Source organism: Sphingobacterium sp. B29 (assembly GCF_001952815.1).
Taxonomy (GTDB): Bacteria; Bacteroidota; Bacteroidia; order Sphingobacteriales; family Sphingobacteriaceae; genus Sphingobacterium; species Sphingobacterium siyangense.
In genome coordinates, this window is the sequence record NZ_CP019158.1 from 115343 (window position 1) to 173013 (window position 57671).

The 57671-nt window shown below is 39.0% G+C and carries 46 protein-coding genes, 2 rRNA genes and 2 pseudogenes (2 of these 50 running past the window's edge); 21 read left to right on the forward strand and 29 right to left on the reverse strand.

Going from position 1 to position 57671, the window contains the following annotated elements:
- The 8 genes from BV902_RS00495 to BV902_RS00535 all read right to left on the reverse strand — a co-directional run.
- On the reverse strand, positions 1-1444 hold the 5' portion of the coding sequence (locus BV902_RS00495) for a tetratricopeptide repeat protein (protein ID WP_075990310.1). 356 nt of this gene lie to the left of the window's left edge; 1444 of the gene's 1800 nt are visible here — the first part of the coding sequence; it begins with the start codon at positions 1442-1444; the stop codon falls past the left edge of the window.
- Positions 1445-1469: 25 nt separating this feature from the next.
- A complete protein-coding gene (locus BV902_RS00500) occupies positions 1470-2396 on the reverse strand; it encodes a PstS family phosphate ABC transporter substrate-binding protein (RefSeq protein WP_237241893.1) in 927 nt (308 codons plus the stop codon).
- A gap of 330 nt (positions 2397-2726) precedes the next feature.
- Positions 2727-3614 carry an energy transducer TonB gene (locus BV902_RS00510; protein WP_075990313.1) on the reverse strand — a complete coding sequence of 296 codons (888 nt, stop codon included), beginning with the start codon at positions 3612-3614 and terminating at the stop codon, positions 2727-2729.
- A gap of 31 nt (positions 3615-3645) precedes the next feature.
- Positions 3646-4203, reverse strand: coding sequence for an ExbD/TolR family protein (locus tag BV902_RS00515; RefSeq protein ID WP_075990314.1), 558 nt, complete (start codon positions 4201-4203; stop codon positions 3646-3648).
- A gap of 24 nt (positions 4204-4227) precedes the next feature.
- Complete coding sequence (locus BV902_RS00520) at positions 4228-4890, reverse strand: ExbD/TolR family protein (protein WP_075990315.1); 663 nt, start codon at positions 4888-4890, stop codon at positions 4228-4230.
- Between the two features lie 101 nt (positions 4891-4991).
- Positions 4992-5816 (reverse strand): MotA/TolQ/ExbB proton channel family protein, encoded by an 825-nt coding sequence (locus BV902_RS00525; protein WP_075990316.1) that lies wholly within the window; start codon positions 5814-5816, stop codon positions 4992-4994.
- 433 nt (positions 5817-6249) lie between these two features.
- Positions 6250-6600, reverse strand: a complete 351-nt coding sequence (locus BV902_RS00530; protein ID WP_075990317.1) for a translation initiation factor — start codon at positions 6598-6600, stop codon at positions 6250-6252.
- A gap of 4 nt (positions 6601-6604) precedes the next feature.
- Complete coding sequence (locus BV902_RS00535) at positions 6605-7483, reverse strand: diacylglycerol/lipid kinase family protein (RefSeq protein ID WP_075990318.1); 879 nt, start codon at positions 7481-7483, stop codon at positions 6605-6607.
- A 304-nt stretch (positions 7484-7787) separates the two neighbouring features.
- On the opposite strand from BV902_RS00535, the gene metK reads away from it, so the two are divergent.
- Complete coding sequence (gene metK / locus BV902_RS00540) at positions 7788-9041, forward strand: methionine adenosyltransferase (protein WP_075990319.1); 1254 nt, start codon at positions 7788-7790, stop codon at positions 9039-9041.
- Between the two features lie 172 nt (positions 9042-9213).
- Positions 9214-9618: a Dabb family protein gene (locus BV902_RS00545; protein WP_075990320.1), complete on the forward strand. Its 405-nt coding sequence runs from the start codon at positions 9214-9216 to the stop codon at positions 9616-9618.
- Here the strand turns inward: BV902_RS00545 and BV902_RS00550 are convergent.
- The 6 genes from BV902_RS00550 to BV902_RS00575 are packed head-to-tail and all read right to left on the reverse strand — an operon-like array spanning position 9611 to position 15850.
- Positions 9611-10939: a DUF58 domain-containing protein gene (locus BV902_RS00550; RefSeq protein ID WP_075990321.1), complete on the reverse strand. Its 1329-nt coding sequence runs from the start codon at positions 10937-10939 to the stop codon at positions 9611-9613. The genes BV902_RS00545 and BV902_RS00550 overlap by 8 nt on opposite strands.
- The gene (locus BV902_RS00555; RefSeq protein WP_075990322.1) at positions 10939-11928 is read right to left on the reverse strand and encodes an AAA family ATPase; all 990 of its coding nucleotides are present in this window, start codon (positions 11926-11928) and stop codon (positions 10939-10941) included. Before BV902_RS00555 ends, BV902_RS00550 begins: the two co-directional genes overlap by 1 nt.
- Complete coding sequence (locus BV902_RS00560; protein ID WP_075990323.1) at positions 11925-13118, reverse strand: DUF4350 domain-containing protein; 1194 nt, start codon at positions 13116-13118, stop codon at positions 11925-11927. The genes BV902_RS00555 and BV902_RS00560 overlap by 4 nt, the downstream gene beginning before the upstream one ends.
- On the reverse strand, positions 13115-13993 hold the full coding sequence (locus BV902_RS00565; protein ID WP_075990324.1) for a DUF4129 domain-containing protein: 879 nt from the start codon (positions 13991-13993) through the stop codon (positions 13115-13117). Before BV902_RS00565 ends, BV902_RS00560 begins: the two co-directional genes overlap by 4 nt.
- Positions 13986-14897 (reverse strand): hypothetical protein, encoded by a 912-nt coding sequence (locus BV902_RS00570; protein ID WP_075990325.1) that lies wholly within the window; start codon positions 14895-14897, stop codon positions 13986-13988. Before BV902_RS00570 ends, BV902_RS00565 begins: the two co-directional genes overlap by 8 nt.
- Complete coding sequence (locus tag BV902_RS00575; RefSeq protein WP_075994555.1) at positions 14888-15850, reverse strand: stage II sporulation protein M; 963 nt, start codon at positions 15848-15850, stop codon at positions 14888-14890. Before BV902_RS00575 ends, BV902_RS00570 begins: the two co-directional genes overlap by 10 nt.
- A gap of 114 nt (positions 15851-15964) precedes the next feature.
- Between BV902_RS00575 and BV902_RS00580 the strand changes: the two genes are divergently transcribed.
- The gene (locus BV902_RS00580) at positions 15965-16696 is read left to right on the forward strand and encodes an RDD family protein (protein ID WP_075990326.1); all 732 of its coding nucleotides are present in this window, start codon (positions 15965-15967) and stop codon (positions 16694-16696) included.
- A 287-nt stretch (positions 16697-16983) separates the two neighbouring features.
- Here the strand turns inward: BV902_RS00580 and fabD are convergent.
- The 3 genes and pseudogenes from fabD to BV902_RS00595 form a co-directional block, all read right to left on the reverse strand.
- Positions 16984-17873: pseudogene (gene fabD / locus BV902_RS00585) on the reverse strand (ACP S-malonyltransferase).
- A gap of 220 nt (positions 17874-18093) precedes the next feature.
- Positions 18094-19323: a M16 family metallopeptidase gene (locus BV902_RS00590; RefSeq protein WP_075990328.1), complete on the reverse strand. Its 1230-nt coding sequence runs from the start codon at positions 19321-19323 to the stop codon at positions 18094-18096.
- 226 nt (positions 19324-19549) lie between these two features.
- Positions 19550-22387, reverse strand: coding sequence for an outer membrane beta-barrel protein (locus tag BV902_RS00595; RefSeq protein WP_157625812.1), 2838 nt, complete (start codon positions 22385-22387; stop codon positions 19550-19552).
- 269 nt (positions 22388-22656) lie between these two features.
- On the opposite strand from BV902_RS00595, the gene BV902_RS00600 reads away from it, so the two are divergent.
- Positions 22657-23253, forward strand: coding sequence for a ribonuclease HII (locus BV902_RS00600; RefSeq protein ID WP_075990330.1), 597 nt, complete (start codon positions 22657-22659; stop codon positions 23251-23253).
- 29 nt (positions 23254-23282) lie between these two features.
- Here BV902_RS00600 and BV902_RS00605 read toward each other — a convergent pair whose 3' ends face one another.
- The 5 genes from BV902_RS00605 to BV902_RS00625 all read right to left on the reverse strand — a co-directional run bounded on the left by BV902_RS00605 (position 23283) and on the right by BV902_RS00625 (position 31071).
- Positions 23283-25763, reverse strand: coding sequence for a YfhO family protein (locus BV902_RS00605; protein WP_075990331.1), 2481 nt, complete (start codon positions 25761-25763; stop codon positions 23283-23285).
- Positions 25764-26085: 322 nt separating this feature from the next.
- Positions 26086-26406 carry a YbjQ family protein gene (locus BV902_RS00610; RefSeq protein WP_046673052.1) on the reverse strand — a complete coding sequence of 107 codons (321 nt, stop codon included), beginning with the start codon at positions 26404-26406 and terminating at the stop codon, positions 26086-26088.
- A 3-nt stretch (positions 26407-26409) separates the two neighbouring features.
- Positions 26410-27096 (reverse strand): potassium channel family protein, encoded by a 687-nt coding sequence (locus tag BV902_RS00615; RefSeq protein WP_075990332.1) that lies wholly within the window; start codon positions 27094-27096, stop codon positions 26410-26412.
- 110 nt (positions 27097-27206) lie between these two features.
- Positions 27207-28997 carry a TrkH family potassium uptake protein gene (locus BV902_RS00620; RefSeq protein ID WP_237241896.1) on the reverse strand — a complete coding sequence of 597 codons (1791 nt, stop codon included), beginning with the start codon at positions 28995-28997 and terminating at the stop codon, positions 27207-27209.
- A 178-nt stretch (positions 28998-29175) separates the two neighbouring features.
- Entirely contained in the window at positions 29176-31071 is a 1896-nt protein-coding gene (locus BV902_RS00625; RefSeq protein ID WP_075990333.1) for a hypothetical protein, read from the reverse strand.
- Positions 31072-31166: 95 nt separating this feature from the next.
- Between BV902_RS00625 and BV902_RS00630 the strand changes: the two genes are divergently transcribed.
- Both BV902_RS00630 and BV902_RS00635 read left to right on the forward strand, forming a co-directional pair.
- On the forward strand, positions 31167-32204 hold the full coding sequence (locus BV902_RS00630) for a hypothetical protein (protein ID WP_075990334.1): 1038 nt from the start codon (positions 31167-31169) through the stop codon (positions 32202-32204).
- Complete coding sequence (locus BV902_RS00635; protein WP_075990335.1) at positions 32164-34617, forward strand: hypothetical protein; 2454 nt, start codon at positions 32164-32166, stop codon at positions 34615-34617. The genes BV902_RS00630 and BV902_RS00635 overlap by 41 nt, the downstream gene beginning before the upstream one ends.
- Before the next feature lie 89 nt (positions 34618-34706).
- Here the strand turns inward: BV902_RS00635 and rsgA are convergent, their stop codons facing one another.
- Complete coding sequence (gene rsgA, locus BV902_RS00640) at positions 34707-35627, reverse strand: ribosome small subunit-dependent GTPase A (protein ID WP_075994557.1); 921 nt, start codon at positions 35625-35627, stop codon at positions 34707-34709.
- Positions 35628-35733: 106 nt separating this feature from the next.
- On the opposite strand from rsgA, the pseudogene polA reads away from it, so the two are divergent.
- From polA to BV902_RS00695, 11 genes and pseudogenes are all read left to right on the forward strand, one after another.
- Positions 35734-38536 (forward strand): annotated as a pseudogene (gene polA / locus BV902_RS00645) (DNA polymerase I).
- A 4-nt stretch (positions 38537-38540) separates the two neighbouring features.
- Positions 38541-39671, forward strand: coding sequence for a toxin-antitoxin system YwqK family antitoxin (locus tag BV902_RS00650; protein WP_075990336.1), 1131 nt, complete (start codon positions 38541-38543; stop codon positions 39669-39671).
- 24 nt (positions 39672-39695) lie between these two features.
- The gene (locus BV902_RS00655) at positions 39696-40349 is read left to right on the forward strand and encodes a phosphatidylserine decarboxylase family protein (RefSeq protein ID WP_075990337.1); all 654 of its coding nucleotides are present in this window, start codon (positions 39696-39698) and stop codon (positions 40347-40349) included.
- A gap of 63 nt (positions 40350-40412) precedes the next feature.
- A complete protein-coding gene (locus BV902_RS00660) occupies positions 40413-41450 on the forward strand; it encodes a sensor histidine kinase (RefSeq protein WP_075990338.1) in 1038 nt (345 codons plus the stop codon).
- Between the two features lie 90 nt (positions 41451-41540).
- Positions 41541-42188: a DUF47 domain-containing protein gene (locus tag BV902_RS00665; protein ID WP_046671637.1), complete on the forward strand. Its 648-nt coding sequence runs from the start codon at positions 41541-41543 to the stop codon at positions 42186-42188.
- 36 nt (positions 42189-42224) lie between these two features.
- Complete coding sequence (locus BV902_RS00670; RefSeq protein ID WP_046671636.1) at positions 42225-43235, forward strand: inorganic phosphate transporter; 1011 nt, start codon at positions 42225-42227, stop codon at positions 43233-43235.
- Between the two features lie 240 nt (positions 43236-43475).
- Positions 43476-44849: an OmpA family protein gene (locus tag BV902_RS00675; RefSeq protein WP_075990339.1), complete on the forward strand. Its 1374-nt coding sequence runs from the start codon at positions 43476-43478 to the stop codon at positions 44847-44849.
- Positions 44850-45029: 180 nt separating this feature from the next.
- A complete protein-coding gene (locus BV902_RS00680) occupies positions 45030-46442 on the forward strand; it encodes a tetratricopeptide repeat protein (RefSeq protein ID WP_075990340.1) in 1413 nt (470 codons plus the stop codon).
- Between the two features lie 98 nt (positions 46443-46540).
- The gene (locus BV902_RS00685; protein WP_335682253.1) at positions 46541-47284 is read left to right on the forward strand and encodes a shikimate dehydrogenase family protein; all 744 of its coding nucleotides are present in this window, start codon (positions 46541-46543) and stop codon (positions 47282-47284) included.
- 48 nt (positions 47285-47332) lie between these two features.
- Positions 47333-47974, forward strand: coding sequence for an MBL fold metallo-hydrolase (locus BV902_RS00690; protein ID WP_075990341.1), 642 nt, complete (start codon positions 47333-47335; stop codon positions 47972-47974).
- Positions 47975-47979: 5 nt separating this feature from the next.
- Positions 47980-49209 (forward strand): FtsX-like permease family protein, encoded by a 1230-nt coding sequence (locus BV902_RS00695; protein ID WP_075990342.1) that lies wholly within the window; start codon positions 47980-47982, stop codon positions 49207-49209.
- Here the strand turns inward: BV902_RS00695 and BV902_RS00700 are convergent.
- Positions 49206-49853: a carboxypeptidase regulatory-like domain-containing protein gene (locus BV902_RS00700; RefSeq protein ID WP_075990343.1), complete on the reverse strand. Its 648-nt coding sequence runs from the start codon at positions 49851-49853 to the stop codon at positions 49206-49208. The two genes, BV902_RS00695 and BV902_RS00700, sit on opposite strands and share 4 nt — an antisense overlap.
- 58 nt (positions 49854-49911) lie before the next feature.
- A complete protein-coding gene (locus tag BV902_RS00705) occupies positions 49912-50187 on the reverse strand; it encodes a NifU family protein (RefSeq protein WP_075990344.1) in 276 nt (91 codons plus the stop codon).
- Positions 50188-50429: 242 nt separating this feature from the next.
- On the opposite strand from BV902_RS00705, the gene BV902_RS00710 reads away from it, so the two are divergent.
- Genes BV902_RS00710 through coaBC form a run of 3 tightly spaced genes read left to right on the forward strand, consistent with a single transcriptional unit; the run spans position 50430 to position 52879 of the window.
- Positions 50430-51359 (forward strand): outer membrane protein assembly factor BamD, encoded by a 930-nt coding sequence (locus tag BV902_RS00710; protein WP_075990345.1) that lies wholly within the window; start codon positions 50430-50432, stop codon positions 51357-51359.
- Positions 51343-51672, forward strand: a complete 330-nt coding sequence (locus tag BV902_RS00715) for a DNA-directed RNA polymerase subunit omega (protein ID WP_075990346.1) — start codon at positions 51343-51345, stop codon at positions 51670-51672. The genes BV902_RS00710 and BV902_RS00715 overlap by 17 nt, the downstream gene beginning before the upstream one ends.
- 10 nt (positions 51673-51682) lie before the next feature.
- Complete coding sequence (coaBC, locus tag BV902_RS00720) at positions 51683-52879, forward strand: bifunctional phosphopantothenoylcysteine decarboxylase/phosphopantothenate--cysteine ligase CoaBC (RefSeq protein ID WP_075990347.1); 1197 nt, start codon at positions 51683-51685, stop codon at positions 52877-52879.
- Between the two features lie 46 nt (positions 52880-52925).
- Here coaBC and BV902_RS00725 read toward each other — a convergent pair whose 3' ends face one another.
- Complete coding sequence (locus tag BV902_RS00725) at positions 52926-54293, reverse strand: methyltransferase RsmF C-terminal domain-like protein (RefSeq protein WP_075990348.1); 1368 nt, start codon at positions 54291-54293, stop codon at positions 52926-52928.
- Positions 54294-54381: 88 nt separating this feature from the next.
- On the opposite strand from BV902_RS00725, the gene BV902_RS00730 reads away from it, so the two are divergent.
- Positions 54382-54768 (forward strand): SRPBCC family protein, encoded by a 387-nt coding sequence (locus tag BV902_RS00730; RefSeq protein ID WP_075990349.1) that lies wholly within the window; start codon positions 54382-54384, stop codon positions 54766-54768.
- A gap of 69 nt (positions 54769-54837) precedes the next feature.
- Here the strand turns inward: BV902_RS00730 and BV902_RS00735 are convergent, their stop codons facing one another.
- From BV902_RS00735 to BV902_RS00745, 3 genes are all read right to left on the reverse strand, one after another.
- Positions 54838-55557: a hypothetical protein gene (locus tag BV902_RS00735; RefSeq protein WP_075990350.1), complete on the reverse strand. Its 720-nt coding sequence runs from the start codon at positions 55555-55557 to the stop codon at positions 54838-54840.
- A 567-nt stretch (positions 55558-56124) separates the two neighbouring features.
- Positions 56125-56236, reverse strand: a 5S ribosomal RNA gene (rrf, locus tag BV902_RS00740).
- 128 nt (positions 56237-56364) lie between these two features.
- Positions 56365-57671 (reverse strand): 23S ribosomal RNA (locus BV902_RS00745) (it continues 1575 nt past the right edge of the window).

The following is a 57671-nucleotide window of genomic DNA, read 5'->3' on the forward strand; positions in this document are numbered from 1 at the left end:
CAGCAATTGCTTTATCTCTCAATTCTTGATTAACGACGACTTGTTCTTCATTCTTACTAGCAGCATCTTCCTTTGCACCGATTTGGTAATAAGCTTCTCCAGCATAGTAGTTTGCATCAAACAAATATGTCTTGTTATCTTTATAAGAAGCAACTAGCTCGAATAAAGAGGCTGCTGTCTGCAATTCTTGCTCTTGGTATTTAGCAAATGCCAACTCAGCTGTTTCTCCCAACAATTCTTTGTCTAAATCAATTGCTTTCTTAATATCAGCAATACCCTTTTGAATATTCGCCGTATTCTCTGCTGTCAATACCGGAGCCGCAGTAGCCGTGCTATCTGCACCAGCAGCCGCTGGTTTTGGGCTATTTGCAGCAATCTCAGACATACCTAGATACATATAATCCAATGGAATTACACGATCTTTTTCCATTTTGCTAAACATCTGGTTTAAGTACTCCAATGCTTTCGGATAATCTTTAGCTTTTTGGAAGGCGATATAACCTAAATAACGATAAATTTTTGGATCTACAGAAGGGTTTTGAGCTAATTCTTCAGAAACTACTTTCAAATCGTCGTATTGACGCGCGTAAACCAAGAAATCGGCATAACGGATTTTAGCTTCCAATGAATTATCACCCGCAACTTCCAGGTATTTTTTGTATTGCTCAACACCTTTTTTATTTAACTCGACATATTTCTCGTCAGAAGTACCCGGCAATCTAGACCATTGGTTATATGTTTCAGCCAACTCACGGTAAGTAGGTGCGTATGCCGGAGTTTCTGCAGCAATAGCTTCCAATTGTGTGATAGCCTCATCAAAAGCCTGCGCACCACGTACGATCACAGCCTGTCCAACTTTCGCTTGTACTGAATTTGGATCGATATCAGTCGCTTCACCATAGCTTGTATAAGCCAATGAACCTTCTTTTAAACCACGGTATGCATCACCTAATGCGATAGGAATTGCAACATCTTTTTTGTTTTTTTCTTTCGCTTGCGTTAGGTATTCCAAAGCTTTCGCATAATCGGGCTCCGGCGTTTTTATATATGCACGACCGATTTCCAATAATGGCTCATAATCTTTTTTACCTAATTTTGCGGTTGCCAAAGCGAATTTAGATTCAGCGCTCGCTTTATCCTTTTTCATTAAGTCAACATAGCCCAAACCTACATTGTTGATTGTAGCCTTTGGATCAGCAGCCAAACCTTGGTTGAAAATCGCAGCGGCAGAATCCGCTCTGTCGTTTACCAAATAAATTTGACCCAAATAGAAATAATTATCTCCATTCTTAGGTTGCTTAGTCACTAACTGTTGAAGGATAGTTTTCGCTTTACCATAATTTTCAGCCTCGATGGCTGCTCTAGCATCTTTCAAACTTTGTGCACTTACTGTGCCCACAGATCCCGCCAATAAAAGACTAAATAATAATTTACTGTTTGTCATAATCTATTTTTGTACTATTTATTATCTATTTAATATAACTTTCATCTCTAATAATGATCTCACGTCCAGGCATTGTAGCAGGAACCAATCCAGCTTTCAATACAATACGCTGTCCACGATCTCCTGTCAAAAAGGCACTGAAGCCTAAACCCAAGCCCACATTCGGCTGATAGTTCATAATGTAGACAGGTCTTACAAAAGGATATAAGCCGTCGGCGATAGTCGATTGGGATGGTCTATAAAAACTGACCTTTTTGCCCTCCTTACCAACACTTTCGATGCTCAATGTACGAATTTTCTCCAATAAATTCGAATTTTTTTCTACAGCTTTTAAATACCAATTATAACCAATAACGCCTACTGTATTTACATTCTCGCTCACATATTTCATCACATCTTCACTATCTTTCAAAGCAGAAACAGCTTTCGGATCGATTTTGTTCAATTTGAAATAATCTTTCAAATAGCGCAGTGTGCTTGAATTGGCGTTGTCAAAGATCAGTCGTTGTCCTGCTAAGTTGCCTTCCAACAAAGACTTAACGTCTTTTTGAGGCATTATAGTATCAGCACTGTTACGATTATTGATCAATACAACGGCATCCGACGCCATTTGGAATATTTTAGGTTGAATCCCTCGCTTTTTAAAGTAGCTATCTTCCTCATTTGTCAGCTTGCGCGTCAAAACAACCACATAGGCCGAATCGCCAAGCAATGCATTCACCGCTTTAATTTCAGGACGAGCAATAAGCTCCAAACTCGAATTTGGATAAGAGCTCTCAAACACATCCGCAGATTCTTGGATAATAGGCAACAAAGTTTGATCCACAATAACGGGCAGCTTACCTGTTAAAATATCATCGCCCTCTTTCGCTTGCTTTGTTTTATTTTTGCAGGAAACAAAAATGCCCATACAGATGCCAAGCATCACAAGAACCATTTTATATTTTCTCATATGATACATCATAAAATAAGACAGTTTAATTAAAAAATAGTTTAATTTTTGAAGAGAGAATTGGTTGTAGCCAAAAAGAAGAGGGCAGTTAATTAAAAATTATTTTGCCAAAGCCGTACAAATCGCATAAAAGAATACAGGATCAATACGACACCAAAGATTGTTTTGTAGGTTGGATTAATCTCAATGGGAAAATTGTCCCAGAATATAATCAAAAGGCCCAAAACAAAATAAAAGCCAAACATAAATAGTCCCAAAATAGACAGAAACCGCTTCAGAGGCGATTTCTGTCTATAATTTGAACTATTATTCGAATTAAAATTTGTCATTCTAATTTTGAATGTTCAATCGAATTGGTAAAGTGTACGCTACACGAACTGGACGACCATTTTGAATACCAGGTTTCCATTTCTTCGCTTTCTTAAGCAACCTTACGGCTGCATCACCAGTACCATATTTCAAATCGCGTTTGATATTGATGTCTGTTAAGCTACCATCTTTTTCTACAACGAAAGATACCTCAACGACACCATTTACACCATTTTCAGTTGCAGCAGCTGGATATTCGTAGTTTGAACCAACCCAAGACATAAATGCAGCCATACCACCAATAGGCATTGGTTGAACCTCAATGGCATTAAATGGAAGAATTTCATCTCCATTACCATTTGGATCGCCTTTTGCAGCACCAGTGATCGCGCCATCTTGTTTCTTCGAACCAAATTCACCACGTGCAACAGAAGTACCAGTCGGGCTACCTTTCAAAGTAATACGCGCTGGCGTTTTATTTGGATCTTTCAACTCTTCCTGAGAAGCAACTTCTTCCACAACTTTGTTTGCAGGAGCTACTTTAGGTTCAGGGAAACGAACCAAATCTTCTTTCGGTACATCCATAGCCACTTGTTGAGGTTTTTCTTCCGGTTCTTGTGGAAGCGGCTCCTCTTCTTCAGGCTCTGGTGGTTTGATTTCTTCAAGGTCTTCCAAAGTAACTTCAGTTACTGCAGGAGGAGCCTCAACGGCTTTCTTCGGGAACAGCTTACTTCCATAAACACTAAGGAAACTGGCTATGACTACAATGCCGATAACGACAAAAAGTCCCCTGTTAGTCGCTTTAGGCGCTAGCTTACGAAGCTCATAAGCTCCGTACTCCTTATTGCGGCCTTGAAAAACGACGTCAAGCCATTCTTTCTTAAAAATATCTAATTTTGACCCTATCATCTTATTTTAGTTTTTTGTGTCAATCTAATAACTAATCATTATAGATATTGTCACGTTTTAACACGTCCACTTCCTCTGGAGTAATCTTTCCGATCATATAGCGTTTTACGTCTACAATTTTCATCTCGTCAAGAATGTCAACAAGATTACGTTGTGTACATTTATCACTCGGTCTTATGATTACGATCATGTCTTTACCGCCTGAAACGCGAGGTACATATGCCTTTTTCTCCATCAAAACCTTACGAATCCCATCTGCACCGTAACCAGCAACAGTAGGACCTTCGATCGGACGAGCAACTTGACCATATACCCAAGAGACTTTATTGTCAGAACCCAATAAAATTGTCAGGGAGCGATTATCTGCTGTAAGCAATTCATCGCTTTGTTGCTCCTTAATTTTATTTTTGTCTGGCATAGCCACATCCATCGCTTGCGGTTTATTTAAGGATGTGGTCAACATGAAGAAGGTAATCAACAAGAACGCCAAATCCACCATCGCAGTAAGGTCGACCTTACCGCCATTCTTCTTGGATCTTACTTTCCCGCCTTTGCCTTTTTTACCACTATCCTGATTTAATTCTGCCATTGTTTGTTCTTATTAAATCGTCAATTATTTCTCCTCAGCACGCATGCCTGTTATGAAACTAAATTTGTTTTGCTTTTGATTGCGCAACGTTTCAATAACTAAATTAACCGAAGGATATTTTTCATTCGCATCTGCTTTGATAGCCATCTTTAAAGGTCCTGGATGCACGAAATTTTTATCAGATGCTTCTTTTTCCTTATTTACCTCCTCAGCTGCAAGACGGGCATTTTGAACCCAGTAATACAACTCATTTGAAGTATTCTCTGTACTATCAACCGGGATACCAGTTTGCAGACCTTTCTCTGTACGCTTACTTCCATCCAGGGCCAATAATCCTTTCAATTTAGACATTGGTACACCAAAGTTTTCCATCAATTTGAAACGATCATAATCTTCTTGTGAAAAGCCAACGCCATATTTTGCGGACATTCTTTCTAGTGCTTTTACGCGAACCTGTTGATCAGTCGTACCGAAGAAAACTTTACCTTGATCGCCTATTGTGATCATACCTACATTTGAATCAGGTAACTTATCTTTTGTAGTCGATGCTGGGGTATCCACCGTCAATGCTTCCGGTTGGCGCGCAGTCGCCGTTAAGACGAAGAACGTAAGCAGTAAGAACGATACGTCACACATCGCTGTCATGTCGATCGACGTACTGGCTCTTTTTACTTTTGCTTTACCCATTTTAAATTCTTCTTTTTAAATTAAAAACTCAATCTTCTATCCTATGATGCTTTTGATTTTTGATTTCCATAAAATAAAATCAAAAACTTTCATCATAGTTCTTATTTGTGGTTTGCAGCGTATGTTTGTACGATTGAGAAACCAGCTTCGTCGATAGAGTAAGTTAATTTATCGATTTTTGCAGTAAAGATGTTATACAATACGATAGCGAATGTTGAAGTCGCGATACCAGTTGCTGTATTGATCAAGGCCTCAGAGATACCGTTTGCCAATTTAGCTGAATCTGGAGCACCACCTGTTGCCAATGCCGAGAAGGCTTTGATCATACCTGTTACCGTACCCAATAGACCACATAATGTACCGATAGAAACTAATGTAGCGATAACGTTTAAGTTTTTCTCTAACATTGGCATTTCTAATGCTGTAGTTTCTTCGATTTCTTTTTGAATTGCAATAGCAGCTTTTTCAGTGTTTACTTCAGGATCTGCGGATACTGATTTGTATTTCAATAAACCAGCTTTTACAACATTTGCTACTGAACCTTTTTGTTTGTCACACTCAGCGATCGCTGAATCGATGTTTCCACCATTAATCAATGTTTGAATTTTACGAACGAAGTTTCCTACGTTACCATTACCAGAAGCTTTGTTAATAACGATAAAACGTTCTACTGAGAAAACCCATACCATCAAGAATAAACCAAGCAAAACAGGTACGATAGCCCCAGCATGGTAAACCATTCCTAAGTAGTTACCTGGATTTGGAGCATTTTCAGGATTGTTGTCAACGAAGTTAGTTGGATTGCCCATCACAAATTTCCATACACAGAAACCCACGATGAAACAGATGATGATTGCAGCTTGAGCAAAGAAAGATCCTCCGTTGTTGCTCTCTTGTTTTGCAGCAGTTTTAGGTGCGTTTGCCATTTTTCTAATTTTTAGTTTTTTACTGTTGTTTAAATATATAATGTTGTTTAAATTATATGCACTCTTATTCGCTTTTGAAACCAATTTTGCAAAGCAAATTTAATATTTAATGTCAAATTTAAAATATTCATCTCAAATATATAAAAAAAATCAAATTTGTTTTTTCAAACTGAACACACCATTAATCAGTGTTATTTTTCTCAGCAGTTCCCGTTATATAATCATTATTACTCTATGCTAAATCGCTTATTCGCAATAATTATTTTACAATGAAAGCCATTTTTTTTTTGATATGCAAAAAAATCAAGGATTTTAAACGACAAAAAGTAAGTGATTACTCATGTTTCTGAACAACTAGACATCCTACACTCAAAGCATACTTGCCTAATAGACAATTCATTAGATTTACCACGATTATCCCTGATATACTTGTTTAACCACCAACTAATTTTACGCGATACCCCTCTTTAAGTAACAAATCATAGATCTTTTGTTTAAACTCTCCCTGAATGATGACCTCCCCATCCTTCACTGTCCCTCCCACTCCGCACTTCGTTTTCAACAATTTACCTAAATTCTCCAAGTCTTCCGCTTTTCCAACAAACCCCGTAACCAACGTAACAACTTTCCCCTTCCGCATTTTCCGGTCAAGCTGCACTTTTAAGTTTTGCTGATTTACAGGTAACGTATCTGCTTCCTGAAAAAAATCAGCCAGCTGATAGCTGAAGCTGTCATCTGTTGAATATACAACGCCCTCATAGGACTGTTTCTTATTTTTACTCATGATCTTAACAAATTATCTTTAATGCTTTTGGCATAATAGAAATATCCAATTTATCGCCAAGTTCGATCGGCTCCCCATCCACATGAACCGGTGACACCTTATCAATCTCGATCTGTATGTTCTTTCCAGGAATGATCTCGACATAACTGGATTGATCTGCAGATTTATTAAAAAGATGGAAAATCATCTTTGGCAAAATGTAAAGCGGAAATTTGTGCACGATACAGACATCCAAAATGCCATCGTTAACCGAAGCCTGTGGTGCGATATAGGCATTATTTCCATATTGGGGAGAGTTCGCTACACTGATCATAAACGCTTGCCTTTCGTAAACCTTTCCATCAATCGTTAATTTATAATGGGCAGGTTGGTATTTACTGAGCACATTAAAAACGGACTTCATATAGCCCAAAGGTCCACGAATATTTTCATTGGCAAAATTTTCACTTACAGAGGCATCAAAACCTAAACCCGCGATATTAAAAAATCGTCTATCATTAATTACACCACAATCCACCTCTATCGATTCAAAACGATTAATCCGACGGATAGCAGCAGCTTCATTCATTGGAACCCCCAAGTAGAGCGCCAGGCCGTTACCTGAGCCTTCAGGAATAATCCCCAATGGAATTCCAGATCCCACCAAAGCGGAGCCAAGTTCATTGATCGTGCCATCACCACCGACCGCGATAACTGCATCATAGCCTTCTTTGACCGCTTTCAGCCCAATTTCGTAAGCATGGTTCGGTCTCGCGGTCTGCTGAAAAGTAGGGTCAAACTTCTGCAGATCAAGCACATCTAGCACTTGTTTTTTAAAGGAAGTTTTATTTTTCCCTCCTGAAATAGGATTAATAACAAACAGTATTTGTTTACGTTCTGACATATCCAAAGATAGCGGAAATTACCAATTTCTTAAAATAATGTAATCTTTATACTGATTAACGCACTTCCCTATGCATTTAAAAGTTAAAATATAAATTTGATTTTAAATAATCCTCAAAGTATTGTAGCTTTGTCGCACAAAAAATAGAATGTGGACTGATTTGCGTGCTGTTGCGTTACAAGGCAACGACAAGGAGATTGCAACCACAGTAAAAAAGTGCTAAAAACCCTTCGCTATCACGGCTCTTATCACTTTGCTGTTATTTCATTCTAGCGCAAATCCAATATTAAAAATTACGTAAAGCATGGCTTATTTATTTACGTCAGAATCTGTTTCTGAAGGGCATCCAGACAAAATTGCGGATCAAATTTCAGATGCATTAATAGACAATTTTTTAGCATGGGACGAGGATTCTCGCGTCGCTATTGAAACACTAGTAACCACAGGACAGGTTGTCCTTGCCGGGGAAGTTAAATCAAACATATACCTCGATGTTCAGAAAATAGCCCGTTCGGTGATTCAAAAGATTGGCTACACCAAATCTGAATACATGTTCGAGGCAAACTCCTGTGGCGTTCTTTCGGCGATTCACGAGCAGTCTGCTGATATTAACCAGGGTGTAGACCGCAAGACAAGGCAAGAACAAGGTGCGGGCGACCAAGGTATCATGTTCGGTTATGCAAACAACGAAACTGAAAATTTTATGCCTCTGGCATTGGACCTATCGCATCGCTTACTTTATGAATTGGCCGAGCTACGTCGCGAAAATAACGAAATCAAGTATTTGCGCCCGGACGCAAAATCTCAGGTTACCCTTGAGTATAGCGACGATCACAAACCAAAAAGAATCGAAGCAATCGTAATCTCCACACAACATGACGACTTCGATACGGAACAAGTTATGTTGGATAAAATTACACATGACATCAAAACGATCTTAATTCCTCGTGTTAAAGCACAATTGAAACCAGAACTTCAGTTGTTATTTAACGATGAAATTAAGTTTCATATCAATCCAACTGGAAAATTTGTTATCGGTGGACCTCACGGAGATACAGGACTCACGGGTCGCAAGATCATTGTCGATACCTACGGCGGCCGAGGTGCACATGGTGGAGGGGCTTTCTCAGGAAAAGATCCATCTAAGGTAGACCGTTCAGCGGCATACGCAACGCGCCATATTGCTAAAAACTTAGTGGCTGCAGGTGTTGCAGATGAAATTCTCGTACAGATTTCCTATGCAATTGGTGTAAAAGATCCTATGGGAATCTATGTAAATACCTATGGAACGAGCAAATTAAATTTGACCGATGGTCAGATTGCTGAAAAAATTGCTCATTTGTTTGATATGACTCCCTACGGAATTGAAACGCGTTTGGGTCTGAGAAATCCAATTTATTCAGAAACGGCTGCCTATGGACACATGGGAAGAACACCAAGAAAAGTAACCAAGGAATTCGAAAGCTCAACTGGCGAGAAAAAGCAAATTGAAGTTGAACTTTTTACTTGGGAAAAACTGGATTATATCGATAAAGTGAAAGAAGAGTTTGGTTTGTAAGAGCCTACCATCCATAAAAAAATAAAAGGAAGACATGATGTCTTCCTTTTTTTCTTAGTTAAAAACGCCTATTTTTCATTAACCACAAAAACCCTTCTCTCACGATGAGCGTGATTGTTATTGGTGAATTCACGAAGGTTTTGTATCTTACAGCTTCTAAACCGTTTCAATCATGAAAAGACGCAACTTTCTTCTAGCACCCATGGTGCTCGTAACTGCTCCCACATGGGCAAATACAGTTCAATCGGATGAGAATATCGAATCCAGCACCATTGTACACGTTGTTAATTTTTGGCTAAAAAAAGATCTCAGTGAAAAAGAAAAAAAGAATTTTGTTGGATTTTTTGAGGACCTTCGAAAAATCGACGTCATCAAAACTCTTAATTATGGTGTTCCGGCGCAGACAAACCCGAGACCTGTCGTAGACAACAGCTTTGACTATACATTGATTGTCACTTTCAAAAACCTTAAAGATATTACAACGTACGAGACACATCCGATTCATTTAAAAGCGATCGAAAAATATCAACATCTTTGGACAAAAGTAATGGTCAAAGATACCTCCATCATTAAATAAGGCCACGTGCCTTAATTTCCAAATATTTGTTGATGGAGTTAATGGTCAGGTTTTCGGGCGCTGTATAGATTGTCTGAAACCCATTGCGAATAAGTTCCTGTACGATAAGTTGTTTCTCATAGATAAACTTTTCAGCAATGACCTGGTTGTAAATATCTATTGTCTTTTTCGGCGTACTCTTCGCTAAATCCTCTATTTCTACGTTTTTAAAAACAACAACGACAATAATGTGGCTTCTATTCAACATCGACAGATAATTTATCTGACGTCTTAAGGAATCTAAGGTCTCAAAATTTGTATAGACAAAAATAAGCGAACGTTTATTAATATGTGCATTGGCATAACTATATAATCTTCCAAATTCCGACTCCTCAAATTTGGTCGACACCTGGTATAGTGCTTCCGAAATCTTGTGCATTTGATTATTCCTCTTCTCAGCGGCTATAAATGCATTGATATCCTTTGAAAAGGTTAATAATCCGGCACGGTCCTGCTTTAAGATGGTCGCATTGGAAAGAACGAGTGCTGCATTGATCGAGTAGTCCAATAAGGTAAGACCGTTGAATGGCATACGCATTGCCCGACCTAGATCAATAAAAGAGTAAATTGGCTGAGACTTCTCCTCTTCGTACTGGTTGACCATCAGCTTCTTTACTTTTGCAGATGCCTTCCAGTTCATGTGTCTATAGTCATCCCCCTGCACATACTCTCTAACATGGTCAAATTCCATAGCTGAACCAATCCGTCGAATACGCTTGATCCCCAGTTCATTCAACCGATTACTTGTTGCTAAAAGCTGGTATTTTCGGAGTTGAATATAGGATGGATAACAGGGTATTTCCTGTTCTTGATTGGTAACAAACCTTCTTTTGAAAAATCCAAAACGCTTAACCAAAGCCATACAACGACCAAACTGATAAACACCCCTTTGTGTGGGTCGCAGAGAAAACGAAATTTCCGAGCGCTGAAAGGCCAGCAAACTTGTCGCAAAATCTTTATCCCGAATTTGAAGCTGTACCGGAAACTCCTCCAAAATATCAACTTTTGTCCCAAACGGGTAAAAAGAATTCACAATCAGTCGCATCGGGTTTTCATCGCCATTGGATAATTTTTCAGGATATATCCTTGTGACTTCAATTCGCCCCTTTCCTGAAAACAAGACAATAAAATCAAAGGCCAAAACAGCCAACCATATCCAAAAAACAATCCAAGCCACAATCAATAATCCTTTAACGAAAAAAGAAAATGTAAAGAGTGTTGCTACACCTAATAGGGAATAGAAGAATTGATTTGTTAGGAAAAGCTGCCTTAATTTCTTCATTATCTTGGAATTTCTACAGAATTAATGATTTGGTCGATGACATAAGCGGTGGTAAAGCCTTCCATTTCCCTTTCTGGAGTCAACATGACACGGTGGCCCAATACGGCAGATGCTACCCTCCGAATATCCTCAGGAGTGACAAAGTCTCGCCCTGTCAACGCAGCTGAAGCCTTTGCTGATTCCAACAAAGCAATAGAAGCCCGCGGTGATGCCCCAAGGGTCAAACTTGGATTAGTTCTTGTCTTTATAATAACTTGAGCAATGTAAGTTAACAACTCCTCGTGAACAAAGATAGATTTGATCAATTTCTGGAATTCCAAAATTTCTGCGGCCGAAACTACAGCCTGAACCTGATCCTCTTTATTCTCTGCTTTTTGGGCATGGTGTTCCTTTAATATTTCCAGTTCCTGTTCAAGTTCAGGATAATTCACATTGATCTTAAACAAGAAACGATCGAGCTGAGCTTCCGGCAATCGATAAGTACCTTCGTGTTCGATGGGGTTTTGTGTCGCAAAAACAACAAACGGTCCTGGCAATCGATAGGTCGTTCCATCGACCGACACTTGTTGCTCCGCCATACTTTCAAAAAGTGCGGCTTGTGTCTTTGCCGGAGCACGATTGATTTCATCGATTAAAACAATATTTGCAAAAATAGGTCCCCGACGAAATTCAAATTCATTACTTTTCAAATCGAGTATCGACGATCCCGTTACATCCGAAGGCATTAAATCCGGTGTAAATTGAATCCGCTTGAATTCACTGTGAATAGTTTTGGCAATCAATTTTGCGGATAATGTTTTTGCCACCCCAGGCAAGCCCTCGATCAAAGAATGCCCTGAAGCCAAGATCGAGATTAAGAGCATGTCAATCAATTGATCTTGCCCAACGATTACTTTTTTCACCTCCGACTTTACCTGCGCCATTTTATCGAATAAAACGGACACATCTATTCGGTTTTCAAAAGATATATATTTATCGAAGTCACTCATATCATTTTTGCTTTATGTTTAAACTCTTCTATTGTATCATTAATCAATTTGAGATCAGCCACATCATGTTGTTTAGCATCTTGCATACGAACAATCAGCCTGATTAAAGACTGTGTCTCTGCGAGCGAAACCCCAGACCGCTCGGCCAGTTCCTCACTGAACTCTTCTTCCCGCAACATCAGCGTGTCCAAATGAAAGCGCATCCGAAGATCGTGCAGGAAGTAATCTATTTTTTTTGCGACCATATTACCTGGTGCACCATTTTCATAATATAAAGTAGCGATGGTTCCACAGAACTCCTTCGAGAGATTTGGTTCCGGGCTCACTACCGCCACAGCCCGCTGCTCACGTCTACTTCTAAACACAAGCAAAAGAACTAGTCCTGCTAACAAAACATACCAGGCTTGCCGAAGACCATCATTCATAAGCAATACACGCAATGGAGTCCGATATTGATCCATATTCGCTTTAAAATCATACCAAGCGATGGGCTTATCATTTAGATAAGATAACGACTTAGCAACATAGGCATATTGCGAAGCGGAATTCAGCAAGTAATAGTTCCCAAATAAATCAGGGGTCAGGTGAAGATAAAATGTTCCTTTACCAAATTGAACCGCGATGAAGTTCGGTAACGCAAATTCCTTATAGGTGATCGAGCCCAAAATAGTCGCATTTTTAGGAAGTTTTTTAAATACTTCGCCAAGATCTGATTTACTGTAATGAATTTTATTGTTATCGTTCATCAACCGCACGCGCAACTGACTTTTTATATCTACACCTTTTTTAAAACCATAGAAATTATCTGCTTTCAAACCTAGGGAATCCAACAGATAATTATCAATATCCTCAGCTACAATCATTGCTTTCCCACCCCGGTTTACATAATCAAGTAACTTATCTTCCGCGGCTTCACCCATCGAAAAATAGGAGGTATAAAAAAATAAGTTAGCGTCTGTTTTCTTTGTGCTATCCAGATACTCATACAATGGTCGCTCAATCGTTGTATTCTTTTGATCAATGATATGCTTCAGTTCTTGACGCAATACATAAGCTCCAAAGGGATTTTTATCCTTTGCATCAAAAGTCCGATCCCAGATAATAGGTTTCTTACTTGTTGCATCGATAAGAGCTATTAGCACTAACACAACAGTCAATAATATCAATCCAAATTTTACCGATCCCTTCATTTAATCTGTTTTTGATATTGGTGAAACAATTGCTGATATTGACTAAAATTGTCTTCTGTTAATTCAAATTGACCAAACCAGACATAATCAAATATTCTTGTACATTCAGCAAATCCACGACGGAGCTCCTCGTTTTGAATCTCTTCTGCAAATTCAGCATTTGTTTTGCTCAGCTTCCATTTTATATGATCTGATTGCGCCAGTTTCTGAATATTCAATAGCTGTAAGTATCGGATTCCCAACGCATAATTCCTTTGCGCAATAGCCTCCTGAATGTAAGGTTCTAGGTTGCTATTCATCAGGTTTCGTTCTACATACGCTAAAACGTCAAGTTCACTCTCCTCTTCACTATGTTTAATAAAATATTGTTTTCTGTTGTAGAGCACTTTATAAAGGATAAATGCTAATGCGATAACAGCTAAAAAGGCAAATACATAGCCAAACTCTTCCCGAAATTTATAGGGATTATCTGGCATGATACTTCCTATCCAGTCCGCGAGCCGCGAAAGGATGCGCTGTAATACGCCTACGCGATCCTTAATATTTTCTGAATAAACAAAATCATCGGTCTCGTAACGTTTGATGATATCCTGATAAGGATCCATTTTAAACGAACGTTCTTCGGTATATTTTGGGATTGAATCAAATAATGTGGGATCCCATAGGTCAATTTCATCGTTTTCCGGTTGGCCATTAGGAGCTTTTACGGCTATTGAGTCAATAGCGACAGAATCTGTTCCCACCAAGGTCGAATCTATTCTCACATTGAGCGAATCGATTCTATCACTATTGGAATCCGTATCCCTTGGTTTTGGATCACAAGCATAAAAAATGGATAATAAGGCGATACCAAAAAAAACGAAGAGTCTATTCATCTTTTCCTCCTATCTTTTCGATCATGCCATAAATACGTTCTCCAAATTTGAGGTCCTTGGCCGTTTCATAAATAATACCATTGGCCAAAACCCCAGACATATACAGAAAAAGGGTAAATAACGTGATAAATAAGCCTCCCAATGTCATCAGCAGTTTTCCCCAGGATGAATCAAAAAAGGCGGCATCTATACCTAAGAAATTGAATGATAAAAGCCCCATGATAATCAAAGGAACTATGGAAATCATCATGACCGCCATTTGAAAAATAAAATTTACGATATAGGTCGCGATACCATATTGAATCAATTTTTTGCTCAGCATCACATAGGCATCTGTAAAACAGCTCCCTAGATCCGAATAACCTTCCCGATAAAATAAAAATGAGCAAAATAACCAAATGCCGACCATAGACCCCAAAATACCGATCGCAAAACTCCCGACGAAAGGGATAAAAGCACAAATTGCAGCGACGATGGCCAGGGGAATAAAGACGACAATTAACGCCAATATCATGGCAATTAAAAACATAAAGTATTTCCCGAGGTTTGATCGGAAATTCTTCAGCACCTCCGCGCCCGAAAATGCTGTACTTTTGCGCTCTTTGAGCAGTACAAAATATTCGATAGAAATACCATAAACGTAAAGCCCCAAAGCTACCAGCGCCAAAATGAGTAATCCAGCCCAAGTAAAAGCATCGATATCCTCAAAAGAATCACTGTTGGCAGAGAATGTGATTTTTGTAGACAGAAAATAGTAAACTAAAGCAATCCCTGCTAGAGGTACCGCAGATAAACCAAAAATAGTAGAAACAAAGTGTCTATAGATCAATTTAAAAAGATCTATGAAACTTTGAACAAAGTCCCCTACCTTCCGTTCTTTTTGAAACTCAAAATCTATTTCCATTGAAATCGTTTTGCTAGTCGATAAGGATTAATAACATAAAAATAAAGGATAGCCAGTAAGGATAAAACGATAATCAATAAGCATAACCAAATTGACACATTATAATACCGTGTTACAAAACCTTCCAATGTACCAGCGATAATAAAAAAAGGAATTGTGCTGACGAGAACTTTCATCGCAATCTTTGCTGTGCGGACGAAAGATGTCAAACGTGTAAACGATTTGGGAAATAGAATGCTATTACCGATGGCCAACCCGCATCCTCCAGCCACAATAATTACCGAAATCTCAATAGTGCCATGAATCCAAATCGCTGACATGGCTTTGCCCATAACGCCATACTGGAAAAACATATGGTGAAATGCACCAAGCATAATACCATTGCTAAACAAAACGTAACCTGTTCCTACACTGAAAAATAGTCCAGCAGCAAAGGCCATAAAAGCAACCCGCACATTATTAATCGTAATCCAAATTGCTGACCCAAAGTTACTTCCCTTTCCATATACCGCAGCAGGATCTCCCGCTTTTATGCTTTCTATCGTCGAATCGACATAGTAGTCACCTAAAATAAGCCGAATAAAATCCATATCGTATACAGACGACACAAAACCGATGACCGAAGCCAAAACAAAAATTAAGAATGAATACAGCAAGGGTCGGCGAATCGACCAAATCGCCTGCGGTATCTCTTCATTGATAAAAGATTTAAACTTATTATTGGAAGCTTTCTGATCTTTATAGATTTTCTGATGGACGGTTACCGCCAGTTCGTTCAGATAAGCCTTTACCTTACTTTCGGGATAAAAGGTTTGTGCATACGCCAGATCATTTGTGAGCTCAATGTAATTTGAGGCCAATTCATCTGGATCAACCTGCATATTAATTGATAAATTATTTTCAATTAACGTCCATTTTTCTTTATTTCGTTCTACAAAGGATGCTTCTCTCATTAATTTTTTTAACTGGCATAACCAAATATAGGAAATATCCATGATTGAAAAGCACAAATTAGAGCTAAAATGACCTAGATATGCTATATTACATTAAATTCAACTAATTTGCATATGAATAAGCTTGAGATAAATACGGCACAAAATGTAAAAATCGAATATAATCTTGCCAGTCTTGGCTCAAGAATGATCGCATTTGCAATAGATTATTTTATTATAGTCTGTTATTATTTCTTTTGCTTTTTTCTCTTGGACAGCATAAACATGAACGCAGGAGATCCCTATCTCTTTTATGGGATTATGATGGCATTGACCTTACCTGCATTTTTTTATACTTTGATTACTGAAACAGCTTTCGGAGGCCAAACAGTCGGCAAGAAAATCATGAAAATAAAGGTCGTCAAACTTGACGGCTCACGTGCCAACTTCTATCAATACTTGTCCAGATGGAGCCTATCTATCGTAGATATCTGGATGACGATGGGCGGTGTCGCCATTACGTCGATCGTTTTATCCAAAAATGGACAACGCATTGGAGATATTGCTGGTGAAACTTCTGTTATCAGTCTCAAACCTACCTTAAAATTGAGCGACACAATTTACGAAGAGACATTCGACAACCACCCTATCCTATTTCCACAAGTGATTAAATTGAGCGACAAGGATGCTAACTCAGTCAAAGAGATCTATCAAACAGCTTTTGATAGAAGAGACGTAGGAATTTTAACTGCTTTAGTACAACGCCTGGAAACGGTGATGGAGGTTAAACATCCGGAAAAAATGACCCCCAATGATTTTGTCCTGCAAGTCATGAAAGATCATTACAGTATGTTTAAGGATAAATAGTTTTTAAGCCCATCGTTGATTCTGCATTCTCTCGGTTAAAAAACGGATATCGATCGGAGCTCGTTCGGTGTTTCTTCGCTTTCAACCGAAGAAGTACCGAACGAGCTCCGAACAAGCACCGAAGAAGCACCGAGTGTCTTATACTGAAATAGGTTTACGTCTTATCTAATTTTTACAGGAAATTCTTGATGTGATTTCGATTTTTCGTTCATAAAAAATGCCCTTAAAAAGTCGGACACTTTTTGAGGGCACTGCAAAATAATTCCTTTTTTATACTGAATATTTTGTTACGCGGTCACTGATGCTGCGGAAGTCTGAACTTGACGGTCGACTTCTTAACCAATCCCTGCAATACATTTCCTGGACCAACTTCTACAAAAGCTGTTGCACCATCGGCCAACATATTTTGTACTGTCTGTGTCCACCGTACAGCGCCAGTTAATTGCGCAATAAGATTTTGCTTGATAACCGCTGGATCTGTCTGTGGTTTGGCATCGATATTTTGATAGATCGGACAGCTAGGCGACAAAATGTCTACAGCTTCTATAGCCGCTTGCAATTCCACTTTGGCAGATTCCATCAATGGTGAGTGAAATGCTCCACCCACGTTTAATTTTAATGCGCGCTTAGCACCAGCCTCGGTCAATAAAGCACAAGCTTTGTCTACACCTTCAATAGATCCCGAAATAACCAATTGCCCAGGACAGTTATAATTTGCAGCTACCACGACATCATCAACCTGAGCACAGATATCTTCCACTATAGCATCTTCCAGACCTAATATCGCAGCCATCGTCGAAGGTTGAAGCTCACATGCCTTTTGCATCGCATTGGCGCGTTGTGCAACCAATTTCAAGCCATCTTCAAAGCTCAATGCACCGGCTGCTACCAAAGCCGAAAACTCACCTAATGAGTGACCTGCAACCATGTCCGGTTGAAAAGACTCTCCCAGCGCTTTCGCCAAAATAACCGAATGCAAGAAAATAGCAGGTTGGGTTACTTTCGTTTGTTTCAACTCCTCGTCTGTACCGGAAAACATGATATCCGTGATGCGGAACCCTAAAATATCGTTAGCCTGTTCGAACAAGGCTTTCGTTTCATCATTTAAATTATACAGGTCTTGCCCCATTCCAACAAATTGGGCCCCTTGACCAGGAAATACATATGCTGTTTTCATCCCTTATATTTTTTATTCATTTATTTGTCTGCTACCATAGGTATTGAATCTGCCTTCGGCAGTCAATGGTTGAGAAGAACGAATTCCCGTAAGCGCAAACTTAGATAAATTGCTTTTTATATGCAATATAAATTCATGTCAGCCAGCTATTATTCCCATCGTCGGCCGATCGATCCAATACCATTCATCTCCTCTTAAGGAATAATGTAGGGCCTTAAATTCAGTCTTCGGGAACAAAACTTAGTGATAACATCTTCTTCGGATCAAATACATCTTGTGCTATTTCCAGCAGCCCTGTATTCGTCAAATCCTGAATTTTTTCAATTACTTCTTCCAATAAGATGACACGATCATAGTCCATCACGTTTTTCGCAGCAGAGATAATCATACTCATACGGTTCTCTTCGGTCAAAGCAATCTGCCCAATAAATTTCTGCTTCGCCTTTTTTACCGCAGTTTCAGATAGCGGTTGCTCGCTCAGCTTCGCAAGTTCTTTAAAGACGAGTTTTTTAGCTTTTTCAACTTTTTCTTCATCAGTACCGAGGTAAATACTAAATAAGCCTGTATCCGAAAAAATAGTATAATTAGATTCAATGGTATAGGCTATTCCGTATTTCTCCCGTATGGAAAGATTCAGGATAGATCCCATTCCCATTCCACCAAGCATATTATTTAAAAGCAGCAGCCCCGTCTTACGGTCATCTCGATAATTATAAGCTAAAGAACCGAGCATATAATGCACCTGATTGATTGGCTTGCCTACGGCAACATGCTGTTCAACAAGCGGTCTGACGTCATTGCGGAGACGTGCTATCGTATTTGAAGGCACCGTTCCAAACACCTTGTGCAACAATCGCTCAACTTCTTTTAGCGTATAATTGCCCGTGATACCAATGACCATTTCATTTGTATCATAATTTGCCCGCATGAAATCGACAATATCACCCTTTTGCAGTGCAAGAAGCTGATCTTCCAGGCCCAAAATATTATGTCCTAAACCCGATCCCTGAAAAACCAGATCTTCAAAATCGTCCACAATAGACTCTTCCGGGCTATCCAGATAAGATGCCATTTCATCTACAATGACAGATTTTTCTTTATCCAATTCTATGTCGGGGAAAGTGGAATGAAAGAAGATATCTTCAAAAAGATCTAACGCACGATTTAAATAAGGCTGAAGAATAGAGGCATGTACACAGGTATACTCCTTCGTCGTATAGGCATTTAAATCTCCGCCTACGGATTCCAAATGATTTATAATCTGTTGTGTAGAGCGTCTTTCAGTACGCTTAAATAAAAGGTGCTCAATAAAATGGGCTACACCATACTTTCCAGCAGACTCGTCCCGAGACCCCGCGTTGATGACCATGCAGACATGTGTAACCGGTAAATTTTGATATTGAAATACTACGCGTATTCCGTTTGAAAGTCTAATAATTTCGTATTCCATGCAGTACAAACTTGCTGTAGCTTCTTTTAGTTTATCTATTTTTTGTGCCCATTAACCTTGACAGTCTTCCCTAAAACAAAAAATATAAAATCTTACATTTTTTGCTACGTTACTCAATCTTCAAAATCGTATGGGCATATGAAGTCTTCACAAAACTAGGCATTTTTAAATGCAAAACGTCATAGCGAAATCACTATGACCGTTTTTATATCCTACAGGAATCAGATTACATACGCGGAGGTCTCATTCCGCCCGGAAATCTATTCTCTCCTTCTGGATTTCCCATCGCAAATTTCTGGAATTTATAGGTAAACAGAATCATAAAATATCGCCCCAAACGGTTGGTACGGCTATCTGTAATCATAGACTCACTCACCGTTCTTGAAACATTCGTTTGTTGATTTAACAAGTCAAATGCTTGTAGACGTACAGTACCACGTTGTTGACTCAAGAACTTCTGCTCCAAGTAGGTATTTATGACGAAAGGATTTGCATTAATGCCGGCCCCATAACCACTGTTGAATTGTTTGGATAGATCCGCTCCGAAAATGGTTGTTTTTGTTATGTTAACAGAGCCAATCAATGTTGGTGTCCAAGAAGAAACATTCGTCGTACGATTTGTCAATGAATTCTCGGTATGATTAAATTGATAGCGTACCCCCGGATTGATTTCGAGGTTCTCGGAAGGATTATATCTAAACATTAAACCTTGATTTAATACAATATTCCGGGCGATGTTCTTTTGACCTACGTTATCATCTTTCTCTGTGGAAACATATCCAATATTTTTATTGTAAGACACACCCCCCATTAACATAATATTATATGTTTTTTCTTTCAGTGATTTACCATAATGATAGAAAGAACTCACATTAAATGGCTTATCGCTTGTTTCATTCAAATAGCGGGTTTCAGAAACTAACGTTGAATTTGTTTGGCCAGTTTGATAATCCATTAAATCATCAAAATAGCTTTTGCTCAAGCTCACAATCTTGTTGTTAGTCAAACCGGCATTAACGAACGCAAAGAAGTTGTTTCCTTTTTGAAAATCATTCTTACGGAATCTTACATTCAATTGATGGCTAAATTCCGGATTCAGATTGGCGTTACCGATCACAATACTCGTCCGGTTTGTACTCATATCAAACGGCAAGATCTGCGTTACTGAAGGCTCATTCGGTGTTCCCGAATAATTGACAGAGATATTGGACTGTCTCGAAAATTTATACTCAAAACGTGCAATAGGCATCCAGTTCATATTGTTGCGATGAATTGGCACGACTACCCCTGAACTGATCGCATCACCTCTTAATTGAGAAGGCTGAGCAGCAGCTCCAATGGAATAGGTTATTTTATCGCCACTATACAAATAGTTTGCCCCGATTTTATGTGTTGTGAACGAATAATCATAATTATAATCAAAATTCAACTTGGGATCTTCTGCAATAAGGTTTCCATCGCGATCAAACCCTTGTTGTTTATTCGAATTGTCATACTTGTTTTTGTTGAAGTCATAGGTAAACTCTACTTTTCCCTTCTCAGAAACAGGTTCAGTATAATTCACTGAAGCGCCCCCATTCCAACTTTTATTATTTGCTTCTAGAATCGTTTTTTCATAGATCGAATCTAGAGGAGCGTTTGCATTGTTGGGATCAGCCAATAGCCTATCTAAAATGGCATTCTGATCCTTCGTTGTTTTTGCATTATTGAAGTTCATGTTTACAAAAACATTCCTTCCTTTGTCATTAAATTTATGGTTGTACAATCCGCTAATCCCAAATCTCGGTGCAGTAGAATTTGCAACAATATCTTGGGCCTGTGAATTATTAAATACACTACTACGGTAAGTTAGCGAATTAGTACCTGTCGTTACATCACTATTGTCGTAACCAAATTGAGGAGAAATTTTGATATAGTCTTTCGTTGTAGGCTTCCATTCAACATTTGCTTCAAAACGGTGGCTTGCTCCTACTGTATTGGAATTAGATTGAACACTGTCCGTTTGCATGATATTAGGTAGTGTATTTTCCTGAAAGCGCTGCGAGATTGTTGTATTGTTGCTATGGCTATAACTGTAACTACCGTAAACCGTCAATTTATCATTAAAGTCTTTACGGTAATTCAGCCCGATAGAACCGATTTTAGTTAAACCGTCCGATCCGCCAAACATGCCGCCGCCGCGACGGCCGCCACCACCTTGGCCACGACGCGCACCGCCACCTACAGTACTAAAGTCAAATAAGGGTGCATTGGTATTGTTCAAATTTCCCAATACAGAAATTTGTTCACCTTCGCGCATCCCCATCCACATCCCTGTAGCCTGGTAACGATCTTCGGTTCCCACGCCTGCCCGTAAGGTAGTCATATGTCCTGTATTGTATTTTGGGTCAATCTGAATATTTAAGACTTTTTCTGAATCACCCGTTTTATTACCGGTTACATTGGCCATATCGCCATAATCATCGATGACCTGCATCTTTTGGATAATATTTGCCGGTAGATTTTGTGTAGCTGTCTTTACATCTCCACCAAAAAAGTCCTTACCATTTATACGAACCCGCTTAACAGACTCCCCTTGTGCCGTTACATTGCCGTCTTTATCGACTTCGACCCCTTGCAACTTTTTCAAAGCATCCTCTGCAACAGCCCCATCGCGGAGTTTTAGATCTTTCATGGTATATTCGAGGGTATCACTTTTGACAACGACTGTAGGGACTCCATCAACAACAACTTCTTGTAGCATCTGTGAGTTCTGTTGTAAAGTCAAACTTGGAATAATATGCTTTGATTCGCCTTTAGGGATACTAAATTCCTGCTCAAAGCGTTCGAACCCAAGGTTTGAAACCGTAATTTTAAAGGTGTCCGCCTTGACTTTATCAAAGATAAAAATCCCGGCCATATTAGATCCTGTCGTCATGGAATCCAATTTTGACGTTAATTTCACTGTTGCACCGGCGACAATTCGATTCTTGTCGTCCTTCAACATTCCCTGTACGCTCTTCGTCTGGCCATAAACGGTCCATCCCATCAGCATACTAAATAAAAAAAGCACAAAGCCTCTCATAATACGTATTTTTATATTTCTATAATTGATAAATCTTTGACTCTAAAACTATTGCTCAAGTTTAATTTGAAACAATATGGCCTAGACAAGAACAAACTTTTATTTTGTTAATGGAAATTATTCCAACGTTTTAATAGTCTAGCGCTCTTAATCTTTACAAAAGAAGACATTATTAGTGTTAATTAGTGTAAACGGTCGATATTCACACAGAAGTTACAATAGATAACTCTAAATTTATTTGTATTTTCGGCTATTTTAAAGAACTGAACATGCTATTATCATATTATCAGGAGCAGTGGATAGAGGCCGGCTGTGACGAAGCGGGAAGAGGTTGTCTGGCAGGGCCAGTTTTCGCTGCAGCAGTGATTTTCCCCACAGACTACCATCACGAGCTTCTTAATGACTCCAAACAACTTAGTGAAAAAAAGAGGATGGCTTTACGTCCCATCATTGAGCGCGAAGCCCTTGCTTATGCCGTTGCGAGCGTTTCAGCAGAAGAAATAGATCGCATAAATATCCACAATGCAAGCTACCTGGCGATGCACAAGGCACTTGATCTCTTAAAGACCAAAGCCGAGTATATTATTGTTGACGGGAATAAGTTTATTCCATATCAGCAAATACCGCATACATGTATCATCAAGGGCGACGGGAAATATCTATCGATTGCCGCAGCTTCGATTCTGGCTAAAACTTACCGGGATGAATACATGGACAACATCGCCTTGGATTATCCCGATTACGACTGGCTCAACAACAAAGGGTATCCGACAGTTAAGCACAGAACAGCTGTATTGGCACACGGCTCCACTCCACATCATAGAAAAAGCTTTAGAATAACCGATCCGCAGCTCAAATTATTCTAAAGCTCACACAATAAAAAAAGAAACAGCAACTAAGCCGCTGTTTCTTTTTTATTCCCTCTAAAGGAGAAATATATCGCCGCTCCTATTCCCAATACAAGAACAATAGACGAGATTAATGTCAATAAATTACCAAATTTGTGTGACTCTGGATCAAAAACAAATTCTACCTTATGCGTTCCCGCAGGTAATTGCAGTGCTCTTAGGATATAATCCGCACGAATAATTGGCGTTTCCTTTCCATCCACATAGGCTTTCCATCCTTTATCATAAAATACTTCAGAAAATACAGCAAAGGCATCATTGGCAGCCGTATATTCATATTGCATTTTATCCGGATGGTAAGATGTCAACTTAATCTCCCCTGTCGTTGAAGCATTCGAAGTTTTAGCCTTGATCTCATTTTGATATTGTTGATTCACAAACGCCTCCTTATGTGGATCAAAAGAACTGATTGCTTGCATCTCCTCGGCATTTCCTTTCACAAAACTTACCCGATCCACAAACCAAGCATTTCCTGCAGCTGTACTTCTTCTTACAATACGTTGCGACTGATTCTGAGGATCTGTCGTAATCAAATAACGTACGTTGAACATATCCAACACATCTTCATTAAGGGCACCATTAAATTGATTTTCCAAAATTTCCTGGAAGCGCATTAATTTTGCCGCATGGTATCCTCCTAAAGATTTGTGAAAATAGGATGGACGGGCATCCGAAAATGGGTCCGAAGTCAAGTCAAGAACGCGGTAGCTTGGATCTTTATCCATTAAGATCAATTGATCCACTTCACGTTGTTGGAATACTTGCTGTGCTGTAGCCCCTTTCTCCATAAAAGATTTGTCATTCAAAAAGCGCTTATCTACACTCCATAAATCAAACAAGAATAAGACCAACAATGTCCCCAGTAATACACCTTCGCTCAGTTTCTTCTTTAAAAAGACCCAAACAAATCCAAAAGTTAGTAGAACGATGACAAAGGAACGATAGGCATCTTTGCTTGCGATATCTTTACGATCCAGAACCAACTGGTTTGCCAAGTCCGTCGCAAAGGCCTTGTCGCCTATCTGGTGCTCAAAAGTTGCTACTAAATTGCTATGCTCCGCATTCCTAAAACTTAAAAAGAGATCGGGCATCACGCCAATAAGCAGACAGACGCCACCGACACCAATAAAAGTATACAGCACTTTTTTATCTAAGTTTGGAATCTCCTTCGCCCGTGTCAAAAGCTCATTGACAGCCAGAATTGCCATCATAGGTACTGTAATGGAAACCACAACAAGAATGGATTCAACAGCCCTAAACTTATTGTACATTGGGAAATAGTCAAAGAACAGATCTGATACAAGTGTAAAGTTTTTTCCAAAAGACAAAAGCAATGCTAAAATGGTTGTTGCCAGAATCCACCACTTGAAGCGGTCCTTGACAATAACAAGGCCTAAAACAAATAGGAAGAAAACTCCGGCCCCAAAATACCATGGTCCCGAAGTGAAACGTTTGTCGCCCCAATAGGTTGGCATGCCTTGTGCCATCTGACCAGCTTGAATCTCCGATGCACCTCCTCGTTCCATTAGGAATTTAGCGACATGTGATTTTTCGTCCAATTGTCCGCCAGTTGAACCACCATAGGCATTTGGAATCAAAAAGGTAATGGTTTCACCAATCCCTTGGCTCCACTCATAGGCATATTCTTTATCAAGCCCTTTCTCTTTGCTGTTGTTATTATCAACCTTAGTAATATTGGCATGTCCACGCGTACTTAATTTACTATATTCCCAAGTTGGTAATAAAATTGATGCATTTACCATCAAAGCGATGACCACTGCGATAATCTGCCTACCCGATGCAATAAAAAAACCTTTTAATTGTTTTTGTTTAATTGCATCTACGAAAGTGAAAATCACGTATACCATCAGGACTATCAACAGGTAATAGGTTGTCTGCAAGTGATTTACACGAATCTCCAGCGAAAGAAACAGCGCCAATAATACAGGGCCCCACAATTTACTTCCCCGATAACACATAATAACCGCAGCAATAACGGGTGGAATAAATGCAATTGCATTAGCCCTTGTTATGTGCCCAGCTTCAATATAAATAAAATTATAGGATGTAAACGCAATGGCTATTGCACCAATTGCTGCCAACCAGGGTTTGATCCGTAAGACGCTAAAAAGGAAATAAGCACCCAGCAAATAAAATAGCACCGTATCCATTGGGCTCGGAAAGGCGAACTTAACCGCTTTTAAGAAATAGGTACCAATGTTATTCTCATTTTCTTGCCAAATTTGATAAGTCGGCATCCCGCCAAACATAGAGTTAGTCCATAAGGGCGCTTTACCATCCTTTGCCTTAAAATCAAATAATTCCTTCTGTGCCGCCTGCGCTTGTACCACATCCGACTGCGCCAGCGTTTTTCCTTGCCAAACAGGGGTAAAATAAAAAAACACGAGCACAATGAATATCGCTATAACAATCAAATGTGCCGAATTCGCCTTAAACCAATTTTTCATCCGTATAAATTTGTCATTTAAAGGTGATGAAGCTATCTCATTTATTCAACTCACGCTATATCGTTCATTCACAGCTGGCTTTTTGCTGTATTTATGCACGCATTACACACGATTTTGATAAATTCCGATGATTTCATTTATCCTCTTAGGTTGTTTAAAAGTCTTAAAAGCCAAACTTAGATAAATTTGTTTTTATATACAATTATAATTATCGCTCAGATTGCTGTTAGTGGAAAGTTTATAACAGGTATTCCATCCGATCGATCCATTTCACATCTTTTAAGCACTAAAAAAGCCCTATGTTATTTAGGGCTTTAAGTAATTAAGATCTCATTTTTACGGCCGTTCCCGTCGCGCCTACCATCATCATGCCCCCTGTACCTACCGTTTGAAAGTCCAGTCGAACGCCAACGACCGCATCAGCACCCAATGCGCGTGCACGGTCTTCAAGTTCACGTAACGCCGCTTCACGTGTTTCCTGGAATGCGCGTTCATAAGAATTGGATCTTCCGCCAAAAAAATCACGAAAGCCCGCCATCATATCTTTGATTGCGTTCGCTCCCAGAACCACTTCGGAAGAGACTATCCCCAAATAACGTTCAATTTGGTGCCCCTCAATAGTACCAGTTGTTGTCAATAACATATTTTATTCTCCTTTTTGAATTAACTTATTAATATTGGATAACTCCCCAAAAACAACCAAAATATCGCCTTCTTCCATGATCGTTTCCGAGGCAGCAATTCCAGAAGCTTCCTTTTGTTCTTTGGTCACACCGTCCTTCTTCGTTTCTGTGATCTTCACAGTGGTCAACACGATAACCTTGTATAAATTGGTCAGGTTCGCTTCACGTAATGTCATGCCCACATAACGAGCAGGCACTTTAGTCTCCACAATGGAATATTTATCCGAAACCTTAAACGAATCGACAATATCAATATTGTCCAAGCGCATCGCCAATCGCTCAGCAGCTTCTTCTTCGGGCATAATATATTCATTGATTTCCATTGCCTCCAAAACAGTCTTTTGTAAATCTGAAACGATACGGCCAATGATACGTTTAACCTTCAACTGTTTTAAGAGGGCTACGGTCATGAGCGAAGCTCCCTCATCCTCTCCAATTGCAACAATGACAGCATGGGCATCTTTAAGGGGTAATGACGATACCGCTTCTCGGTCGGTTGTATCTAGGCATACCGTGTGCGTTATCTTGTCCTTGAGTTGTTCAACGATACTGAGATTTCGGTCTGCCCCAATCACCTCATGTCCGAGCTCAGTAAGATGTACTCCTAAAGAACGTCCAAAATGTCCCAATCCTAAAACAATATACTTCATATCTCAAACTAAAATAAATTTACTGTTATTTCCAAGTTCTCTTTCGATCTACCTGCTCATATTACTCCGATAAGTTCATCAAAAGTTAGTCAATACGCTTGTAGGTCTACCTAAAACAAGATCTTTTCTTCCGGAAATACAATATTTCTCCGTGTTGTATTTTTAATAAAAGCGACCAGCAGAGTCAGCATACCCACACGCCCAACCAGCATCGTTAGGGCAATAATCAATTTTCCGCCCATACTGAGTGATGGTGTAATCCCCAAACTTAACCCACATGTTGTATAGGCTGATAGTGATTCAAAAAGGAGAGCTTTCATACTCTTATCGGGATCTGTAAAAATGAGCACAAAAAAACTGAATCCTACGACGAATAGCGACAACAAAATAATCGCAAAAGCCTTGTTAACAGATTCGCCGGCTATCCTCCTTTTAAAAATCTCAATATATTCTTTTCCCTTAGCCAGAGAAACAATATTCAACAGCGAAACAGCAACGGTAGTTACCTTTACTCCCCCACCAGTAGATCCGGGAGAAGCCCCGACCCACATCAGAATCATAATCAAAAAAACAGTCGGTGGGCCGACAAAACTCAAATCAACACTATTGTAACCTGCTGAACGCGCTGCATTGGCCATAAAGAAGGAAGTTGCCCATTCACCATCGATTCCCCTTTCAAGAGAAAGGGTGTTCCCTCGCTCCAAAAAGTAGAAAAACAAAGTTGCACCTACAATAATAATTGCATTACAAACCAGCACCAATTTAGAATTAAAGCTAAAGCTCCATGCTTTATGCTTATAGTTTTTCTTTGTGATCCATCGGTGATAATAAAGCAATATGGATTCTTTAATATAGGTGTAGAAATTCAATACAATTCCAAAACCCAAACCACCAAGAATGAAAAGCGAAGATAACGCCAGCTGGAATGGGTAATTGAATTTATAGGCTTCATTGGTAATTCCCCCAGATAAGATCGAAAATCCAGCATTACAGAATGAAGAAATAGAATGAAAGATCGAAAAGAAAACCATGCTCCCTAAATTTGGAAAATTAGCACTTTCTAAGGTACTAAAGATCAGTATAGCGCCAAGAAATTCAAACAGCAGCGTAATAAATATCATGGTCAATAGGGTTTTAATGACAGAGGCTACTTTATTTTCACCTAGAATTTCACCAAACATCAATTGATTCTTAAAAGAAAATCCGCCAGAGAAAAAATAGCCAAAAAAACCTGTAAATGTCATAATACCCAATCCGCCAACCTGTATCAGGACAATGACCACAGTTTGTCCGAACATGCTAAAATTGGTTGAAATATCGGCAACAGACAAGCCTGTGATACAAACAGCACTAGTTGCCATAAATAAGGCGTCCACAAAACTTAACGGAGCTTCTACCGTGGTACGGGGCAGCATCAAGAGTACGGTCCCGAGCAAGATAAGAACCAGGAAACTGATGACAAATAATATTGTCGGATTAAAATAAAAATTGTCAAAGAAAAGTGTGCTCTTTGATAGCTCCGCGATAAAAATAAGATAGATTCCTAGATAAACCCACTGTTCTCTTGAAAAAACAGAAAGCGCTCCAAATCCTGCAAAACGGGCAATAAGAATAAATACAAAGTAAATGAGGATAACTAAGCCCGCGTAATGCTCAACAGCAATTTTTTTGAGTGCGTAAATGGAAGACGACTCGCGGAGAGCAATCATGAAAAAGAGGACAAAGAAAAGATAATGAATTGTTTTGCCAAGCAATTTCCCCAATGCAGGATCAGTGACATATCCCACATTAAAAATAACGATTGCGGCGCAAATCATGCTCACATAGAACATGATTTTGTCTACAAGCCCATTTTTATATTTGAAAACAAACCGGATAAAACTTAAAATCGAATCTATCATAATGTCTCAAACTAAGATAAATCTGTCAATAAATGCAAATCTATCTCCGTTGTATTTTTTCGCGCGCTAACGAAACCGACAATGAGGATTGATAAATACCGCACATCGCTTCCTCTCCCATTTCTAAAAAATAAGGGCAAAAGCACTAAACGGTAATCTTTCCACGTGAAACGGATCCTCAATTTCCCGTTCCTTCTTTCTCAAGCTCCTTTTCAGCTTTTTCACGGTCACGCTTCCGCTTCTCTTCAATCTTTGCCGCCTCTTTGGCCTCATCTTCTTTTTCTTCCTTCAGCAACTCCTCAGGAGTTTTGTGTTTCTTAAATATACTTGAAATCATTTTCTTGGCTTTGCTGATTCCCCCAACGACTTTTTCAACTTTTCCAGCCGTATTCATCAGCTTAGCCTCCCGCTCTGGACCAAGGCCGACGCATTGTTTAATTCCAACCAACAAAGTCTGCCACATCGCTTTAAAAAACGGATGATTGGGATCCCGACGCTTGTTAATATGCCCCACCGTATATTTACCGTATAAATCCGGATTGCCCGGATTAAATAAAACCTGATTAATCATAAAAGACAGCAGCCCCTTCTTTTCTCGCCGACCATCATCACCTGCCTCTGACAGGATATTAACTTTGAGGTCGTCATAATCCATTTTAAAGGTTCCTTTACTACGGTAATCGTTAGCCCAAATGTCAAATGTAATCTGACTGAGATTGCCCGATTTAACCTCAACATTTAACAATGGACGAATCATTTTATTAACGACTGTTAGATCCATTTTCCCAAGTGTGCCCTTATAGGTGTAGGCTCCAACTTTAGAGGTCATATCAAAAACAAAGTTGGTAGAAAGCTTACCGGCGTTCATAAAATTGCTGCTCAAATTTGCACGCATTAGCTTCTGCTTAAGCAATTTTGTCGAATCATTTGTCACATTCAATAGTGTACCATACGTGTGATCAAAAGTAATGGTTCCGATTTGACTATACTCATCACTCATTTCAGAATACGCAATTCCAATATTATCTAAAATCAAAGAATCAATTCCCAGGCGTGTCGACATTTGCATTAATTTCATATGCGGAGCATTTCCAATCTGACTGGTTGGAGGGCTTTTATAATGCTTATCACTGTAAATCGAAAGTGAACCATTTTTTAAGCGTGCATTTTGTGCGTATATTTTCTTATCCCGGGAAAGCTCGGCAAAATTGAATCCCGTCAAAAGAAGTGTGTCCATTTTCAGCACCATATAGCTTCCACCCTCTCCTTTCTTCCGATAATAAGCCGCCTTATTCAGCGTCGGCTGATAAGCGACTTTAGTCAGCAGGACATTGCGGTTTTTACTATTGATTTTCAACTGATCGAAGTTTACTTTATAAAACCCATCCGGAGTTTTATAGGTAAAACCAGGCACCTCAATATCAATCATTTTCGTATGATAAAAGCGCTGCCTGTCGTGCTCAGAAGTTGAATCGATCAAAACATCATCTATCCGGACCTTGACCTTTTTGACCTCGAAATCTTGATAAACCCCTTTTTGGACTTGCGTATATCTAAAATCGATGTCATTCAAATTGACAGCCCGCACCTGAATTTTTTTCAGATTGTCCTTTATTTTCTCATACAGTGGTTTTTTAGGTCCCCTACTTACCGTATCATTATAACGATGTACCTCATTAATGACATGAATCGTTGGTCTTTCGACAGTGATATCATTCAGAAAAAGTTCCTTATCCATCAACACCCTCCGAATTCCAAAGCTTTTTATTTTCAGCCTATTGATGGAAATTTCGAAACGGTTATCTGGTGCTTTTTTGACCAGCTCCAACTTTTTATAGATGGAACTATCTGACACGAGATGCAGATTGTCTATTGTTATGTTACCTAATAATAGGTTGACGTGGATATCGTCGTATTTAATAGTATACAAATTGTCCGTTGCTTGAGACACCAGCTGTTTGATTTTAGTATCTAAAAGAGGCTTCCACTTATTGCTAAAATACCAAATACCTCCAGCCAATACCAATAGGATAAACGCTACAATACCAAGGATCCATTTGAAAATAGGCTTCATAAAGTCACAATCTCTTTGTAATTTCGTCTTTATTTTATTGAATAACAAACAAAATTAAGCCCATTTTGTTTGAATAACGACTAAATAAAGTGAATATGCTGCGTAAAACACAACTATTTTTATTTCTTGTACCGCTCTCTCTACTTTTTTTAAGTTCCTGCACCAAAACAAAGCATGAAACAGGCTTCTATTTTTGGAAGACAGTATTCCAGTTAGACACCGTAGAAAGCCGCTCTTTAAAGGAAATTGACGCGAAATCTATCTATGTCCGCATCATGGATATTGATTTCGATCCATCTGGTGTACAAGCCGTCCCTATTAGCCCCATTACGTTTTCGCAGCCTGTCCCCAAAGAACAGCAGCTGATTCCTGTAGTATTTGTCAACCAACGTATTTTTGTGGAAATGGATAGCCTGCAGATCAGAGGACTGGCAAATAAAATTGTTCCGTTTGTGACGGCTAAAATACAACAAGCAGGAAAGGAAAAATTTACCGAACTTCAACTGGACTGCGATTGGACAAAGACATCCCGTGATAAATTTTTCTACCTGCTCACCTATTTACAGCAATTGCCGGCCTTAAAAGATGTTGTCGTGAGCTCTACTCTGCGGCTGCATCAAGTCAAAAATACGGTCACCAGCGGAATTCCGCCTGTGAAAAGAGCAATGTTAATGTGTTACAACATGGGAAATCTCAGACAATTTGGCAACCAGAACTCCATTTTAAATCAACAGGACCTCAAGACCTATCTAAGCGGAACATTACGCAACTATCCCATGGAAATGGATCTTGCATTACCGCTATTTCAGTGGTTTGTCGTTTTCAGAAATAATAATTACATCGGTATTTCAAAACATATCAATGAAGAAGATCTCAAAGACTCGTCATTGTTTACCCATAACCCCAATACGAACCTCTATATTTTAACGAAAGATCTCCCAAAAGCAAACCTTAAAAAGGGAGATGTTATACGTTTTGAATCCACAAATCAGGAGGAACTCTTACAAACGGCAAAATTTTTGAAGGGAGAGCTGAAAGGAAAAGAACACCGGATTATTTTTTATCATTTAGATCAAGCTACACTAGCAAACCATGGCAATGCCGAATTACAAAAAATTATTGCTACTTTCTAGCACTACATTAGCTTTCTTCTTTGGGGAGATTGCAACCAATATCGCCTGTGGTCCTGAAGTGGATCCTTACGACAATCAAACGACATATTATCTCCCCAATCTGGAGGACAATGGATTTTCTGCCTTTCAATTTATCCCCTACCAATTTCTTTATACGGAAGAAGCTCCAGTCAAAGAAAGTTTAATCAATGCCGAAACCTGGGCTAAACACCTAGGTTCGCAGGTCAAGGTTAAGGATATCGAACAATTGATGTACAATAGCAACGATGCAACCGCTAATTTAGCGAGCAATCAGCAAAAGTCGGCTTGGACCAACCTTCCCGACTCCATTAGAGGAAATACATTCCTAAGCACGTTGATTGACGGAAAACATGAAGCTGAACGCGCTTATTTTATGTTTACAAAAAAGCAGGAACCTATCACGAATATTCAACATAACTATTGGGATCCGGATACCCGAAATTTCAAAGAAATCACTCAATTTGCTGAACTCGCCGAACAGCAGATCACCAAGTACCCCAAAAATAGCTTTCTCTATATCCGTTATGCTTATCAAGCCGCCCGTTTATATCTATTTGGACAGGAATACGCCAAGAGCATGACGATCTATGAAAAGTACCTGCAATCCGCTAAGGGAGATGAAGCCATCCTCAATTGGGCACTATCCAACTACGCTGGCGCTGTCCGCAAAAATGGCGATGCTGCAAGGGCAGCTTATCTCTTTTCCAAATTATTCACTGCCAGTCCAGAAAGGCGCATCCTCGCTTATGCTAATTTCCATTATATCACAGCCAGTGATGCTGAGATATTTCAATATGCAAAAAATGATGCAGATCGGTTCAATATCAATGCTATCATAGGCTTTGGCACAAGTGACTATGCACTGAAATATCTGAGCGACTGCTATCAGCTCGATCCGGCCAACACCGTAAATGCGGTACTATTGGGACGCGAAGTCAATAAGATAGAAACAGAAATGAACGAGTCTTTTTACCTCAGTAGCGATAATTATAATTACTACAGTAAAAATGACGATAAAGGAAAGGTTAAACTACATCTGGATTCTCTCCGCAATTTTGCCCTAAAACTTTATCGCGACAAAAAATATGTTCAACCCCAATTGGGCCTTATTACTGCTGCCTACCTAAGCTGGATGAATAAGGAAAATACGTTAGCAAAAGAATACCTGTCCGGAATAAAAGAGGCTGACCTCAGTCCAAAATTGATTGATCAGCTTCAAATTACCCGATTGCTCACGCAATTAACTGACTGGCAAAGCAGTAAGCAGCTAGATGAAGTTCAATTGACCAAGACACTATCTTGGTTAGAAGAAAAAGCAAAACTTGATGGTAAGGAAGATATCCGCAAACAAAATTGGGGATATAGTGCTTTTGAATATAGCAACTATAGTTTAATCTGCCGGAATATTCTACAAAATCTTGTCGTAAAACACTATTTAAGTACACAAGATACCGCCATGGCTAGTTTAGCTGCTGTAAAGGCGGATGCCTTTTACAACTATGGCTTTGTGAAAGACTCACTGGAAGATAATATGCAGTGGACAACAATGCACTTCTGGGAAAATAGCCTTACACCTAAAACGCTGTTAAAAATAAGAAATTTACTGTCGGACAATTCCCAACAGAATACCCTATCTAAATTCTTATTGAAGGATATCAAACATTTCAATAAAGATTATCTCACGGAATTATTGGGTACAACCTACCTGCGCGAACTGGATTTCCAAAAAGCAGCAAAAACTTTAGCGGGACTTCCTAAAGACCATAAAATAAAAGAAATTAAAAACTGGTACGATGCGGATGAAAGCGATATTACACCGAATCCATTTATTGTTACTATAAATGATTATCCCAAAAAATATGGTAAAGAGTCCACCACTAAGCTAAAATATGCTGAACGGATGGCACGCTTGGAAAATGCCATAAAAACGGAAAAGAATAACCAGAAAAAAGCCGAGTATTATTTCCAAATGGCCACAGGTATCTATCAGACAAGTACCTATGGAAATGCTTGGTCCCTAGTATCCTATGACTGGTCGTCCACCGACAACCACGCAGCTTCAACACTTCACTGGCAACGAAATTATCTACAGACAAAATCAGCAAAAGAATGGTACAGCAAAGCGCGTACGCTGAGCACAGACAAAGAGTTCAAAGCGAAATGTACCTTTATGCTTGCCAAATGCGAGCAGAAAGATTTTGTCTATACCAATGAATCGCGTTGGCAATACTATGATTCGCCATTAAAGAATCCTTTCTATCGTTTTTCGATGCAAAATAAATACTTCAAAGAATTGAGCACACAATATAAGGATACGCCTTTCTTTACAATCGCTTCGCGGGAGTGTACTTATCTCCGTGATTTTTTAAATTTAACACAAGCGATACATTAAGGGCTTCATCCTACCGCGCTTTACAAAAAATAGCGCCTTCTTGATGTAAGAAGACGCTATTTTTTTATAAAGATTAAGATTTATATAGATTAAGATCTACTATCCTCATTATGATATATACTGAGGTAGCTATCGTAGCGCGAACTCTCAATAGAGCCTTCTTCCACAGCCTCCATAATGACACAACCGGGTTCATTGATATGCCGGCAATTATGAAATCGACATTGATTCATCAACGCGCGCATTTCTGGAAAAAAATGGGATAGCTCCTGTTTTTCTATATCGACAATTCCCAACTCACGAATACCAGGCGTATCAATTAGCTTCCCTCCAAAAGGGAGATCGAACATTTCAGCAAAAGTAGTTGTATGCTTTCCTTTGTCGGACCAATCGGAGATTTCACCAGTTTTCAACCCATATTCAGGGACGATTGCATTAATTAACGTTGATTTACCAACCCCGGAATGGCCTGATACCAAGGTTATTTTATCTTTAAGCAGTTGCTTGACAACGTCGATATTTGTACCTGTTAACGCAGAAACTTCGAAACAGGGGTAACCAATATGTTCATAAATAGCTTTATAGTCGGCCAATATCTCCAATCCTTCATCACTAAAAAGATCCAATTTATTGAAAATAATTACCGCAGGAATTCCGTATGCCTCTGTTGTTACTAGAAAGCGATCGATAAAACCCAAAGAAGTTGGTGGCGAGGCAAGTGTCACCACTAAAAAAGCCTGATCCAGGTTTGCTCCGATAATTTGAGTTTGCTTGGACAGATTGACGGATTTTCGAATAATATAATTTCGACGAGGTTCCAGTTCGTGAATGACCGCACTTTCCTGATCAGGTTCCACATCAAAATGTACCCAATCACCCACAGCAACAGGATTAGTCGTTTTTATTCCTTTGGTTCGAAACTTTCCTTTGATACGACAGTCGTATCTTTTATCATCTTCACCCAAAACTTGATACCAACTACCTGTCGATTTAGTTACCAGTCCTCTCATAAATCCTGTTGCATTAAATGTGTCATAGTACAAAAATCGGAAAAATTTATTAAACTTACCCTTTGATGAATTTCTTACCTTTGTAAGGAGACTAAAATTCAATTTTGTGAAAAAACTATTTCTTTTAGACGGAATGGCTCTCATATATAGAGCTTATTTTGCTTTGAGCAAAACTCCTCGAATTACCTCAACAGGGTTAAATACAGGAGCAATCATGGGATTTACCAATACATTATTGGATGTATTGAAAAATCAGCAACCTTCCCACATAGCAGTAGTGTTCGACACAGCGGCACCTACCGCTCGACATATTGAATTTGAAGCTTATAAAGCACATCGGGAGAAAATGCCAGAGGACCTTGCTGCCTCTATCCCCTATATAAATCGGTTAATCGAGGGCTTCAATATCCCGATTATCACAATGGATGGATACGAAGCCGATGATATTATCGGAACACTTGCAAAAAAGGCCGAGAAACAGGACTTTCAAATCTATTGCATGACACCCGATAAGGATTTTGGGCAACTTGTGTCTGAAAATATCTTTATCTACAAACCTGCCCGCATGGGTAATGGAGCAGAAGTACAAGGTGTCAAAGAGATTCTTGAAAAATGGGAAGTTTCTGATGTTTGCCAGGTCATCGATATCCTCGGTCTTTGGGGCGATGCCGTGGACAATATCCCTGGTATACCTGGTATTGGAGAGAAAACAGCGAAAAAACTTGTTCAGGAATACGGATCTGTCGAAGGCATTATCGCTAACGCGGACCAACTCAAAGGAAAAATGCGCGAAAACGTGGAGAATTTTGCAGAACAAGGGCTCATCTCCAAAAAATTAGCCACTATTTTATTGGATGTACCAATTGAACTCGATGAAAAATCGCTAGAACTGGAAGATCCAAACAAAGAAATCCTTGAACCGCTATTTGCTGAATTAGAATTCCGAACACTTGGAAAACGAGTTTTCGGCGAAGATTTCTCCGTCCTTGACAAGAGCAGCCCTACAAATGGACAAATGGATCTATTTTCGACAACAACAACGACAATTACCACGACCGAAATTGTTACCGAAGTTAGCGTCGAAAACGCAGCAATAAATAACATCCATAATACCGCACATGAGTATGTTTTGGTCGATACAAACGAAAAACAAGTAGCGCTCGCTCAAGAGCTTGCTTCTTTGGATAGTTTTTGTTTTGACACAGAAACAACAGGATTGGATGCAAACCTTGCCGACATTGTGGGGCTATCATTTTCTTTTGAGAACGCAAAAGCATATTATGTCCCAACACCTGCCGATCGTGATAGCGCTCAGGCTATAGTCGATATTTTCAAGGGTGCTTTAGAAAACCCAAACATTGAAAAAATAGGACAAAACATCAAGTACGATATTTTATTATTAGCACGCTATGGTGTAAAAGTACAAGGCACCCTTTTTGACACCATGCTTGCACATTATCTGATTGATCCAGATACCCGTCACGGAATGGATGTCCTCGCAGAAAATTACCTAAATTACAGCCCGGTATCAATCACCGAACTTATCGGTGAAAAGGGAAAGAAGCAAGGGAATATGCGCGACGTTGAAGTCGAAAAAATAAAAGAATATGCCGCTGAAGATGCAGACATTACCCTACAGCTAAAAAATATATTTCAACCTCTTCTTGTCGAGACCAACACCATGCAGCTCGCTCAGGATGTGGAATTCCCATTAGTATATATACTCGCCGAAATTGAACGAAACGGTGTAAAAATTGATGTTCCGGCACTTGAAGAATTTTCAAAAACACTGGAGCAGGACATTAAAAATCTCGAGGAAGCTATCTTTGAGAAAGCAGGAGTAAATTTCAATATTGCATCCCCTAAACAATTGGGTGAAGTCTTATTCGATAAACTGCAACTGGATCCTAAAGCTAAAAAAACAAAAACGGGACAATATAAAACAGGTGAAGATGTGTTATTAGCTTTGGCCCATAAATCCGATATCGTCCAAGATATTTTAAACTTTAGGCAAATGCAAAAACTCAAATCAACCTATGTTGATGCACTACCTGAGTTGATAAACCCCGAAACAGGGCTCATTCATACGTCTTACAATCAAGCGGTTGCCGCAACAGGCCGTCTGAGCTCAACGAATCCGAACTTGCAGAATATCCCGATCCGTACCGAACGGGGGAGAGAAGTCAGAAAAGCCTTTATCCCAAGATCTGAAGACAATGTGATCCTCTCTGCCGATTATTCGCAGATTGAACTTCGCCTAATTGCAGAGCTAAGTAAAGATCAAAATATGATGGAAGCGTTTAGCCAAGGTCATGATATCCACCGAGCAACAGCCGCGAAAGTATACAATATGGATTTTGATGCTGTTACTTCTGAACAACGTCGCAACGCGAAAGCAGTTAACTTCGGCATTATATATGGTCAGTCGGCATTTGGCCTTTCTCAAAATCTTGGCATATCACGTAAAGAAGCATCCGATATCATCAATGAATATTTTAACCAATATACAGGGATAAAAAAATACATGAGTGATGCCGTCGAGTTTGCAAAGGAGAATGGTTACGTTGAAACAATTTTAAAACGGAGACGTTATCTGAGAGATATCAATTCCGCAAACATGACCGTTCGCGGATTCGCAGAAAGAAACGCTATCAACGCTCCGATCCAAGGATCAGCAGCAGATTTAATCAAACTTGCCATGATCGCCATTCAAAAGGAAATTGAGCAGCGAGGTTTATCCGGCAAAATGATCATGCAGGTGCATGATGAATTGGTTTTTGACGTACCTAAAGACGAGGTAGCGGTATTCAAAAAAAATTATTTTGGATAAAATGTCCAATGCTATAAAAACAAGTGTTCCTTTGATCGTAGAAATTGGAGAAGGCAAAAATTGGCTAGAAGCACATTAAAGTTATGATTAGAAAACTCATCCATATCTTATTATTATTGTGTGTCTGTAGCTTTACAAAGCTACATGCACAAGATGACAAACCTGTATTCTATGAAAAACTAGACCAGGGATTGATTCGCTTTTATTTTGATAAATATTATTATTTAGTTTCAAAAGAGTGTGAGTTTAAAACGATCGAACGTGTGAGCAAATTTGATTTTGCAAAGCAAGTTTTTGATGGAGAGTTCCGCGATTTTGCGCCAAATGGATCGAGAATACTCATTGGTTCCTATAAAGATGGTAAAAAAGAAGGCTTATTCCAAGCCTTTCATCCGAATGGAGTGCTAAAATGGGAAGTAAATTTTCAAAACAACCATCCAACCGGTGATTGGAAATATTACTACCCGGATGGAAAACCCTTATTAACCATTACATATAATGAGCAAGGCTATTTTATCAAAGATTACTGGGACAACAGAGGCAAACAGGAGGTGATAGACGGCGAAGGCAACTATGAATTTTCTATTCCTTTTGAAGGTTTTACGGAGTTCGGTTTTGATTTCTACCTACGCAAAGGAAAGGTAAAAAACGGTAGACCGCAGGGAAACTGGAATACATATTTCTACAATGTAGGTCAGCAAGCAGTTTACGCCATGACACAACGCTTTGCAAATGGTGTACTCACAATGACCTATGACGACAATGGAGATCTAAATAATGAAGATTTCATGTCGCTAAGTATCCTTCCTTATGACTATTTTATACGAGCGGAACTATTTAACGGTAAGTCCTGCAGCTTTGATGATTATTCCAATTTTTATGCATTCCTAACCAAACGTTTTAACGACAATCTCAATAAAACCGGGCTAGACATCACCAAACAGATTAACTTTTCTTACTTAGTGGAAGTAAAGAAAAGCGGAATGGCTAATCTAAAAAGCCTCAAGTTAATATCAGATTCCGGCGACGAGCCTTTCGATGGCATTTTGAGCCGTATTGCAAGAAGTATTGACTTCTATTTCCCTACATATAAAGACAATCAGCCTCAAGACGACCTTATCAGAGTATCTGGCGGAATCACACAGGGTAATGACGGAAAAATCTATACCCATTCAATTAAAATCGAAAGACAAATAGACAATTCGAGTAAATAATTATCTTTGCAGAAATAAATAGATATGAAATTTCATAAAGAAGGATACACCACATTAGCGATCGCTGTACTTTTTATCTTCATTATCAATGCCGTTGCGGATTATTATGACGCTCCGCAATACGCTAAATGGTTTATTTATGCGCTCTCAGCATTCCTATTCATTACAGTTGTTCAGTTTTTCAGAAGTCCCAAAAAAGTGGTTAGCCCGCAGGATGGCGTGATTCTTTGTCCAGCCGATGGAAAAGTTGTTGTTATCGAAGAAACTGAGGAAAACGAGTATTTCCATGATAAGCGGATACAGGTGTCTATATTTATGTCTCCTGTCAATGTGCATGTCAATAGAAACCCAATCAGTGGTTTAGTCACGTTCTTTAAATACCATCCTGGCAAATTTCTAGTGGCTTGGCACCCCAAATCATCTACCGATAACGAAAGAACAACAGTCGTTGTCAAAGATAAGGCTGGACGGGAAGTTCTTTTCCGCCAGATTGCAGGAGCATTAGCGCGCCGCATTGTATGGTATGTAAAAGAAAAAGACGAAGTCGTGCAAGGCAATGAGTTTGGTTTTATCAAATTCGGCTCCCGCGTCGATTTGTTTCTTCCTTTAGGGACTGAAATCAATGTTAACATTGGTGATAAGGTTACTGGAGCAAAAACGATTATCGGAAAATTTTAACAATTTATTAATATCATTATAAGTAACTTAGGCTCCAAATCAGGGGCCTTTTTTATTCTGCAAATGAATTTTAGACAATTACTATTGGCAAACTCCGCAACTGTCGGTATTGCAATATCCACGATCAGCTTTTATTATAAACATGACCTACAGACAGCGTTGATCATTTTCTTTGTTGCTGTGGTAACGAGTTTCCTCCTATTTAACTATCTATTTGAAAAATACATATATCGTAGACTCAATACGATGTATAAATTAATTCATAACCTTAAACTCGGCAAGGATCTTAAGGATGCTATCGGAGAACATGTCAGTGAGGATCCGATTACGGATGCTGAAAACGAAGTCAAAGCATGGGCAAAAGATAAAAAAAACGAGATAGAGCAGTTAAAATCACAAGAAAAATTCCGCAGAGAATTTTTATCCAACATTTCTCATGAATTCAAAACGCCGTTATTTGCTACCCAAGGTTACATTGAAACCCTGCAGGATGGCCTTATGGAAGAAGATATGGAAATGGCCAAGAACTTCTTAGATAAGGCTGCCCGGAATCTGGACCGGCTAAATTACCTGATTCAGGATCTTGATGAGATATCCAAACTGGAATCTGGAAAAATGGTCCTGAATATAGAGAAATTCGATATCGTTGATCTTATTAAAGACACCACCTACTCTCTTGAGGACAAAGCTAAACAGCACAATATCAAAATAGAATTCAAGCCAAAAGCGGGCACACCACATTGGGTTAAAGCAGACCGCAATAAAATCCACCAGGTATTATACAATTTGATTGACAATTCCCTGAAATATGGAAAAGAGGGCGGAACAACGAAAATCAAGATTTTTCCGCTGTTTGAACAGGTTCTTATCGAGATTACAGACGACGGTTATGGCATCGAAGAAAAAAATCTCAGTCGTGTATTCGAGCGCTTTTTCCGAACTGATAAGAGTCGATCACGCGATATCGGAGGATCAGGATTAGGGTTGGCTATCGTAAAGCATATTGTCGAAGCACATCAGCAAAACGTCAATGTCCGTAGTACAGAAGGCATTGGGACAACATTTGGCTTTACTTTACAAAAAGTTCAGTCAGGAAATTAAACAATTGATGACACTTTTGTGTTTAAACAAAATCAATGTTAACATTAACTTAACATTAAGGTATTATTTTTGCAAAAATAAATTTAAGATATGTCTTTAAATAGCATTTTTCAATACTTCGTTCCAAAGGATAAAAAATTCTTCCCTTTGTTTGAACAAGCCGGCAACAACTTGATCGAGATGTCAAAGTTGTTAAAAGATATTGTTAACTCAAGCAACCCTGAAAAGAAAAAGGAATTAACTCGCAAAGTGGAAGATTTGGAACATAGAGGCGACAACATTACGCATCAAATTCATTTGGAGCTGGGAAAGAACTTTATCACTCCTTTTGACCGCGAAGATATACACTCTTTGGCAAGTTCATTGGACGATGTCGCAGATTTTATACACGGTGCCGCCAATAGAATGGACCTTTACAAGGTTGAAAAGGCCACTGAGCCAATGATTGAAATTGCTGATTTATTGGTTGAAGCTACCGAACATGTATCAAAAGCTATTCATGAGCTTAGAGATTTGAAAAATATCCGGAATATTACGGATTCATGTGTTCGCATCAATAGCGTAGAAAACAAAGCCGATTATATCTTCGATAAAGCTGTAGCTGACCTTTTTGAATTTGAAAAAGATGCAATTTCATTAATTAAACACAAAGAAGTGTTGTCTGCAATGGAAGATGCAACCGATAAATGTGAGGATGTTGCTAACGTATTAGAAAGCATTCTAGTTAAAAACGCATAATCATTCGATTTAAGTGCACAAAAATTCTACGAGATTATGATGTCAACATTACTCGTTGTTGTGATTGTCCTTGCGATAGCCTTTGACTACATCAATGGATTCCATGATGCTGCCAATTCTATTGCGACAGTTGTATCAACAAAAGTTTTAACGCCAGCAATGGCCGTCTTATGGGCTGCGATATTCAACTTTGCAGCTTACTTCTACTTTACAGATCATAAAGTAGCCAATACCATTGCAAAAACCGTATTGGAAGAATACATTACCTTAGAAGTTATTTTTGCAGGATTACTTGCAGCAATTGGTTGGAACTTATTTACATGGTACTATGGTGTACCATCAAGTTCGTCCCATACACTTATTGGAGGTTTTGCAGGATCGGGTATGGCTTACGCTTTCATCCTTGGCGCAGATCCTATTCACGCGATCAATATTGATGCTACTTTAAAGATTATTGCATTTATCGTACTTGCTCCTATCATAGGTATGACGATATCGGTTATCATCACATTGATTGTAATCAATCTGGCGAAAAATTCCCGTCCAAGTGTTGCCGAAAAATGGTTCAAGATATTGCAACTTGTTTCTTCGGCCGCCTTGAGCTTTGCACATGGAGGTAATGATGCACAGAAAGTAATGGGAATTATCCTTGTCGCTATGGTAGCTGGTGGTTATGTCCCAACGACTGAACACATGCCTGAGTGGATTCCATTGACTTGTTACGCAGCAATTGCTGCCGGAACAATGAGCGGTGGATGGAAAATTGTCAAAACGATGGGAACCAAGATTACAAAAGTAACACCCTTGGAGGGTGTTTGTGCTGAATCTGCAGGAGCTGTCACCTTGGGTATCACAGAACATTTTGGAATACCAGCCTCAACAACGCATACCATTACAGGTGCAATCATCGGTGTTGGGGTTGTCAAACGTGTCTCAGCAGTACGTTGGGGGGTAACAATCAGCTTGTTATGGGCTTGGATATTGACAATTCCAGTTTCAGCTTTGTTGGGCGCATTGTCGTTATTGGTCGTACATTATTTGCTTTAGAAAAAAAATACTTAATTTTTTTCTTAAACCTATTGAAACAAAACAAAAATTTGGTACTTTCGTACCGGATTTTTGTTTTGTTGTTTCACATTAAATACTTAATTTAGTACAAAATATAGCAAAAACAAAATTTTAACATAATTTTAAGACTTTGGCACGGCAATTGTACTGTTCCATGTGTTAATACAATAATTAAGTTTGAAAACAATTAAAATTAATAATAACCTTAAAAACAAGAGTATGAACTATTCTACAATTAAAAAAACAGCTGTTGCTGCTACATTAGTTGCCGCTTTAGGTTTCGCTGGTACAGCACAAGCTCAACAAGTATTCGGTGGTAGATCACAATACAGAACTTGGTCTATCGGAGTTCAAGGTGGTATCACTACACCGAACAACGTAATCGGTGGATCTAACGCTTTTGGTCAAAAAGTAGGATACTTCCAAAATAAAGTAGGTGAGTACTATGGTTTGACAGTACGTAAACAATTCTCTCACTTATTTGGTTTAGAAGTTGAAGCTAACCGTGGTAAGATCAAAACTTACAACCATGACCTTTCTGGTCCAAGAATTGAGAACTCTTTAGGTGCTCGTTCAGTAGAAACTAGTGTTAACTGGGCTGCTAGCTTAAATGGTGTATTCCAATTGGGTACAATTGATTTCTTGAGAAGAGAAAATGCGGTTAATTTCTATGCTAAAGTAGGTTTGGGAGCAATGGCTTACAACCCTGTTCAATACGCTAACAATGATTTCTCAGGAACAGTTGTTTATGATAACAAAGGTAACTGGGGTGAAGGCGTTATCGGAGACCGTGATCCAAAACGCGACCGCGACAACAAATTAACAGCTTTCGTTCCTGTAGGTGTTGGTGCAAAATTCAAATTATCTGAAGTTGTTGCTTTGAATTTAGGTTATACAATGAACTTTACGGATGATCAAATCTACGGTCCAGCTCGTCAAGCTTCTTACAAAGGTAAATTCTCTTCAGTTATGGCTGGCTTAGAATTCACTTTAGGTTCGAAAGACAAACAAAACTTGACTTTTGCTAACCCGGTTGCGACATTATACGATGAGTTGAAAGATCCTTCATTGAGAAACGAAGTTGAAGCATTGAAACAACGTGTAAGCACTTTAGAAGGTACTGTTAACACATTAAGCGCTGATGCTGATGGTGACGGTGTATCTGATAAATTTGACAAATGTCCTGGTACTCCAGCTGGTACTCCAGTAGATGGTTCAGGATGTCCAATCAAATTCCCAGAGCCAGTTGTTGAAACTGTAGCTTCTAACGGATACTACGCTCCAATTCAATTCGAATTTGATAGCTCAGTATTGAAAACTTCATCTTACTCTACATTAGACAAATTGGCTAAAGAGTTACGTGATAACAATTCAGCTGTACAATTAGATGGTTATGCTTCTGCAGAAGGTTCTGATGCTTATAACATGACTTTATCTAAAGACCGTGCTAACTCTGTAAAACAATATTTAGTAAATGCTGGTGTTTCTTCATCAAGCATCACAGCTAAAGGTTACGGAGAGAAAAACCCAGTTGCATCAAATGCTACTGAAGAAGGTCGCGTTCAAAACCGTCGTGTTGAGATCAAAAAATAATCGTATATAACTTATACATTATAATAAGAGCCGGCTTTAAAGCCGGCTTTTTTATTTTACACGTATTTATCCTTAACTTTGTGGAGGATATCCGATTTGTGGAAAATTAGTTCGAACAAATTAGATAAGAAATTAGTATTTTGAATTAAGGAACAGAATACTGGTTTTAAACTTTTGAGAATGGAAGAGGATTTTGAATTTGAAAACCCCGAAGAAAGAAAAATCTCGGTGGACAGATATGAGGAAATGCTTCGAAACGAGGATCAGTATTTTTTTGACTCCAAAGCTTTTGAAGGAATTATTGATTACTACGCTGAAAAAAATGCCCCTGTTAAGGCCTTACAGGTTACCGAATTTGCGATCAGCCAACACCCTTTTGATATTACCTTTTTATTGAAACAGGCACAACTGTTTTCAACGATTCAACAATATCAGAATGCGCTTGCAGCGTTGGATAAAGCGGAATTATTGGAAGCTTCAGAGGGAGACATTTTCTTGATCCGTGGCGGTATATTAGGCAGTATCGGCCAGTTTGATAATGCTTTGGAACAGCTCTTCAAAGCACTTCCGCTATTAGATAATAAAGATGAGGTCTATTTCCATATTGCGATGATCTTTCAAGCGCAGATGAATTATGACAAGGCTATAATTTATCTAAAGAAAGCCCTTGAACTCAACATGGATTACCAAGAAGCACTCTATGAATTGGCCTACTGTTATGATGTATTGGATAGACAAGAGGAAAGTATCTCCTTTTATAAAAAATACATTGATTCAGATCCATACTCCTACTATGCTTGGTACAATTTGGGAAATTCTTTCCATAAAATCAGTCGGTTTGAGGAAGCTTTAGACGCATACGACTATGCTATATTAATTAAGGAAGACTTTTCTTCCGCTTATTTCAACAAGGGTAATGCTCTAGTCAATCTAGATCGCTATCAAGAAGCATTGGATGTTTACAAACAAACATTTGAATATGAACAACCAAGTGCTGATACCTATTGTGCAATAGGTGAATGTTATGAAAAACTTGAGCAGATGGAAGAAGCTCGCAATTATTATAAAAAGGCGGTCAAACTAGATGCGGAGCTTGCTGATGCCTGGTTCGGTATTGGGGTTACCTTAGATTTCGAAGAACGCTATTTTGAATCGCTGCATTTTTATAAAAAAGCATTGGAACTGGAGGACACAAACCCCGATTACTGGTTTGCGATTGCCGACGCCCGATACAAACTACAACAAATAGATCTTGCAGAAGAAGCCTATAAAAAGGTAGTTGCTTTAAATCCAACAGACATCGATGCGTGGCTCGATTACTCCTCAATTCTATTTGAACAAAGTAAAATTGAAGAAGCTATTAATGTAATATCCGATGCCATTACACAAAATCCAAATGCAGCAGAGCTGTACTATCGTGTGGTTGCTTATCTATTTGCCAATGGACAATACAATGAAGCGCTCAACTTTTTAGAACTTGGCTTAGCGACTGATCCCGATAAGCATCATATTCTTTTTGATTACCTCCCGCAGCTACAAGGGAATCAGATCATTACTGAAATTGTAAAAAAATATACAAAGCCGAAAGATTAACATACAATAGGCGCCACATCCGGTCGTTGCCACGCAATGACCGGATAATAAAATTGAAGATATATTCCTATCCCCACAACGTACTTTTCGCAATTCAAATGAAAAAATTAGGCTTAATAGGATACCCATTGGGGCATTCTTTTTCAAAAAAATATTATTTAGAAAAATTTAATCAAGAACATATTACCGATGTGGATTACGATTTATATCCACTTGCTCAAATAGCCGATTTTACAACGATTGCTTCCAATAAAGATTTCTATGGTGTTAATGTGACCATTCCCTATAAGATAGAGGTTATGGATTACTTGGACGAGCTCTCAGAAGAAGCTCGTGCAATACAAGCTGTAAACTGCATTCGAATCAGCCATACATCAGATGGTGCAACACATCTAAAAGGTTACAATACTGATGCCTATGGTTTTGAGGCATCGCTAAGGCCGCTACTAAATTCCCTGGCGGATAAAAAGGCTTTGATTTTAGGTAATGGAGGCGCTGCAAAGGCTGTCATTTATGCCCTGAATCAACTTGGAATAATGCATACTTTAGTAAGCAGAACCAAAAAGCTAGACCAGTTAACTTATAATGAACTTAATGCTGCTATCCTAGCTGACCATACAGTGATTATCAACTGTTCACCGGTTGGTACATTTCCCAATACGGCAGAATATCCGAAAATTCCTTACGAATTCTTAACCGAGAACCACCTCTGTTATGATCTCATTTACAATCCAGAGGAAACAGCATTTCTTCGAAAAAGCAAAGAAAAAGGCGCGAGAATCAAAAACGGATATGAAATGCTGGTTCTACAAGCAGAAAAAAAACTGGGAAATCTGGAATAGTTGAGCTATCAATAGTAAGAAATCAATAAAAACTGTAATTTTACCACTATGCTTACGATAAAAACATTCACTTTCAATCCATATCAGGAAAATACTTACCTACTCTATAACGAGTCAGGAAATGCCATTATCATTGATCCAGGGATGTATGGCGAGCAAGATCAGCAAGAACTATTGGCTTTCATCTCAAGCAATAATCTCAATCCGACACTCCTATTAAATACACATTGCCATATTGACCATGTTTTAGGGAATAGTTTTGTCCATGAAAACTTTGGCTTGCTCCCACAGTTCCACGAAGGTGAAGTACCAATTTTAGTAGCGGTACAGAATTACGCTCCTCAAATGGGCATCCGATATGACATCTCACCAATTGGAGAAACATTTCTAAATGAGGATGATACCATTTATTTGAATAATGATGAGCTAAAGGTCATTCTTGCACCTGGACATTCCCCTGCACATATCTGCTTTTATTCTGCTAATCAAAAATTCTTGATCGGGGGAGATGTCTTATTTCGCAATAGCATTGGCCGTACTGATCTTCCTGGGGGAAATCATCAGCAGCTTTTGGATAGCATAAAAACAAAACTTTATACCTTGCCTGACGACACGATCGTCTATCCTGGACATGGGCCATCGACAACGATTGGCTTTGAAAAAAATTCTAATCCATTTATCCGAGGATAAAAGTCATGAATCTGCCATTTCTATTTGCAAAAAGATATCTGTTTTCTAAGAAATCAGTTAATGCCATTAATATCATCTCTTCTATTAGTGTAATTGGCGTAATGGTAAGTAGCGCTGCTTTAATCATTTTGTTATCTTCATTTAATGGAATGGAACAGCTGATACTATCTATGTACAGTAAGTTTGCTCCTGAACTGAAGATTGAACCCAAGAAAGGAAAACTTTTTGACAGTAAACAGGCTGTCTTCAGTGAATTACGAAAAGATTCCAATGTGGTTCATTACACGGAGGTTCTACAAGAGAAAGTATTACTGCAATATTCAAATAGACAATTTATTGCAAATATAAAAGGCGTCGAACCTCAATCGCTAAGTAAAAAGGCCGGCGACAGTATCCTCGTAGATGGTCAGTACGAACTTACCCATGATTCTTCTAACCTCGCAATTATAGGGGCAAGCGTACAGGCAAATCTGGCAATTCCTATGCAGAACTCTGTGGAACAAATTCAAGTGTATTCTCCGAGAAAGGGAGTAAAGAATTCTTCCAATCCTGCAGAAGAATTCAACATCCGATCCATAGCTCCCGGAGGGGTATTGCGCTATCAACAAGATTTTGACAATTTGATTATTACACCAATTTCATTTGCTAAAGAGGTTCTCGGAGAATATGAGCGCGTTTCATCGATCGAGTTTTACCTAAAAGATGGTGTGGATGTTAATTCATTTGGGCAAGCATTACAAAAGAAAATAGGACCGGATTACATTGTAAAGAATAGGGAAAAACAAAACCCTACCTTATATAAAAATGTACGTGTTGAACGCTGGGTTGTCTTCTTTATACTGACCTTGATCAGTGTGATTGCAATATTTAATATTGTAGGTTCCTTAACCATGCTTGTACTAGACAAACAAAAGGATATGACGATACTGAAAGGTCTCGGTGGTTCGAATGATCTAATTCAACGTATCTTCTTTTATGAAGGCCTTATGATCGCCATTATTGGCTGTGTATTAGGTCTATTGATTGGCGGCACATTCAACTATATCCAGTCAGCCTATGGAATCATTCGTGTAGAAGATGGAGCAAATACAATTATTGACAGCTACCCTATGGTAAGTAAGTGGAGTGACTATATTTTAGTCTTCATGACAGTCATTAGTATCTCTGGTCTAGTTTCCTATTTCTCGGCAAAGCTAAGTGTCAGAGAATTAAATAAATTAAAGGCGACTGACTAATAACTTGAGCTTTTTCGGCTCTGACTACCTTTTGTAATTTGTTGGATTAAACTGCCCCATGCAAAAGGATTTAACAATGGATTAGCATAACGTTGGTTGATGACTTTATTATTCATCGTATTAAAACTCTGCGCATTGTTAATTGAACGCATTTCATTTCCGTCACGTGGTATTACAGCTGCCATTGCCGCTAATGACTCATAAGACAACGACCTCCTAACTCTCACGATGTTATCTTCAGAAACGTCTAGATTCATAAATGCAATGTTAAACTCTTCGATACTTGCCCATGGATAAGGTGTTACCATCGGGAGTTCCGTAACCAGATTCTGCATAACGATATTTGCGGTATACTTATCTCCAGGAACATCAGGAATAGTGACAACTAAAGGATCAAAACCAACGGAAGTAAAACGAATGGTATCTCCTACATGTGCTACAAAAGAGAAATAGCCCTCGTTATTTGCCGCAAATGCTTCATTCCTGAAAGATAAATTAGTGACGGTCGCATAACCTACAGGAAGTCCAGACCCAACTGTTGTTACGACACCGGAGTACTGAACAATCTTCCTTTCCTGAGCATGTAAAGCAGAGGAACAAAAAGATAAGAATACAGCAAATAATATAGAAACCAGCAACTTCATGGAACAAATTTAAACAAAAGTAGCCGAACTAGCCGTTAAATTGTGTTAAGTAGAAAAACTAATTAACAGGGGGTAAAGTTGCTTCTGGGGAATCGGGATCTGTTAAATTAATAGCCTCCACTGCTGTAATTTCAGGAACAGCTTTCTTAATCGCCTGCTCCAAACCAGCTTTAAAGGTCATAATGCTCATTGAACATGAAGCACATGCTCCCAATAATTTTAAACGCACGACATTATCCGCTGTAATCTCTTCAACACTCACATTTCCGCCATCAGTCTCCAAATATGGTCTCAAGGTATCTAATGCTTGCTCAACTTTTTCTTTTAAAGTCATACTCTTAATGCTATTCAATGATTGTAATATGTAAAGATAATCAAATATTTTAAAATGTGTATTTCTAGGCCTCGCTACCAATGGAAAAACAACAAGTATATGACAATATATCTTCTTCATAGCTCTAATCGAGTTAAAGAATGTTAATAAGAAATGTTGTTTTTGCGATCAAATAATTATTAAACTATATTGCGCAGTAAAATTTAATTGATTAGTATAACAAATTCACTTATCTTTGTAAAATGTTTTTAAATAGGCGTATAGCGGCTATCTGTGCCGGCATGATGTTTCTATTGGTATTTACTGGTTGTAAAAGTAAATTTGAGAAATTGCGCGCAAGCAATAACATCGCTCAAAAGTACGAAGAGGCCGTAAAACTTTATGAGAAAAAGAAATATACAAAGGCGTTAGTTTTGTTTGATGACTTGCGGACCAAATTCCGTGGACAAGCTGAAGCAGAAAATATTTACTATTATTTGGCATTTGCCAATTACCGGCTGAAAGATTATACATCGGCAGCATTTCACTTTAAAGATTTTGCGGATGTTTATCCAAATAGTGCGAGAGCAGAAGAATGTAGATTTATGCATGCCTATTGCTATTACTTGGATTCTCCGAGATCAACGTTAGATCAAGCGAATACAAAAAAAGCAATTGATGCATTACAGCTCTTTGTCAATCTCTATCCCGAATCAGAACGGTCCAAAGAAGCCGCAGATCTTATTCAGAAATTAAGAGATAAGCTCGAGCTTAAAGCATTTGCCAATGCAAGACTGTACTATGACATGGGGCTGACGGATGATTACAGGGCAGCTGTCATCGCATTACAGAATGTATTAAAAGAATACCCTGATACAAAATACGCGGAAGAGATTGAGTTTCTAACATTAAAAGCACAATACATCTATGCGTCCAAAAGTTTCTTCCTGAAACAAGAAAGTAGATTTGATGATGCCTTGGACTATTATCGTAGCTTCGCAAGTAATTTTCCGAATAGCAAACATATGAAAGAGGCAGAATCCCTTCGTGAAAATTCTGAAAAAGGGATTAAAACCGCCCTCTCTCAAGTGAAGGATTATAATAAAGCCGTTGCAGAGCAGGAAGTATATATCAAAGAACAAAAGGCGAAAAAAGAAAAAGAAAATACCCAAAAAGATGAGTCAAAAAAATAACAATTCAATTCCAAACTCTACAGTTACACGTGACTTGAGACAATTGGACAAAGGCACAGACAATCTCTATGAATCTATTGTAGTTATTTCTAAACGCGCGAACCAAATTGCAGTAGACATTAAAGAAGAATTGAACGGAAAACTTGCGGAATTTGCAAGTAACAACGATAACTTGGAAGAGGTATTCGAAAACCGTGAGCAAATTGAGATTTCAAAACATTACGAGCGTATGCCAAAGCCTACTTTGGTTGCTATTGATGAATTTTTACACGATAAAGTGTACTACAGAAATCCTTCAAAAGAGCAGGACTAATCCTTAAACAATGGCTTTAGCTGGGAAAAATATTGTAATTGCTGTATGCGGCAGTATTGCCGCATACAAGATTGCATCCCTCATCCGCCTTTTAGTAAAAGCAGATGCCCGAGTTAACGTAGTCATGTCAAAAGAAGCGACAGCCTTTATTACTCCGCTTACGCTTTCCACTCTTTCCAAAAATCCTGTTTTAATTGATTATTATCAGCCGAATACCGGGGAATGGAATAATCATGTCGAAATTGCCTTAAATGCGGATTACATTTTAGTCGCTCCCGCAACGGCAAATACACTGGCCAAAATGGCCAATGGATTTTGTGACAACCTCCTAACTGCCGTGTATCTATCCGCGAAATGTCCGGTGCTATTCGCTCCAGCAATGGATTTAGATATGTGGAAACACCCGTCCACACAATCCAATATCAATAAGCTTGGTTCTTATGGCAATATCCTAATTCCTCCAGGAAAAGGGGAATTGGCTAGTGGCCTAGTGGGGGAGGGACGTTTGGCGGAACCAGAAGAAATACTGGATTTCTTAGTTAAATTTTCGGAGACAGGACTACCCTTAGCAGGAAAGAAAGCGTTAGTATCTGCAGGTCCTACTTATGAAGCTATAGACCCAGTCCGATTCATTGGCAATCATTCAAGTGGAAAAATGGGCTATGCTATCGCCACACAACTTGAAGAACTTGGCGCAGACGTAACGCTAGTATCAGGCCCCAGCGCACTTAAACTACCCAAAGGTGTCAATACCATTTCAGTAACCTCGGCAGCTGAGATGTTACATGCCTGTGAAGAACATTTTGAAGCCGCAGATATTGTTGTGATGAGTGCTGCTGTGGCAGACTACACACCAGTTGAAGTTGCTAGCCAAAAAATAAAAAAGAAAGAAAACGAATTATCCATTGAGCTGAAAAAAACGGTAGATATTCTGGCAACTTTAGGGGCTAAAAAGAAAGAAAACCAATTACTCGTTGGGTTTGCATTGGAAACCAATAATGAGCTCGAAAATGCGAAAGACAAATTGATTCGAAAAAACCTGGATTTTATCGTGCTCAATTCCATGCAGGATAAAGGAGCCGGCTTCGCAACAGATACCAATAAAGTTACTATAATCGATCGGTCTGGAAATACCCGTGAGTTTAGCCTAAAATCAAAAGAAGAAGTTGCTAAAGATATCTGTTCAATTATCGTGAGCCTTTCCTAAGCACAACTTTTATAAACACATTCTCTGTGTTCAATGCCGCTATATTTTACAAATTTACAATCCTCAATTCCTTTGGATAATAGTTATTGATTCGGTTGGTCAATACCTTCATCCAGCCCAAAGGTTTACCTTCAAAACTTGCTATTGTCCATCCTTGAAGACTTTCGCCAATCGTATCCACAGTTATATTTTCCTTTCTAAGGTAATTACGTGCATCTTCAAGCGACAATTCTACCGATTGAAAGTCTTTGGTCAAATGATTACTCAAGGCCAGTGCATGGCTTGGTATTAGCTCCTTTCTATTAAGCTTGCCGACATTGGTTCCCGCATTCTTAAGATAAAGCACATTTTGTAGATACTTTAGATCATCCTCATACATTTTTGGGAAAACATATACATCCTCATGATGAAGGAAAGTATGAAAACTAGTACTATCCGAAATCCAGCTATCTAAAATTCCTTTGGGTACATCTGATTTCTCCGGTTTAATTCGCTTTCTATTGAATGTTTCTTGTTCACCAACCTTCTTAAGGACAGCAATAAAAAAGCCCTCTCCACCTAATTTATGCGGGTAAAATCGATAACCGTGTGCACGATGCTTATTAGAATTTGTATGATCAATTCCCCAATGCTCTTCAATAGCTATTTCAACAGATACAAAATCGCCGCTATCCAATAGCCAATCGACAATATCTTCATTCTCTTCTGGTGAATAAGAACAGGTTGAATAAAACAAATATCCGCCCTTATTTAAAGCACTCAAGCTTTCAACCAAAATCCGTTGTTGTCTTTCGCTACAAAGCTTAACATTAGCTTCGGACCATTCATCGATGGCATCGGCATCTTTTCTAAACATTCCAGATCCAGAACATGGCGCATCAACAACCATCAAATCGAAGTATCCAGGAAGACGATTAAACGCTGCAGGATCATTATTTGTAGTTACTGTGTTTGCATTTCCCCATTTCATTAAGTTATCTTGCAGGATTGTAACCCTAGTTTTAATAATTTCATTTGCAACCAAGAGTGATTCCGGATGTAAGCTACTGTTTAATAAGGTAGACTTTCCTCCTGGTGCGGCGCATAAATCCAACGCCCGAATACTCCCTTCGTGTAACTTCAAACTTCGAATGATATGATCGATGAACATGGACGAAGCATCTTGCGGATAATATGCTCCAGCATGAAATAATGGATCTAATGTAAACACTGGACGATCCTGAAGATAATAAGCCACATTACACCAGGGAACTTGTCCTGCATTAGGAAACGGACAATCTTCTAATTTATTAGGGTTTAGGCGTATTGCTGTCGCCCGAATACCTTCCTCATGTATCTTAATAAATGCATCAGTATCAAATAACGGATTCACCCCTAACTTTTTCACTAAAGAATTTGGCAGAAAATTACTCATGTTGTCCCAATAGTTTGCGATAAAATTAAGATAAATAAAAATGAAGTCAAAATAACTGGTAAATTACAAGAAAGAGTAACTTTGTACCATGAAAGAATTCAAGAAATATGCTATTATTCCTGCAACTCCAGAGGAGTTGTATCTTGCATTAACGACCGAAATTACCGCTCGTCTTTGGACAGGGGACCTTGTGTCTATAGACCCTACTGTCAATGGGGAATTCTCTTTGTGGGATGGTGCTATAACTGGCCGATTCTTGGAACTGGAACCATCGACAAAAATTGTACAAGAATGGTATTTCGGTGAAACAGACAGCCCTTCTATTGTTACATTAAAGTTGCATGAACATAAAAAAGGGACTTCCTTGGAAATTAGGCAAACGAATATACCTGATGAAGACTTTGATAATATTTCGGATGGATGGGAAGATCCTTATATCTCTTCGTTGATCGACTTTTATACAGAAGAAGATTAAAGTCTATTATCTCAGAATTCCTTTTTGATGATATATTAGCTTATTGGCGTCATAAATGACGCCAATAAGCTAATATATCATACGTTCCGAAACGATGCCGCCCCCATTTTCTTTAGATAACCTAGCTTCATTATACTTTTTTATATAATTTAAAAACAACTCGTAACTATATTTTCGTTCAAGCTGAAATTGCTTTAATATGCTTGGTTCATCTTCTATTAACGCTGATAGCGCTTTAGCCCTTTGTTTTACATCATTCCCCAAAATATCTTTTACAACATCATTCAATTCAATTATCTCCCCAGAAGAACGCTTAAGAGCACACCAATATTTCGTTGTCGTGAAACCGAGAATAGGTCCAGAGGTTCCACCTCCCACCGCCAAGCCAGAGCTTTTAAAATAATAGACCATTATTTCACCATCCTGAATTAATTCAGCAAATCTTAATTCCTCTGATTTTTCTTTATTAATCCGAAAAATCTGAGGTTTTGTATTTTTAACTTTTTCTAGCCCTGTTTCGATGTAAGAAGGTGCGAAAATTTTGCTTTTACTATTTTGATAAACACGAAAAACTTGGTCTGGAAAAAAATCCATCTGCGTATCTCCATCACGCCATGACAATTTACTATCCGTAACTGAAGAAATTTTCCCATATAAGCTATCTCCATTCATGAAAACAATATAATCTGTACTATTAGATTTCTTTTGAGCACAAAGTGTTTCGGAAAATATAAGTAGAGCAATAACTGCCATCATTTGGCCCAACATTAATAATTTAGCTTTTTTCATTATATAAGTTAATATCCACAAATATACAATTCATTCCAATAATTCACTTTACCACCTGCAAAACATTAAAAAAATTAAATATTTAACTTAAATATCTATACGTAGCGTATTATAATTGTCTCATTGCTCATGTTTTGGACATCCCGAGGCATAGGGAATATTAAGTAAAAAATTATAAATATTTAAGTTAAAATTCCATATAAAATGTTCTAAACTTGGACTTCTCTATTACTAGTTTTATAACCTCATTCCTGCTCGGCAAAACGAACAGTATCGGTTTGCGAATTTGATAAACCCAATAATAGCCTCACTAAGAAGATCATACGTATGCATTTTGTTTATATAAAGCCATACCAGTAATTCTACATCAAGTAAGCAGAATGAGTTACAATAGGCTTAATTCGATTGTTCAAGTTTTAGCACTAGAAAATTATCATACAGAAAACTCAAGCTTAGTGCTGCTATAACCGATAGGCGGAGGATATGCAATAGCCTGTACATAGAAATACGGAAGTACTTAAACGAAAGAAGCCCTTGACTGTTTCCAGCAAGGGCTTCCGTGTAAAAAAAAGGCACCGACCTACTCTCCCACCTGTTACGGCAATACCATCGGCTCTGGCGGGCTTGACTGCTCTGTTCGGAATGGGAAGAGGTAGACACCGCCGATATAGGCACCTAAAAATCTTTATTGGATGATCTATGATATTCTTATCATGTGATTCATGCCAACTGACATAGCTATTGAAAGAGGTTCGTTTCCTGTTTGTTTCTTAAAAATTAAAGAGGAAGACAACAGTGTCTGTCTGCTTGAGAAAGCTTCGGGCTATTAGTACCACTTGGCTTTGGTCTCTCAACCTTTACACCTATGGCCTATCAACGTAGTCATCTTCTACGACCCTATAAGGAAGTCTCATCTCGTGGCTAGTTTCGCACTTAGATGCTTTCAGCGCTTATCTATTCCAGACGTAGCTACCCTGCCGTACACCTGGCGGCATAACAGGTTCACCAGAGGTCTGTCCAACCCGGTCCTCTCGTACTAAGGTCAGATCCACTCAAACTTCCAACGCCCACAACAGATAGGGACCGAACTGTCTCGCGACGTTCTGAACCCAGCTCGCGTGCCACTTTAATGGGCGAACAGCCCAACCCTTGGGACCTTCTCCAGCCCCAGGATGTGACGAGCCGACATCGAGGTGCCAAACCTCCCCGTCGATATGAGCTCTTGGGGGAGATCAGCCTGTTATCCCCAGCGTACCTTTTATCCTTTGAGCGATGGCCCTTCCATACAGAACCACCGGATCACTATGTCCGTCTTTCGACCCTGTTCGACTTGTCGGTCTCACAGTCAAGCAAGCTTATGCCATTGCACTCCACGTACGGTTACCAAGCGTACTGAGCTTACCTTTGAAAGCCTCCGTTACCTTTTTGGAGGCGACCACCCCAGTCAAACTACCCACCAAACAATGTCCTCGGCATTGCCGAGTTAGAAACCGAATACAGAAAGGGCGGTATTTCAAGGTTGATTCCATGACTCCTGGCGAAGCCACTTCAACATCTCCCGCCTATCCTACACATCCTGTACCCAATCTCAATGTTAAGCTATAGTGAAGGTGCATGGGGTCTTTCCGTCCCGTTGCGGGTAATCGGCGTCTTCACCGATACCACAATTTCACCGAGCTCATGGCTGAGACAGCGCCCAGATCGTTACACCATTCGTGCAGGTCGGAACTTACCCGACAAGGAATTTCGCTACCTTAGGACCGTTATAGTTACGGCCGCCGTTTACTGGGGCTTCGATTCAATGCTTCTCTTGCGATGACATCCCCTCTTAACCTTCCAGCACCGGGCAGGTGTCAGGCCTTATACTTCATCTTGCGATTTTGCAAAGCCATATGTTTTTGTTAAACAGTCGCCTGGGCCTTTTCACTGCGGCTGCTCTTACGAGACAGCGCCCCTTCTCCCGAAGTTACAGGGCCATTTTGCCGAGTTCCTTAGCCATGACTCACTCGAGCACCTTAGGATTCTCTCCTCGACCACCTGTGTCGGTTTGCGGTACGGGTCTTCATAACCTGAAGCTTAGCGGGTTTTCTTGGAAGTCTGTTTACCTGCTCTAT

Coding starts and splice junctions, on each gene's coding strand:
- BV902_RS00500 (WP_237241893.1), bottom strand. CDS start 2,396: ATGAGAAAATATAAAATGGTTCTTGTGATGCTTGGCATCTGTATGGGC.
- BV902_RS00510 (WP_075990313.1), bottom strand. CDS start 3,614: ATGATAGGGTCAAAATTAGATATTTTTAAGAAAGAATGGCTTGACGTC.
- BV902_RS00515 (WP_075990314.1), bottom strand. CDS start 4,203: ATGGCAGAATTAAATCAGGATAGTGGTAAAAAAGGCAAAGGCGGGAAA.
- BV902_RS00520 (WP_075990315.1), bottom strand. CDS start 4,890: ATGGGTAAAGCAAAAGTAAAAAGAGCCAGTACGTCGATCGACATGACA.
- BV902_RS00525 (WP_075990316.1), bottom strand. CDS start 5,816: ATGGCAAACGCACCTAAAACTGCTGCAAAACAAGAGAGCAACAACGGA.
- BV902_RS00530 (WP_075990317.1), bottom strand. CDS start 6,600: ATGAGTAAAAATAAGAAACAGTCCTATGAGGGCGTTGTATATTCAACA.
- BV902_RS00535 (WP_075990318.1), bottom strand. CDS start 7,483: ATGTCAGAACGTAAACAAATACTGTTTGTTATTAATCCTATTTCAGGA.
- metK (WP_075990319.1), top strand. CDS start 7,788: ATGGCTTATTTATTTACGTCAGAATCTGTTTCTGAAGGGCATCCAGAC.
- BV902_RS00545 (WP_075990320.1), top strand. CDS start 9,214: ATGAAAAGACGCAACTTTCTTCTAGCACCCATGGTGCTCGTAACTGCT.
- BV902_RS00550 (WP_075990321.1), bottom strand. CDS start 10,939: ATGAAGAAATTAAGGCAGCTTTTCCTAACAAATCAATTCTTCTATTCC.
- BV902_RS00555 (WP_075990322.1), bottom strand. CDS start 11,928: ATGAGTGACTTCGATAAATATATATCTTTTGAAAACCGAATAGATGTG.
- BV902_RS00560 (WP_075990323.1), bottom strand. CDS start 13,118: ATGAAGGGATCGGTAAAATTTGGATTGATATTATTGACTGTTGTGTTA.
- BV902_RS00565 (WP_075990324.1), bottom strand. CDS start 13,993: ATGAATAGACTCTTCGTTTTTTTTGGTATCGCCTTATTATCCATTTTT.
- BV902_RS00570 (WP_075990325.1), bottom strand. CDS start 14,897: ATGGAAATAGATTTTGAGTTTCAAAAAGAACGGAAGGTAGGGGACTTT.
- BV902_RS00575 (WP_075994555.1), bottom strand. CDS start 15,850: ATGAGAGAAGCATCCTTTGTAGAACGAAATAAAGAAAAATGGACGTTA.
- BV902_RS00580 (WP_075990326.1), top strand. CDS start 15,965: ATGAATAAGCTTGAGATAAATACGGCACAAAATGTAAAAATCGAATAT.
- BV902_RS00590 (WP_075990328.1), bottom strand. CDS start 19,323: ATGGAATACGAAATTATTAGACTTTCAAACGGAATACGCGTAGTATTT.
- BV902_RS00595 (WP_157625812.1), bottom strand. CDS start 22,387: ATGAGAGGCTTTGTGCTTTTTTTATTTAGTATGCTGATGGGATGGACC.
- BV902_RS00600 (WP_075990330.1), top strand. CDS start 22,657: ATGCTATTATCATATTATCAGGAGCAGTGGATAGAGGCCGGCTGTGAC.
- BV902_RS00605 (WP_075990331.1), bottom strand. CDS start 25,763: ATGAAAAATTGGTTTAAGGCGAATTCGGCACATTTGATTGTTATAGCG.
- BV902_RS00610 (WP_046673052.1), bottom strand. CDS start 26,406: ATGTTATTGACAACAACTGGTACTATTGAGGGGCACCAAATTGAACGT.
- BV902_RS00615 (WP_075990332.1), bottom strand. CDS start 27,096: ATGAAGTATATTGTTTTAGGATTGGGACATTTTGGACGTTCTTTAGGA.
- BV902_RS00620 (WP_237241896.1), bottom strand. CDS start 28,997: ATGATAGATTCGATTTTAAGTTTTATCCGGTTTGTTTTCAAATATAAA.
- BV902_RS00625 (WP_075990333.1), bottom strand. CDS start 31,071: ATGAAGCCTATTTTCAAATGGATCCTTGGTATTGTAGCGTTTATCCTA.
- BV902_RS00630 (WP_075990334.1), top strand. CDS start 31,167: ATGCTGCGTAAAACACAACTATTTTTATTTCTTGTACCGCTCTCTCTA.
- BV902_RS00635 (WP_075990335.1), top strand. CDS start 32,164: ATGGCAATGCCGAATTACAAAAAATTATTGCTACTTTCTAGCACTACA.
- rsgA (WP_075994557.1), bottom strand. CDS start 35,627: ATGAGAGGACTGGTAACTAAATCGACAGGTAGTTGGTATCAAGTTTTG.
- BV902_RS00650 (WP_075990336.1), top strand. CDS start 38,541: ATGATTAGAAAACTCATCCATATCTTATTATTATTGTGTGTCTGTAGC.
- BV902_RS00655 (WP_075990337.1), top strand. CDS start 39,696: ATGAAATTTCATAAAGAAGGATACACCACATTAGCGATCGCTGTACTT.
- BV902_RS00660 (WP_075990338.1), top strand. CDS start 40,413: ATGAATTTTAGACAATTACTATTGGCAAACTCCGCAACTGTCGGTATT.
- BV902_RS00665 (WP_046671637.1), top strand. CDS start 41,541: ATGTCTTTAAATAGCATTTTTCAATACTTCGTTCCAAAGGATAAAAAA.
- BV902_RS00670 (WP_046671636.1), top strand. CDS start 42,225: ATGATGTCAACATTACTCGTTGTTGTGATTGTCCTTGCGATAGCCTTT.
- BV902_RS00675 (WP_075990339.1), top strand. CDS start 43,476: ATGAACTATTCTACAATTAAAAAAACAGCTGTTGCTGCTACATTAGTT.
- BV902_RS00680 (WP_075990340.1), top strand. CDS start 45,030: ATGGAAGAGGATTTTGAATTTGAAAACCCCGAAGAAAGAAAAATCTCG.
- BV902_RS00685 (WP_335682253.1), top strand. CDS start 46,541: ATGAAAAAATTAGGCTTAATAGGATACCCATTGGGGCATTCTTTTTCA.
- BV902_RS00690 (WP_075990341.1), top strand. CDS start 47,333: ATGCTTACGATAAAAACATTCACTTTCAATCCATATCAGGAAAATACT.
- BV902_RS00695 (WP_075990342.1), top strand. CDS start 47,980: ATGAATCTGCCATTTCTATTTGCAAAAAGATATCTGTTTTCTAAGAAA.
- BV902_RS00700 (WP_075990343.1), bottom strand. CDS start 49,853: ATGAAGTTGCTGGTTTCTATATTATTTGCTGTATTCTTATCTTTTTGT.
- BV902_RS00705 (WP_075990344.1), bottom strand. CDS start 50,187: ATGACTTTAAAAGAAAAAGTTGAGCAAGCATTAGATACCTTGAGACCA.
- BV902_RS00710 (WP_075990345.1), top strand. CDS start 50,430: ATGTTTTTAAATAGGCGTATAGCGGCTATCTGTGCCGGCATGATGTTT.
- BV902_RS00715 (WP_075990346.1), top strand. CDS start 51,343: ATGAGTCAAAAAAATAACAATTCAATTCCAAACTCTACAGTTACACGT.
- coaBC (WP_075990347.1), top strand. CDS start 51,683: ATGGCTTTAGCTGGGAAAAATATTGTAATTGCTGTATGCGGCAGTATT.
- BV902_RS00725 (WP_075990348.1), bottom strand. CDS start 54,293: ATGAGTAATTTTCTGCCAAATTCTTTAGTGAAAAAGTTAGGGGTGAAT.
- BV902_RS00730 (WP_075990349.1), top strand. CDS start 54,382: ATGAAAGAATTCAAGAAATATGCTATTATTCCTGCAACTCCAGAGGAG.
- BV902_RS00735 (WP_075990350.1), bottom strand. CDS start 55,557: ATGAAAAAAGCTAAATTATTAATGTTGGGCCAAATGATGGCAGTTATT.